The following is a 42466-nucleotide window of genomic DNA, read 5'->3' on the forward strand; positions in this document are numbered from 1 at the left end:
CTGGTCCGAAGAAGAATGGCGGCGGACCGGCATTGGTCCGCCGCCGCAGACCTTATTTGATGGCGTCCCAGGCCTTCTGGACACCAGCCGCGACGTCGGCCGAGGACTTACCGCCGACATAGTCGACCATGCCGGTCCAGAGCGCGCCAGCACCGATCTTGCCGGGCATCAGGTCCGAACCGTCGAAGCGGAAGGTCGTGGCGTTGAGCAGGATCTCGCCCTGCTTCTTCAGCGGCGGGTTGCCGTAGACATCGACATTGACGCTCTTATAGGGCGTCAGGAAGCTCGTCTGGGCCATCCAGACCTCGTGCGCGATCGGCGTCTTCAGGAACTCGATGAAGGCGCGTGCAGCCGGTGTATCCTTGGTGATCATCGCAAGCGTACCGGCGCCGAGCACCGGGTTGCCCAGCTCCTTCTTGCTCTCATAGGGCGGCATGTAGAAGAAGTCGGCATCCTCGCCGACCACCGTACCCTCCGGGAAGAAGGAGGGGATGAAGGAAGCCTGGTGGTGCAGATAGCACTTCGGCGGCGAGGCGAAGAGACCCTTCGGACTATCGCGGAAATCGGTGGAAGCAACCGCTGCCGCGCCGCCGTCGACGAACTTGTCGTTTCGCGCAAACCAGCCGAACTCATCGATAGCGCCGATCACTGCGGGGTCCGTGAAGGGAATCTCGTTCTTGACCCATTTGTCATAGACCTCGGGCGACTGCGTGCGCAGCATCAGGTCTTCGACCCAGTCCGTCGCCGGCCAGCCGGTGGCGCCGCCCGAGCCGAGACCGATGCACCAGGGCTTCTCGCCGTCAGCCGCAATCTTTTCGGTCAGGGCCTTCAGCTCTTCCATAGTCTTCGGCACTTCGTAGCCGGCGTCCTCGAAGTTCTCCGGGACGTACCAGACGAGCGACTTGACGTCGATCTTATAGGGGAAGGCATAGAGCGCCGCGGTGCCGTCCTTGCCGTTATAGGTGGAGAGGTCGACCCAGGACTGACCGGCGGCGTAGTTGTCGAGCAGCCATTGCTTGGTTTCGTCGCCGAGCGGCGTCAGGAGGCCCTTCGCGGCGAGGTCGGCGATCAGGCCCGGCTGCGGAAGGATCGCCACATCGGGCGGGCTGCCGGCCTGGGTGTCGATGACGATCTGCTGTTCGTAGTTCTCGGAAGAGGAATACTTGACCTCGACGCCCGTCGCCTCGACGAAATAGGCAAACACGCTCTTGAACAGAGCCTCGTCCTCGCCTCGCCAGGGACCGAAGATCGTCAGCGTCTGGCCCTTAAGGTCGTGCCCCTTCTTGAACTCCTCGAAGCTTCCCCAATTGAACTTCGATTCCTCGCCCGGCTTGAACTTCAGGTCGGCAGCGCTGGCGGCCCCTGCAAGCAAAGCGAGCGCAGCGACGCCAATCAGCAATGATCTCTTCACGGTCTGGTCCTCCCCAAAAAGAAACCCGGGCGTTGCGCCGCGGGTGGATCGTCAAGGCGCATGATTCAAAGCGCTTTGAGTTTGCCAACACTCCATTGCCGCCGCGAAAGAGTCAAGAGCTTTCCTCCGGTCGCTCGCTGCACCGCAATATTTTGCCTTGCGGCATGGTTTTGCAGCGCAAAATGGCGGTTTCCTGCTTTTTCCTGCGCAGAACGGGTGGTATCAGGACAAGTGAGCGCTTGCCCAAAGGAACTAAATAAAGTGGATATCCAAAGCGCTTTGAGAGGAAATCGGCCATGGCGGTCAATCTGAAGCAGCTGGCGGAGATCCTCGGTCTTTCCCAAACGACCGTCAGCCGCGCACTCAACGGCTATCCGGAAGTCAACGCGGAAACACGGCAAAGGGTGTTGCAGGCGGTGCGGGAGACCGGCTACCGGCCGAATCGTGCCGCCCAGCGGCTGGCAACCGGCAAGGCCTATTCGATCGGGCTCGTCATGCCGATCGCGGCCGGCATCGATTCGGACATCCATTTCGGCGAGTTCCTCGCCGGCCTTGCAGAGGAGTCGGTGAAGCACGACTTCCATTTCGTCCTCAATCCGAGCGCGCCGGACGACGAGGAGGCAACGTTCCGGCGGCTGGCGGCAAGCGGCAATGTCGACGCGGTGTTCCTCGCCTATATGCGCCCCAACGATCCGCGCATTCCCATGCTGAAGGCGCTCTCGATCCCCTTCGTCGTCCACGGCCGGTCGATCGGAGGGCCGCGCGACTATCCGTTCCTCGACGTCGACAACACCCAGGCCTTCTACGACGCCACCAAGCTTCTTCTGCAGCTCGGCCATCACCGGATCGCGCTGATCAACGGGCCGGACTATCTCGCCTTTTCCATCCGCCGGAAAAAGGGGGTGACGCGGGCGCTCACCGAATGGGGCCTCGGCCTCGACGAAGAACTCGTCCATCATTCGGTGATGGCCGACGAATACGGCTATCGAAGCATGCAGCACTTTCTTGAACGGCCCGACCCGCCGACGGCGGTGCTTTGCTCAAGCACGGTGCTGGCGCTCGGCGCGGTGCGCGCGATCAACCGGGCGGGGCTGGCCATCGGCAGCGACATCTCGGTCATCGCCCATGACGACGTCCTGCCGATGCTGAAGCCGGAGAACTTCAGCGTGCCGCTGACGACCACCCGCTCATCGCTGAGGGCTGCCGGCGCGCGCATCGCGACTCGGCTGATCGGCGGGATCATCGGCCGCGGCGACTATCCGGAACAGGAACTCTGGCGCGCCGAGCTGATCGTGCGCGCTTCGACCGGACCCGCCCCGGGCCGGTAGAGACGGAACTTCGTCGTCAGAACTTCGGCGGCTTGCGACCGGCCCTGCGGTAGGCGGCGATGATCGTGTTCGCCATCAGCATGGCGATCGTCATCGGCCCGACGCCACCCGGAACAGGCGTGATGACGCTTGCGACCTTGGCACAGTCCTCGAAGGCAACGTCGCCGACAAGCTTCGTCTTGCCCTCGCCGCGCTCCAGCGCCGGGACGCGGTTGATGCCGACATCGATGAGCAGCGCGCCGGGTTTCACCCAATCCGCCTTCACCATTTCCGGCCGGCCGACCGCCGCGACCAGAATATCGGCGTTGCGGCACACGGCCGGTAGATCCTTGGTGCGCGAATGTGCGGTCGTCACCGTCGCATTGGCAGCGAGCAGCAGCGCCGACATGGGCTTGCCGAAGAGATTGGAGCGGCCGATGACGACGGCGTTCAGCCCGGAGAGGTCTTCCCCATGGGTACGGCGCACGAACACCATAGCGCCGGCCGGGGTGCAGGAGACCAGACCGCCCTCGAGATCGCCGGTCGCGACCTTGCCCGCATTGACGACATGCAGCCCGTCGACATCCTTTTCAGGGAGGATCGACTGGATGATCGGTTCCGATTGCAGATGTTTCGGCAGCGGCAGCTGGACAAGAATGCCGTGGATCGCCGGATCTGCATTGAGTTCGGCGACGAGCGCCGCCAGCTCCTCCTGCGAGGTCGCCTCGGGCAGCGTGTGCTGGACGGAGAGGAAACCGCATTCCTTGGCCATCCGGCTTTTCGCCGACACATAGGCATGGCTCGCCGGATCGTCGCCAACGATGACCACCGCGAGGCCGGCCCGGACGCCTGCCTCCGTCTCCAGCGTCCTGGTGGCGGATTTCACGGTTTCGATGACCGAAGCGGCAACGGCCTTGCCATCAATCACAGTCGTCACGGCGTATCTCCCGGTTTGTCCTCGACGCGCCACACTCTAGCTGGCGCCGCTTTGCGCAATTGCCTGCAAGCGCCCTATGCTGTTCCAAACGCATAAATGCAAGGGCCCAAGGGAACCGCAACGCCATTCGGCGCATTTCCTTGCACCGTTGAAAGGCCGGGCGTTCCGTTGACGGGAGCTTGAGAGTTCGATCGCATGGCAGGCGGCCGCTTGGACCCACTCGCGAGGGATCGTCACCGGCCCCGTCGGAATCACGCGGGCCAGTCACGCTCCGGCCGCGAACGTGATAGACTCACGTTCCGATTCACTTCGAAGATTGTTTTATTGCTTGCCTTTAGCTGCGCGGGTTTTGTCTATGTCGCCGACCGGTGAGGATATTTCGATCCACTTCCAGAGCGAACGGGAGAATGCGGCGGATATTGAGCTCGTCGTCGTGGTCCCGACCTGGCGCCGCCCGGACCATCTCGTCAAGACGTTGAAGACCATCGTCTCTCAACGGCCCGACGTTCCGTACGCGACCGTGGTGGCTGAAAACGATCCGAACGGTCTTGGCGGTGCCGAAGCGGCAAAGCGCTTCTTTCTCGAACACCGGTCGGATTCGACGGTGATCGTCGCCCATCGGCGAGGTCACAGCCATGCATGCAATGCCGGTTGGGCAGCAGCCCTCGACAACTATCCGAACCTGCGCGCCATAGCTGTGATCTACGACGATGCGGTTGCCGCTCCCGAATGGCTGGATGGCCTTGTTGCCGTTCAGGAGGGCCACGCGGCAGACATCGTCGGCGGGCCGCAGCTACCGGTCTTCGAAGATCCGGATGCGCAGAAATGGAAGCATCATCCCATCTTTTCGCCCCACTACGATGCCACCGGGCCGGTGCCGCGGCTATTTTCCGCCGGCAACGTCCTCATCACGCGAGCGGTGCTCGATGCCATGCCGCGGCCGTTTCTGAACCCGGCCCTCAATTTCGCCGGCGTCGGCGACGGGGATTTCTTCAATCGATGCCGGGCGAAGGGCTTCTCCTTTGCCTGGGCGGCAGAGGCTTGGGTGGCGGAAACAGTTCCGCGAGACCATACGACCGCCTCCTGGATCCGCGCCCGCAGTCTCGAACAGGGGGCGATTTCAACGCTGCTCGAACATCAGCGAGACGCGACGTTCGCCGGGCGGTTGCGAACGCTCGGCAAATCGGTCGGGCTGATCGCAGCGTCGCTGCCGCGCGGCCTCAAGCTATGGTCGGAAACCGGCCTTGCCATGGCAAGCCTTTACCCCTTCCATGTGGCGGTCGGTCGACTGACGGCCAGGATCGGCCGTGCCGATGAACAGTACCGCGGAAGGACTTGAGTACGTCCTCAGTGGCCGCTTGTCGCCTTCACCGCTCCTTCGGGGATTTTGTCGGCAGCGACCTTGCCATTCCTGTCGACGACGGCGACCGGCTCCTTATAGGGCCTGTCCTCGCCATTCGCGGCGCGCTTCATGTCGTCCTTGCCCAGATATTCGAGCTGTTCGACCAAGACTTCGGTGATGACCTCGCCCCCGAGCTTCGTGTTGAGGCCGTCCTTGACGGCGACCTTGAAGCTCGGCAGGTCGAAGCTGCCGGTGTCGGCGACATCGACGAACCGCGAGCCGACGAGCATGTCGTAGAGCTCGTCGGTCACGATCTGGCGAAGCGGTGCGTGGAGCTTCGCTATCCCTTCCCGCGTCGCCGAAAAGGACAATTTTGCCAGGAAGTAGCCCTGGACCGCGCCGTCCTCGATCACCGGGATGGTGATGATCTCTCCCGGAACATATTCCTCCGATGCCCGCCTGTCGGCCTCGGCGTCCGAGAGAACAGGCGCCGAGGCGTACTGCATCGAGAAATAGACGGATCCGAGCGTCACGGCGCAGACCCAAACCCCGGTGAGGACAAGCTTCAGCATCAGAAATCGCTATAGCGGAATTGCGCTTCGGTGTAGATGCCGTCCGCATCGGCGTCCTGAGCGGCGGTCTTCAGGAGATCGACGACCGAGCGCACGGCTTCGAGATGCGCTTCGACCTTCTGGGCGTTGAGCTTCAGCTTCTGCCTGAGATGGCGCGTCTGCGATGCGAAGGACGGCGAGATTTCGCCCGGCCCGGCGGCTCGATGCAACATTGTCAGTTCGTAAAGGCAGCGGCTCTTGTGCGCGTTCGACGTCTTGATGTCGAATTTCGGGTCCACGCCGATGCGGCTGTTCTCGTTGTCGATGATCATCTCCAACCGGCCAAGAACGTTCTGTATCCGCAGATCGTGGGATGCCACAGCTTCCATAAATCAACTCCCGAATTATGCGTTTCAGGGAAGGCAGCCTACAAAGGCGCAAGCCGTCCCGACCAAATTATGCCTGGTTCTTCTTCTCGTCGGCGGTCAGCAGCCCGGCATTGCGCTCGAATTCGTGAACCATGCCGGCGGCGAGGTTGCTCGTATCGTCGTCAAGCCGCGCATTGGCGCGTTCGGCCGGATCGCTGCCGACCATCCGGTCGGCTATGCCGATGCCGCCGCCGTCAGCCAGCACGTTGGCAATCTGCTCCGCCATCATGCCTTTCCAGACCTCGCCTGACGTGCCCTTGCCGAAGACGTTCTCGCTTTCGCTCGGCAGCATCGACTTGACGAAATTCTGCAGCACCATCGCCTCGAACTTGCGGTAGGTCTCCGGCACCTTCTTCGGTTCGACCCGGTTGCCGATGTCGCCGAGACCGGTCGATCCATCCGAGGAATTCAGCACCGAAACCGCAGCGGCGAAGCCCTTGCCGTTTTCCGCAAGGCTTGTGGCCTGAAAGGCGGCGCGATTGGACTTGAGCCGTGCCTGCGCCTCCTGGACTTCCGCCGGATCGGCCGCGCGGACGACGTCCAACACCAGATCGCTGGGCGGGGAAATAGCCATGTCAGATCCTCTCGAGGCGGCTGCCCTCTGTCTTGTCACACGGGCAGCGCAATCAGTGCAAACCGGAGGACCTTTTCGACGGCCCGCCCGGAAACCTCACTATCGCCCCTCAACCTTACCGGAAGCTGGCGCGTAACCGGCGACATGCTGATCGATGAGGTCGAGCACCTGATTGTCGTCCGCCTCGCGGTCTTCCGCCATGCGCGCCTCCTTCATGCTCTCCTCCAGTCGATCGCCTTTCGCACGCTCCTTCAGCATGCGCGCCTCGTGCACCTGCTGAATGCCGAGCAGCATCTGGTCCTTCTGCATCAGTCGGCCGAGCTGGGAGGCATAGTGGCCCGAGAAGACGCGGTGCATGGGATGGGCCGAGCCCATGGCGTCGACGACGACATCGATCGTCTCGGCCAGGACGCCACGCTGGCGGGCCGTCTCGGCAAGCTCGCTTTCGGCCATCCGCTCGAGGTGCCGCTGCACGTCGACCAGGCGTTTCAATTTATCCGATCGCGCTTTCATCGCCTTCCTCTTCTAAGGCGCGTCGCATTCAACCGTGTTGATGCGACCTGTTTCAGGTCATGGTTTGGTGCATGTCGTTCGCGCAAACCGCTGCACACTTTTGCGCGACATGCACTAGCCGCCCTGCATCACCGGCGCGAAGCCGTCGGCGAACAGGCGCAGCATCGCCGCCACGCCGAGATAGAGCAGGAACAGGCCGCCCATGATCAGATAGGGCTGGGAAATGAAGTAGACCGGAACCTGCGGGGCAAGCTTGTTCACCATGCCGATCGCCACGTTGAAGAGCAGACCGTAAATCACAAAGGGGCTCGCCAGGCGCAGCATGATCATGAAGGTCTGCCCGAGCGAATTCGAAAGCGTGATCAGCATGCCCTGCGGATCGAAGCCGATGCCGATCGGCATTGCGCGATAGGACTGCGCGATGGCCTCGAAGATCACGTGGTGGAAGTCGAGCATGAAAAGAAGCATCAGGCCGGCGAAGCTGATCATGCTGGTGAGCTGGTTTTCCGCGGTCTCCTCGAGCACGTCGGTCGCCGGCGGCGGGTTGAAGCCGATCAGCATGGTGATTGCCGTCCCGGCAAATTGCAGGCCGAGCACGTAGTAGCGTGCCACGAGACCAATGACGGCGCCGATGACGCTCTCGGTCGCGATGAGATAGATGTAGCTGTGGCCCTTGTCGGCGACCGCCGGATAGATGTCGGTCCACATGATCGGCAGGATGGCCATTGAGAGCGCTACGGCGATGAACAGCCGCACCTGCATGGGGACGCGCGCTGTCGAGAATCCCGGCATGATCATGATGCAGCCGCCGATCCGGCAGAATGCCGCGAACAGCGCCAGCACCGTGCCCTCGGGGTCGGTGATCATGAAAGCGCGCCGATGATCTTGATTTCCAGCCCCTTGGCGAGCTCGACATGGGAGAGCACGGGCAGCGTTGCGAAGAGGCGTTCGATGATCATGCGCACATATGAGCGGGATTCGGGCGAACTTACCAGCACGAAGGGCACGCCCCGGTCGAGATGTTCACGGATAATCCTCGTCGCCTGCTCGCTGAACTCCTCGAGATGGCGCGGGTCGATGTCGAACTCGACGATCTCGCCCTTGGCGTCGCGCTTCAGTGCCTGATGGAACACCATGTCCCACTTGTTGCCGAGCCGGAGCACGCGCAGCACGCCGTTTTCGGCAAGGTCGCCGCAGAGCTGCTGCGACATGCGCACACGGACATGCTCGACGATCTGCTCGGTCTTGCGGACATGCGGCGCCAATTCAGCCACGGCTTCGAGAATGAGATGCAGGTTGCGGATCGAAACGCGTTCCGCAAGCAGCAATTTGAGGACCGCCTGGAGGCCGGAATAGGACATGTGCGAGGTGCAGATCTCGTCGGCGAGCTTGCGGTATTCCGGATCCAGCCGCTCGATCAGCACCTTCACGTCCTTGTAGGAGAGAAGCTGCGGCAGGTTGTTGCGGATCACTTCGCTCAAATGCGTCAGCACGACCGAGACGTTGTCGATCGGGTGGAAGCCTTCGCGCTTCAGGTCTTCGGTGAAGGTCTCCAGAATGGAAAGCGCCGGCATGCCGAAGGCGGGCTCGCGGATCTCGTCGCCGGGAACGCTCGGCCGGCGGCCGCCGCCGGTAACGACCAGCACTTCGCCGACACGCACTGTGTTCGAGGCGACGGTCGTGCCGTGAATTCGGATGTGATAGGCCTTGTCCGGAATGGAAATGTCGTCGGAAACCTTGATTTCCGGAACGACGAGCCCGTATTGCAGCGCGAACTTGCGGCGCATCTTGCCGACTCGGAAGGCGAGCTCCTGATGCGCGCCGAGCAGCCGGGTCGAGACCTGCTTGCCGAGCAGCAGCTCGATCTCCGCCGTTTTAAGCACCGATTTGACGGAATCCTTGTCGCTGTCCTTCGTCTGCTGCGCCTTCTCCGCCTCCTGGGCACGCTTCTCGGCATTGGCCGCTTCGATCTGCTTGGGGATGAACCAGCCGAGGAAGGCCATGCCGCCGCCGAGCGCGGCGAAAGGCACAAAGGGCAGACCGGGCATGACGGACAGCAGAATGATGAGACCGGCCGCGACCATCAGCGCCCGCGGATAGCCGCTCAGCTGACCGACGACGGCCTGGTCGGTCGAACCGGCGGTGCCGCCGCGCGATACGAGAAGGCCGGCGGCGAGCGAAACGATCAGCGCCGGAATCTGCGAGACTAGACCATCGCCGACCGAGAGCTTGACGAAAACGTCGGCCGCCTCGCCGATCGGCATGTCGTGGCGCAGATAGCCGATGACGATGCCGCCGAAGATATTGATCGCCGTGATGATCAGACCGGCGATCGCATCGCCGCGCACGAATTTCGACGCACCGTCCATGGCGCCGTAGAAGGAGCTTTCCTCTTCCAGTTCGCGGCGGCGGCGCTGCGCCTCCTTCTCGTCGATCAGCCCGGCGGAAAGATCGGCATCGATCGACATCTGCTTGCCGGGGATCGCATCGAGGGTGAAGCGGGCGCCGACCTCGGCGATGCGCGTCGCACCCTTGGTGATGACGATGAAGTTCACCGTGATGAGAATCAGGAAGACGATCAGACCGATGACGAAGTCGCCGGACATGACGAGGCTGGCAAAGCCCGAGATGACGCCGCCGGCGGCGCCATGCCCTTCATGGCCGTGGGAGAGGATGACGCGTGTCGTGGCGATGTTCAGCGCCAGGCGGGTCATCGTCGAGATCAGCAGGATCGTCGGAAAGGACGAGAATTCGAGCGGCCGCTGGATCCACAGCGCCACCATCAGGATCAGCACCGAGAAGGCGATGGAGAAGGCCAGCCCGAAGTCGATGAGAAACGGCGGAATGGGCAGGAACAGGATCGACAGGATCATCACGATCCCGAGCGCGAAGCCGATGTCCCGGCTCTTCGGTGCGAGTTTCGGGATGGTCAGGGTCGCCTGTTGTGCCATGTCTCTTCCGTCTCGTCATGAGAGGCGGGCAGCACGCCGCGCGTCTGCCCCAAACTATGGGAAGATCTAGAGACCCAAGCTTGCGCGAAGGTGGTACGAAGGCGGGACGAGGCAAAGCGTGCGCGGTTTTCCGCACGCATCCCGCTCCACCGCGTGGAAGCGGAACAAACCTCAGAACCCGGACTGGATTCTTGAAAAGATGATGTCGGTGAAGATGGAGATCTGCGCACCGACGAACGGCGCCGAGATCGCCGCCGTGACCATCACCGCCAGGATCTTCGGCACGAAGGTCAGCGTCATTTCCTGAACCTGGGTCAGCGCCTGAATGAAGGCGATGACGACGCCGACCACCATGGCGGCCAGGACGGCAGGGCCCGAGGCGACGATCACGGTCCAGATCGCAGCCTGCACGATATCGAGGGCGTCCGCCTCATTCATTGGGGTTCCGTCCTATCCCTGCCGGCGCGCACGCGCAGCGGCGAAGCTTTCACGTTCAAGAGTGATTCTTCAGAGGATTCTCAACAATCACCGGCGCCGGTCAAGTCAGGGCCCACTATGTGTGCGGGGTCCGCCGCTGCCGCTCCAAAGAGCAGCAATTACGTCGCCGAGCCGGACGAGGTCGTCGATACGGTGATGCCGGTCTCGATCGCGATCTCTTTGCCGTCGGTGGTGATCGCGGTCACGCCGTCGGAGGTCACCTCGACCTCGGCGACCACGCCGCTCGTCTTGCCGTCGCTGCTGGTGATCGTCTTGCCGATATAGGTCGACGCCTGGGTCAGGCTTTCGCTCGCCAGCAGGCTTTCGAGATTGCTGTTCGTCTTGATCGATTGTTCGACCTGCGAGAAGGTCGCCAGCTGCGATATCTGCTCGGTCGCATCCATCGGATCGGTCGGATCCTGGTTCTGCATCTGCGCGATGAGCAGCTTCAGGAAGCTCTGGTAGTTGAGGGTCGCGTCAGCCGCGTCGGTGCTGCTCGTCGCCGTCGAACTCGTCGTCGAGGTCGTCGATGTGCTCGAGGATACACCGCTTACCGCCATGGCGCGATCTCCTTGCGAATCTGGTCGATGGTGGCCGGCGTGATTTCCTGATTGTTCAGGATGCGCTCTTCGACCGGGTAGAGACCGCGGATCGCCTTCAGCGCTTCGAAGGCGCGGCCCTGGGTGACCAGGCCGTCGATGCGCTTCAGCTCCGCCAGCACTTCCTCGTTCTTGAAGCAGGCGAGCAGCATGACGATCGACTTGCGGAACATGGCGGTCGACTGCTCGGCGCCTTCCGGATTGATCAGGATCATCTGCGCGATGAAATAGAGCTGCCGCAACGGAGTCGTGGCGTCTTCCGGCTGCAGGACGTGGTTTTCCAGGAGGAAGGTGACGTCGTTGAGAAATTCGACGGCGACCTTGCGGTCAACGCGAAGCACCGCGCCGTTTACAAAGATTCGTTCGCCCGATTTCAGCGAGATACGCAGTGTGCTCTTCATTTCAGTCCATCCCTGATGATGGTGGTAATGTCAATTATGCCCTGGAAGTTGGAGGAGTCGCGTTTGCGGATCTTCTCCGTCTCGTTCAGTATCCAGATCCCGATCGAGATCAGATTGGCACGCAATTCGTCATTGAGCTGGTTATCCGGGGCGCGCAGGTCCTCGATGAAGCGTATCCAGACTCGTCGGGTGTAGTAGATCGCCTCGATCGCTTCCTTTGAGTATCCCTTCTGCTGCTTTGCCGCTTCCAGGAGCGCGATCGAGCGATTGAGGACTTGCCACTCGCGATCCTTGGAAACGGCTACGCCTTCCTCCATGATCTCGGCGTATGCAAACTGATACATTCAGACATCCTTCATGCTTGTCCTTATCCTCTTGTCATCAGAGGAAATCTATCAAACTCAACTGCTGGATCCTTCCGGTGAGGGTGTAGGACGTCTCCATCTGCGTCAGCAGCGTGTTCATCCGCGTCGACGCATCATAGGTGTCGACACCCTCGAGATCGGTGATGTGGGTGTTGATGAGCTTGATCTGAACCTCGAGCGAGGTGTTCGCCTTTTCCACGCGCGCTTCGGAAATGCCGAGCGTGCTGCGTTCGGCGGTGATCCCGGTGATCGCCTGCTCGACATAGCCGAGGGCCGCCTCGCCGACATAGGCCCGGACGTCCGATCCGATGTCCTCGTCCATCAGTTCCGAGGAGATGACGCTGGCGAGAGCGAACATGCGGAAGCCGGTCGTCGTCGCATTGGTCGAGCTCTGCACGACTTCGGACGTGCTGATGCGGCTCGTCATGTTCTGGCTCGAGGCCGCGGACCAGTCGGTGGCCCACTGCGTGTCGTCCGCATAGAGCGGTTCCAGCGTGTTGGTGATGAAATCTTCCATCTGCGCCTGGGTGAAGTCGCTCATGGAAGAGATGCCGTTTGCCGACATGTAGGTCGACAGCGCGTCGTCGAAGGTGGTCTTGGCGGCAGAACCCGACGCGGCATAGTCCTCGAAGGGCTTAACGTCGGTGTTGATCCCGGCAAACAGGAACTCGCCATTGAAAGACGTGTTCGCCGACGCGGTGAAGAGCGACATGGCGCTTTCGATTTCGGTCTTCTGGACCGACAGCTGGTCGACGGAATCATTGCCCTTGAACGTGACGAGCGTATTGCGCACCTGCTCGGCCGCCTCCGCCATCGTTCCAAGAGCCTCCTGGGAGGAGGCCAGCCTCTGCGTGACGACGGCGTTCGTATCGACCAGCGTTTCCAACCGAGCGAGCTCGCGCTGCAGGTTGACGGAGCGCGCCGTGGAGGAGCCGAGCTCGAGACCGACATCTGCGTGCCGGCCGGTCGAAACCTCCTCCTGAAGCTTCAGCAGTTCCTCCTGGCCCTGCTGAATGGTCAGGCGCATGGCATTCTGCACCGCCAGATTAGAAACGAAGGACGTCTTCATGATTACCTCACGGCTTCCAGAAGGGACGCCATCATGGCGTCCACGGTACTGATCAACTTGGCAGATGCCTTGTAGGACTGTTCGAGATCGAGCAGCAGCGAGAGCTCTTCATCGATGCTGACGCCGGTGACGTTGCCCAGCGCCTCCTCCGTCCGCGCCAGGAGAGCCGTCTTGTTGTCGTCGGCCGTCGATGCGGCGCTGCGGATCTGCTCGAACCAGCCGATCGATGAGGCGGCGAATTCCATGATCGAACTGCTGCTGTCGAGCCCCGCCGCCGCGTCGAAGTCCATGTCGCCGTCCATGGCGGTGATGAAGCCGTCAAGGAGATCGGTGTAGCCGGAATTCGGATCCGTGGCGCCGCCCGGGTTGGAGACGAGGCCGTTGAACCCGCCGTCGCGAAGCAGGAACGGATCGGTTTGCGCGGCGGCATTGACAGTTAGCGACGCCGCGATGCCGGGCTCGATCGTGCCGTCGGCGGGAAGCGTTCCATCCGCCCAGGTGAAAAGGCCGGGGCCGCCATCCTCCTGGAAGAGGCTCACCAGGCCGCGGGCCATTTCGTCGAGCTGCGACTGGAAGGTCGGCGCGATGTCGTCGCGCAGCTGGAGCAGGCTCGCAAGCTTTCCCTCTGCGGTCGTGTCAGCGCCGACGCCGGCCGAAAGCGACACGCCGTCGACGAAGATGGCGTTGCCGGTCGTCGTTGCATCGAAGGCCGAGGTTGCCGTGAACGTCACCTGCCGGGCCTGCGTCTCGAAGAGAACAGTGCCGTCCGCGGTATAGATGACGGTATCGTTGTCCGCCCTGGTAACGGTGGAGATGCCGACGAGCTCGGCGATCTGCTTCAGGAGCTTGTCGCGATCGTCGAGCGCGGCCGAGGCGTCGGCGCCGGCCGCCGTCGCTTCCTTGACGGCATTATTCGCGGTTTCGAAGCTCGCGAGCAGAGCATTCAGGTTGTCGACTTCTTCGGCGATCTGCTTGTCGGTGTCGAGACGCAGGTCCTGGACTGCGGTCGACGTCTTGCTGATCGAGTTGGCAAGGTCCGATGCATCCGCGACGACGGTCGCGGCGATCGTCGAGTTGCCCGGGGTCGAGGCGAAGGTCTGCAGACTGTTGCGGAAGGTGGAAAGGTAAGTCGACGGCGCCGTCTCGTAGTCGTTGCCGCCGAGCGCCGACTTCAACAGCTCGAGCCCGGAAAGCAAGCTGCTCTGCGCCGAGGATTGCGAGACGCTTGTGAGATTCTGCTTGAGCAGAGCCTCGTTCTGCGCCCGGTAGATGGAGACGATCTGGGCGCCGTCGGCCGTGGTTCCCAGCATGGCCATGCGGCGCGAGTAGTCCGCGTTGCTCGCATTGGCGACGTTCTTCGACACCGTGGCCGTTTGCGAAGCCGTGGTGCTGAATGCTGATTGCGCAATTGCGATTGCCGAGGACAACGACATGCTGGGACCGTTTTCTTGGAATTACCGCTTCAGGTTCACGAGAACTTCGAGCAACTCCGAACCGGTCTGGAAGACCTTGGAGTTTGCCGTGTAGTTGCGCTGCGATTCGATCATCGAGGTCAGTTCGTCGGCGATGTCGACGTTGGAGCTTTCAAGCGCGCCGGAAATGATTTCGCCGAAGCTGCCGGAACCGGCGAAACCGGTAACGATGACGCCGGAATCGACGCCCTGCGAATAGACGTTGCCGGATTCCGGCACCAGCTTGTCGGGGCTTTGGACATTGGCGAGAGCAATGCGGTAGCGCGGCTCGAGCTCGCCGTTTGCATATTTGATGTAGACGACGCCGTCGGTGTCGATCTGATAGCCGGAAACCTTGCTCGGAGCGTTGCCATCGATCTCGCCGCCGTCCGGCGTGAACGACGTTCCAAGCTGCGTCGTCTCGGAAAAGTCGATGACAATGTCGTTAAGTATAGCGCCGGTGCCGGAAATCGGGTTGAGACCAGCCCCGGTCGGGTCCAGCGTGAGACTTGCCGGCGAGGTGGTCAGGACGCCATCGGTGTCGAAATCCAGCGTAGCGGTGCCGAGGGAAAGGGCCGACGTCCTGTCGATGATCTCCAGTTCCCACTGGTTATCGGCAAGCTTCGTGTAGTTGAAATCCAGGATGCGGGTGTTGCCCTGGCTGTCGTAGACGATGAGGGAGGTCGTCGACACATCGCCGTTCGCGGCGCCGGAGGGCAGGTTGGCACCCATCGCGCCGGCGGTCGAGCCCGCCGCCGACAGGCCTTCCGAGGCGAGGTTGACCTCGGTCAGGCCATCGAAACCGTTGACGACGACCGTCGGATCCACGCCCGCTTCGTACTCGTAGCCCATCAGGGTGAAACCGGCGGCGTTGACGAGATTGCCCGCATCGTCCTGCACGAAGGCCCCGGCGCGCGTCAGGTATTCCTGGCCGTTGGCGCCTTGAACGATGAAGAAGCCATCGCCGTCGATCGCAAGGTCGCTTCCCGATGTCGTGTAGGTCGTCGAGCCCTGGTCGGAAATCGAGTAGCGCACCGATGTCTGGACGCCGCCGGAATTGTAGGAGCCGTTGCTGGAAGGCAGGATCATCGAGGAGAACTCGGTCGATGCGCGCTTGTAGCCGGTCGTGCTGGAGTTCGCGATGTTTTCAGCGACCGTGCTGAGCCGGTTGGCCTGGGCGTTCATGCCAGACACGCCCGTTCTCATGGTACCGTAGAGACTCATGGAGGATCCTCGTTTCCTGCTTTGGTGGGAGACTAGAAGTCGGGCCTTGCGTGAACCTGTCTTGACCCGACCAGGTTGTGATCCGGCTCAGTTCCAGTCGATGCAGTAGCCAAGGAAACGCTTGGAATCGATGGGGTCGAAGCCCAGCTTCTTGCGCAGCTTCTTGCGCAACTTGCTGATGTGGCTTTCGACGACGTTCTCTTCGACGTCCTCGTCGAAGATGCCGTAGATCGCGTTGAAGATCTGCGACTTCGAGACCCGCCGGCCGCGATTGGCGACGAGGTATTCGAGGATGCGCCGCTCGCGGCGCGGCAGCGCGAAGACTTCGCTGTTGATCTCCGGGTCGCGCCCGTCGGCAAAGACACGGATTGGGCCGATGTCGGTATAGTTGGCAATGGCCTTCAAGCGCCGGCGGATCGCCGCGACACGGGCGAGGATTTCCCGCGGGTGGACGGGCTTGCGAACGACATCGTCGACGCCGCAATCGAACAGCGCCAGCGTGTTTTCCAGTGAAGGTGTTTCGCTCATGGCGATCACCGGCGCCTGGGAGCGGTCGCGGATCGCCCGCGGCAGGCTGAACGCGCTGTCGCCCTGCCCGATCAGGAACGCCTCTACCGCATCGATATCGGAATCGGCAGCGGTGTTCACCCACTCGCCGAACTCCTTGGGATCAAACCCGGTCGATGGAATGCCCTCGCGTCCGAACAGGGACGCGTAGCCATCCTTCACAAGCTCTCTTTCATCAACCACCACGATCATTCGTCCGCCTCCGAATCAGTATGGGTGTTTTGCTGATTGAGAGGTACGAATCCGGGGATTCACGAACAACTAGAGAAAGTTAATGGGAGATTTTAATAGTTGATTAAGGAATGCGTGCCGATTTGATCTATATCTAGTAGGTACCCGTTAACGATGACACTAAGTTCGTGTGGAAAAGTTAACGCATGGCAACAAATAGCGCTTGCGATCACAATCTGTCCGCATTGTCGCCACATTGCGGCAACGGGCCAAATATCACAACCTTCGATTGATCATTGGCAAAACTGCGCCGCGTTTGGTGTCCACTTTCCATAGCCGGTCGCGACGAGGTTCGCGATGACCCTGCAGACATATTTCTTCTGCGCCGGATCGTTGTTCGGCCCGGCGTGATAGCGGGCGACCGCCATCGTCCAGCTCTCGTGCCTGGCGCGCAGATTGGAGAGGAAGCGCGCGGCATAATCGACATTCCGTCCGGGATCAAGCATTTCCTCCGGAGAGCTGAAATGCTCGCCGTGGAAGTGATAATTGATCTGCATGCAGCCTAGATCGATGAGCTTCGCTCCTTGCGCCCGTGCCGCGCCAAATCGGCTGAGGACATCCTGAATGCTTGTGCCGAAATAGGCCTTGCCCTCGATGTTCATCGCATAGGGCTGGAGCGACCCCTTGCGACCGGTCTCCGTCAGGCCGACCGAGTAGAGGATCCCCGTCGGGATGCCGTACTTCGCCGCGGCGGACGCGATCTCGCGCTCGCAGATGCCGGCGCTCGCAAAAGCGCTACATGTAGACGTCACCAGTGCGAGAGTGCTCAACGCCAGCAGACGCATCGTCCGTTCCATCATTGCCCCACCATGTCTCGGCCTGCACCGCCTCGCCCGCGTTCTGCCGCTGACGCCCCTGCCCGCTGTCTCCGCCGGTGCGCTCGCCGCCCGACTGGCCAAGCTGGGCCTGCGTCTGCGGCTGCGAACCGCCGCCGCTCGAGGCATCGCCGCCGGCATTGAACACGACATTCACCTGGTCGACCGCAAAGCCCTGGGCGCGCAAGGCTTTGACCATTTCGCTCTGGTCGTCGCGCAACTGACGGAACGCTTCGCCTGTTTCCACCTTCAGATCGACCTGCAATTCGTCGTCCTTCAGGCGCAGCGTGGCCGTGACGGTGCCGAGTTCGATCGGATGCAGCTGGATCTTGAGCGTGTTCAGCGTCTTGCCGGCCTGGCTCGACGCCTCCGGCTGCCCCAGGAGGGCGCTCGATTGGAGCGCCTGCGCCCATTCGACATCACCGGCAATCGCGCCGGCCACGGCGGCGGTGTTGGTATTCATCGCGACCCCGAGATAGCGGCGCGCCTCGAGGACGGTCACCGTTTCAGCTCTGGCGTTCGACGAAGACCTGCTATTGTCGACGGCAGTTGCTTCGCCGTCCGCCGAAATGGTCATCGACACGGCCTGCCCCTTGCCGTCTGCGCGGGCCAGGCGGAAGAGGCGGTCCGATCCTGCGTCACCTTGCTGTTCGGTCCGTGAACCGCCCGCGGTGGCGTCCGACGGGACATTCGCCAACTCGGCCGCTGGGGCGGCGGTGCGGGCGACTGCAGAACGCATTGCCTTGTCCGTGATCTCGCCGCCCGCGCCGTCGATCTGCGTGGCCGCCAGCGCGTTGCCGCCAAGCAATGTCAGGAGGTCGCTGACCGGGCCGTTCGCCGGCGCGGCGGAGACGGTATAGCTCTCCGATGTCTCATCAGACGCCCCGGAACTCTGTGCGGCGAAGGTCTCCGCAGGCCTTTGATCTTTCGGCCTGCCTGTGGCCGTTTTGTTGTTCGGATCGCCGGCCTCTTCACCCTCGAAAGAGGCCCGGGCGGCCGAGAACTGCCGGTTTCCCTTCTCCCGAATTTTGAACTCGGAGCCTTTCTGACCTTCCGGGAATGCGTTTTTCGGAATGCTCTGGGCATGGCCTTGCGCCGAAGGCGTCGATAGTCGCCCGGTTCCTGTGACGGCGGCGCTTGCGATCAAAATGCTTGGCTTGCGATTGCCGATCGTGAACTCGGTTCCGGCCGTTTGGGCGCCGTCGGGGAGGGAGCCAATTGGTTCCGATCCGGCGTCCTGGGCCGCACCCTGAGGAGACGCCTTCTGGCGGCCCGCATCGGCGACCGCGCTCTCAAATGCACCGGGCTCTCCAGCAACCTGCTCGTTGCCGCCCTGCCGGGACCCGGATCGGGTTCCGAGTGCCGCGGCGGGAGCACGGAACGTCTCTTCAAGTGGCCTCATAGTCCTTCCTCCGCAAGGAGCGCATCGATCTCCTTGATCTTCGAGCGCCCATTGGCCACGAAATCGTCAAGCACCGGATCGGCTGCCGCCGCCTGTTCGGCGCTAGCCGATGGTTCGCCACCCGGCGCGGGCGCCCTCGCGGCCGGCGGCGCCTTATCGTCCGCCTCGGCAAAGGGGCTCATGCCGCTTCCCGTTTTCCCCGCTTCGCCGCCTTCGGCCTCAGGGCCCGGGGTGGTCTCCCCAAGTGTGGTCTCCGGTATAGGCAAGGACGCTTGCGCGGGGCTTTCACCCTGCGGTAGTCGCACAACCTCTTCCGCAATCGCCCTGGCGGCTTCCCGAAGGGCACGGTCGCGCGGCGAGAGCTTGTCGTCCGGTATTGCCGCCAGCGTCTGCGCCGCCGTGAAGACATCCTCGGAGGGCACGGCCGCGAGCCCTTCGTAGAAGCTCGCCAGCAGCTGCAATTGGCCGCCGCCGTTCAGGGCGAGCTCTTCGGCCCGGGCAGATGCCAGCCGCGCCAGCGTCTGATTGCCGGCGATCGCTGCGCGCCTGGCGACGCGCAGATAGACTTCGCGTTGGCGCGCCTGATCCATGAAGGCGAGAATCTCGGCGACGCGCTTTTCGACCGCCTCGTCGAAGTGCATGACCGCCAGCTCGACAAAGACGTCGGCGAACTGGCTCGCATAGGGCGACGTCAGGTAGCGGCGGGCATAGTTCAACGCATAGCGGAAGCCCTTTTCCGGGTCGCCTGCCTGCACCGCAACCGACACGGACCGGCGAAGCGCCGCCTCTTCTATGATCGTGCCGGGCGACGTCAGACGCGCCCAGTCGTAGTATTTCATCGCGGCGACCGGGTCCTGCTGCGATATGGCGTTGCCGAGAATCAGAAACAGGTAGGGACCGACCCGGGAATTCCTGTATTCGGGCGCCGCCTTGGAGAGGTTCTCGATGATCAACAGACCCTTGCCGCGCAGATATTGCCTGAGCGAGTCCGTGACGCGCGCGTCGAAGTTGCCCTCGATATCTCTGTCTGTCAGATAATCCAGCGTTTGCGGATTGCCGCCGCTCATTACATAGACGAGCGCCGCATCGACGTTGCGGGGGTCGCGAAAGATCGCTTCGTCGGCCGCCCTAAGGCGCTTGTCGATCTCGCCCAGCATGAAGCGCTGCATCTCGATCGCCGAATGATCGCCCAGTACGACGGAATCCTGGACGTATTGCAGCGACCGGATCATCTTGAACGGCGCGAGCTCTTCCGTCTCGCTTGCGCGCGCCAGACCAACCGCGAGCGGAGCCGCAAGAACCGATGTCGCAAGGATGGCGCTGAGCCGCTTCAGCATCTCTCTCAGCCCTGCCCCGCTTGCAGCAGGATCTCGATCCGCCGATTGCCGGCGGCATAGGGATCGTTCGGCACCTGCAGGCGCCGGTCGGCAAAGCCGCTGATCTGGTTGACGCGCTCCTCCTTGAGACCGCCGCGGACCAGCATGTAATAGGCGCTCTGGGCCCGCGCCGCCGACAACCGCCAGTTGTCATAGGTCCCGTCCTTGAACGGACGGCCATCGGTGTGGCCGCGGATCGCCACGATCCCCTGGCGCTCGGCTAGCAGCTTGCCGATCTTTTCCATGGCAAAGACGAGCTCCTTGCCGGGAACGGCGGAACCCACGGCAAACATCGGCGCGTCCGTCTGCTCGCTGATCGTCACCAGCAGCCCGCCCTCGGAGGGCGTCACCATCAGTCCCTCGAGAAGACGTCCGGCCTCGCCGCCGACCGCTTTCTCGATTTCGGCCTTGAGGGCCTCGGCCTGCTTCTGCTGCTCCTCTGCGTCTACTTCCTTCTCGGGCGACACCTCGCCTTTGGCAGTCTCGTCCGCGGTCTTCAGCGTCTCGCCGGCCGCCGGCTTCTCACCGGGATCTCCCGCAGCGGCGTGCTTTTCAGCCGCCGCGACGTCGCTTTCGGCCGCATTGCCGGCGTCCTTGACCTCGACCTGCTTGGTCCAGAAATCCGGATCGAAGGGATCACGATAGGCCTCTCCGCCATCGGCACCGGTGGCCGGGCCCGACTGGGCGGCACCGCCCTCCCCCTTGGCACTGATATTGGCCTGCTGACCAACCTCCTTGGCGATTTCGGAGAGAACCGAATAGGGGTTCTCGAAGAAGTCGGCGTCGGAATATTTGGTCTCCTCGCCCGAGGTTGCCGTCAGCTGGTCGCCGGTCTTGGCCGAGCCGCCGGATTTCGCCTGTTCGCCATCGGCCTTCGACCGCTGCTGCGTCTCGTCACCCTGCGCATCCTTGGCCGGATTTTTCAGGCCCTTTTCCGCCGGCTTCTGGTCGGTGAGCTGCACCGGATTGAAATAGGAGGCGATCGCCGCCTTCGTTTCCTCGTTGGCGGCATTGATCAGCCACATGACGAGGAAGAAGGCCATCATCGCCGTCATGAAGTCGGCATAGGCGATCTTCCAGCCGCCGCCGTGATGGCCGTCGTGTCCATCGCCGGAGCGCTTGACGATGATGATTTCGTTCTTGCCGTTGTGTTGGCTTTCTTCGCTCATGCCAGAACCTTCCGCACGGTTTCGGACCAGGCCGCCATTCTGGTCACCAGAACCGCTTCGCCCAGCTCAACCGTCAGATCGATGTCGTCGGCAACGACGTGCCGGAAAACCAGGGTGTCGTCGTCCAGATGCTGTTTCAACGCTTCGAAGAGCACAGGCGATCCCTTCACGGTGATGGTGAGCCCCTCTCCCGCACCGATGCCCTGCCGGATCATCGCCGCCAAATCTTCGACGGCGCGCTTGATAAGCGCCTCCTCCATGACCGGCGCGAGTACCCGCGCCGCCTGGTCGCCAAGCGCCAGCGCCAACCGCTCGGTGATCTGGGAGAAACCGGCAGCGAGTTTCGAAGCGGTGTCTTCCGCCAGGCGGTGCTTCACGGCATCGAGTTCCTCGGCGTGGCGCGCCTTGAGTTCGGCGATTTCCCGCTGATGCTCGAAAGCGAGCTCGGCGGCGGCCTCCGCACGGCCCTGCGCGAAGGCCTCGCGCCGCTCGGCATCGACGTCGATTTCAGGCATGGCGGGCCTCTGAACGGACCGGTCTTCGGCGGGGAAATCCGCTTCGAGGTTCGGAAAATATTTTGGCGGCATGCGCGTGATTTCGATCTTCGGCGCGCTAAAATCCTTGAGATAGCGGGAGAGCGACGCACTCATCGGTTATCCCCCCGGCGGCTCGCAGCCAATGCCGGCGCGCGTCCCCCGCCCGGCAGGGGGTGGCTCACGGTCCAGAAATCCAAAGCGCCTGACACGTCTATGATGTCTCCTTCGGCCCTTTCCGCCCGAGACAGCGACAGGACCAGCATTCTCGATGCGCAACGGTTCGCGAAAGGGCGGACCCGAGCCGGGACCGGTGCAACGGCGACCAGGATCATCTTGGCCGGCAGCCGGCCGAGCAGACTGCGAAGGAAAGTTAGCCGGTCAAACTTGTGCGAAAATGAAGGTTGTTGGACCGCGCCAGGGCAACAGCGCGGTCCAACCAGTCCCGCCAGATGCCGATGACCGGCGGCACGGCGGAAGCGAAGATCTCGCTTACTCCTGGAACAGTCGCAGGATGTTTTCGGAATTGGTGTTGGCGATCGAGAGCGACTGGATGCCGAGCTGCTGCTGGGTCTGCAGCGCCTTCAAGCGCGTCGACTCCTCGTTCATGTCGGCGTCCACGAGACGGCCGACGCCCTTGTCGATCACATCCATGAGATTGGCGACGAAGTTTTCCTGCATCTCGATACGGCTGGTGATCGCGCCGAGCGTCGCGGCGGAATCGGTCAATTGGCTGATCAGTTCATCGACGACGCTGATCATGTCGTCCAAATCGCTGTCGGGGGTCGATTCGGAGAGCGCGATTTCGGTGCCAGTCGGCGGGCTGCCGGCGTCGATCAGGTAATACTCGCGCGCCGTTCCCGTCGGGCTCGAGGCAAGCGCATCCGCATCCACCGCCATGGTCAGCAAGCCGGCGCTGGCATCCTGGACGTCCACGAGAATGGAGCCCGACGTATCGTAATCAAGCGTCGTAACCGAGACACTGCCATCCGCACTGCGATTGAAGGAGGCGACGATGGATTTTATACCGACCGCCGTAGCCGCGTCGTTGTAGAGCCAGTTCTCACCCGAGAAGGACGCCGACTGGGCCGCCGAGACCAGCTGGTCCTTGAGCTGCGAGATCTCCTTGTCGATCTTGCTTTTGTCGACGCCGGGTTCGCGTGCCGCCACCAGCTTCGCCTTGACCTCGCTCATCAGCTCGATGACGGTATCCAAGGCCGCATAGGCAGTATCGACCTTGGCCGCGCCCAGGCCAAGCGCGTCCTGGACCGTCGAAAGCGCCGCATTGTCCGAGCGCATCGTGGTCGCGATGGACCAATAGGCAGCGTTGTCGGCGGCGGTCACGACGCGATAGCCGGAGGACACGCGGCTTTGGGTCTCGTCCAGATTTCTGTTGATCGAACGCAAGGTCTGCAATGCCGCCATGGCGGCAGCGTTGGTCATGATGCTGGTCATTGGCTATCGCCCCTGTCGATGGGAGATCGAAGACATTCCGGGTGTGACCGGCAGGGATGGTGCGGCATCATGCGCGCTGCCACCGTTTTGCCCTGGGTGACAGACCATCGTGCTTAACAAAGCGTTAATGGGAAATGGTTAACAAATGGTTAACGCGGTTAACGCCTTATTAAGGCATGTGAAGAAAAGGTTACTTTGCCGTTCAGGCACCGGGGAAAACGAGAACGACAAAAGGCCGCGCAACAATGGCGCGGCCTTGCGAAGAATGCGTGCTTGGAAACCAGCCTCAGAAGGCTGCGGACCAATCCTACTGGCGGAAGAGCTGGAGGATGTTTTCCGAATTGGTGTTGGCGATCGACAGCGACTGGACGGCGAGCTGCTGCTGCGTCTGCAGGGCCTTCAGGCGGGTCGATTCCTCGTTCATATCGGCATCGACAAGACGGCCGATGCCGGAGTCGATCGAGTCGGTCAGCGCCGCGACGAACTCCTCCTGAAGGCCGATGCGCATGGAGATCGAGCCGAGTTCCGAGGCCGCGCTGGTCATCGCCTGGAGGCCATCTTCGACGAGCGTCAGCGCTTCGGCCATTTCGGCGGTGTCGAAGCCGGTGATATCGAGAGCATAAATAGAGACGCCGATCGTCGCACCACCGGTGGTGCCGAGAATACCGTTGGTGTCCACGATGGCGCCGGCGCCGTCGCCGCCGAAGAGCAGATTGCCCGTCGCCGTATCGTCGAGTGTATAGGCTGTGGTCTTCACCGAAACGGTACCATCGGAGGCGCGCACAAAGCCCGAGACCACGCTCTTGACGGCCGCGTCGCCGGCAACCCAGTTTTCGCCGCTGAAGGAGGCAGACTCAGCGATCGACATCAGTTGCTCCTGCAACTGGTCGATTTCTTCCTGGATCTTCGTCTTGTCGACACCTTCTTCGGTGGCGGCGACGATTTTCGACTTGATTTCCTTGACGACTTCGATGGCGCTTTCCATCGCGGCATAGGAGGTATCGACCTTGGCAGCCCCAAGTCCGAGCGCGTCCTGCACGGCCGAAAGCGCCATGTTGTCGGAGCGCATGGTGGTGGCAATCGACCAGTAGGCGGCATTGTCGGCCGCCTCGCCGACGCGCAAGCCTGATGAAACACGAGCCTGCGTCGTCTCCATGCTGTCGTCGATCGCGCGGAGGGTCTGAAGTGCGGCCATCGCCGCCGTGTTCGTCAGGATGCTGGTCATGGTCTGCTCGCCCCTCGAATGGCATTAGAATGAAGAAACATTCCGGATCGCCGCCGGGAACGAATGAGCGGCGTCATGCCTGTTAACCCGCTGGTCACTTTGGTTAACCCATCGTTTCGATGCGGCCAGCTAACGGGAACATGGTTAACAAACTCTGAAGAGAGGTTAATAAAATTAACAAAACCTAACAATTTCCTTGTGCCGGGGCGCAAATGCGTGAAAGCCGCACCTTTCGCAAAGGTGCGGCTTTCTGAAGTGGCTTTCAGCAATCTTGAGCGTATGAGGGATCGTCTGTTCCCTAGTCCGGCTCTGTCGATTAACGGAAGAGCTGGAGGACGTTTTCCGAGTTGCTGTTGGCGATCGACAGCGACTGGACAGCGAGCTGCTGCTGCGTCTGCAGGGCCTTGAGGCGGGTCGATTCCTCGTTCATGTCGGCATCGACGAGGCGGCCAACGCCGGAGTCGATCGAGTCCGACAGCTTCCCGACGAAGTCTTCCTGCAGGCCGATGCGCATGGAGATCGAACCGAGCTCTGCGGCAGCGCTGGTCATCGCCGAAAGCGCATCGTCCACGTCCTGCAGCACGTCGTTCATGTCCGTCGTCGCCAGAGCGCTGATATCCAGCGAGTAGACTGCGTAAGCGCCAGCGGAGGCACCGGCAGTGCCGAGGATACCGGTCGTCGTATCGAGAGCACCGGTGCCGTCGTCACTGAACAGGAGGTTGCCGCCGGTGACGCCATCGACAAGCGCATAGCTCGTCGTCTTAACGGACACGGTGCTGTCGGAGGCACGGACGAAGCCGGACACGACGGTCACAGTGTTGCCGGCGACGCCGCCGATCCAGTTCTCGCCGCTGAACGAAGCGGATTCGGCAATCGACAACAGCTGTTCCTGAAGCTGATCGATCTCTTCCTGGACCTTGGCCTTGTCGACGCCTTCTTCAGTTGCCGTAACGACCTTGGCCTTGATTTCCTTCACGACTTCGATGGCGGATTCCATACCGGCATAGGCGGTGTCGACCTTGGCGGCGCCGAGGCCGAGGGCGTCCTGGACGGCGGAGAGCGCCATGTTGTCCGAACGCATCGTGGTCGCGATCGACCAGTAGGCGGCGTTGTCCGAAGCCTCGCCGACGCGCAGGCCGGAGGAGACGCGGCCCTGGGTCGTTTCCATGTTGTTGCCGATGCTCCGCAGTGTTTCGAGTGCGGACATGGCTGCGATGTTGGTAAGAATGCTTGTCATTTCTGAGTGCCCCTTAGTGGCTGATTAAGAAGGGACATTCCGGAGTACGCCGGCAAGCGACGGTCAGCATCATGCCTGCTAACCAATTAATTTTGTTGGTTAACCCGCCGTTTCGATGGCCCTAGGAAACAGCAAGATGGTTAAGGAATGCTGAAGCGGAATAAAAAATGCGAAAAAGCCGCGACCGGTCTCGGTCGCGGCTCTTTTCCAGCGTTGCGGCACGGTCAGCCCCCGTGCCGGTTCGCCGATTAACGGAAGAGCGACAGGATGTTCTGCGAGTCGGAGTTGGCGATTGACAGGGCCTGGATGGCGAGCTGCTGCTGCGTCTGCAGAGCCTTCAGGCGGGTCGATTCCTCGTTCATGTCGGCATCGACGAGGCGGCCGATACCGTTCTCGATCGAGTCGCTGAGTTCGGAAACGAAGTCAGCCTGCAGATCGATACGGGTCGACATCGAACCGAGCGAAGAGGCAGCGCTGGTCATTGCGGTGAGCGCGTCTTCGACGTCGGAGAGTGCCTCGCCGAGGGCCGTCGCGTCCATCGCAGAGATGTCGAGGCCGTAAACGTCGTTGCCGTTCGTGCCTGCGGTGCCGAGGATGCCAGTTGCGGTATCGAGACCACCCGCGCCATCGTCAGCAAACAGGAGCGTACCGTCGGCCGCATCGGTCAGCGTGTAGCTGGACGTCTTGATCGAAACAGTCCCGTCCGAAGCGCGGACAAAGCCAGTGACGACGGTCTTGGTCGCTGCCTCGCCGGCAATCCAGTTTTCGCCGTTGAACGAGGCCGATTCCGCAATGCTCAGGAGCTGGTCCTGAAGCTGGTCGATTTCTTCCTGGACCTTTGCGCCGTCGACACCTTCTTCCGTTGCGGCGACGATCTTCGCCTTGATTTCCTTGACGACATCGATGGCCGCTTCCATACCGGCGTAAGCAGTATCGACCTTGGCGGCGCCCATGCCGAGCGCGTCGGTGACCGACGAAAGAGCTGCGTTGTCAGAACGCATGGTGGTCGCAATCGACCAGTAAGCGGCGTTGTCAGAAGCAGAGCCGACGCGCATGCCCGTGGAGATGCGGTTCTGCGTATCTTCCATGCTGGAGGAGATGGAGCGCAGCGTCTGGAGAGCGGCCGTTGCCGAGCTGTTGGTGAGAATGCTTGCCATAATCGTTGTCCCTTTTACGAAATACTATTGGGGGGACATACCGGGCTGAAGAGGTTACCGGTCACGACGATCCGGCATCATGCCACTCGGTTCCGCTCAGCTCGTGAAGGACACCAAACCCGTCGTGTGAGGACGAAATTCGCAGCCATTTCTTGCCAACACCTTAATCGGCGGGGCAGCCCGAAGGCGACGCGAGAACGTGGTGAATCGCGCGTGAAATCCTATACTTAACGGACTGTTGCGAGGTCCCGGAGATGTCTTAACGAGGGACGCCGAGGCGGGCTCAGGTGAAGGAGCGCACCAGGCTGCCGACGAGCAGGTTCCAGCCGTCGATCAGCACGAAGAAGAGGATCTTGAAGGGCAGCGAGATCGAGGTCGGCGGCAGCATCATCATGCCCATCGCCATGGTGATGGTCGAGACGATGAGGTCGATCACCAGGAAGGGCAGCATGATCAGGAAGCCGATCTCGAAGCCGCGGCGGATCTCCGAGATCATGAAGGCGGGCACGACGGCGCGCAGGTCCACCTTGTCGTCGACGACGACCGTCTGGCCCTTTTCGCGGGCGATGTCGATGAAGAGCTGCAGGTCCTTGTCGCGGGTGTTGGCGAGCATGAACTCGCGGAACGGCTCCGACGTCCGCGTCAGCGCCTCGGTCTCGGAGATTTCGTTCTTCAGGAGCGGGTCGATGCCATCGCGCCAGGCGCGGTCGAAGGTCGGCGCCATCACGTAGAAGGTCATGAACAGCGCCAGCGACACCATGATCATGTTCGACGGCGTGGTCGCAAGCCCCATGCCGGAGCGCAGGATCGCAAAGGCGATGACGAAGCGCGGAAAGCTCGTCACCATGATCAGGATACCCGGGGCGACCGAAAGGACGGTCAGGAGCCCGAAGGTGCGGATGATCCAGGAGGCGACAGAACCGTCGACCGGCGTGTTCAGAATATCGGCGGGAAAGCTCTGGGCCCCGGCAATTCCCGACATCGCCATCATGGCGACTATAAAGGCAGTAGTCCGGAGCATAAGCGAATCATTGGATGACGAAGGTTCGGAACATCACATTGGTTACGCGCCCGTCGGAGCGCAGGTCAACCCGTTCCCGGATGTCATCCCGGAGATATTGAAAGCCGCGCGGCCCCTGGATTTGCTGCAGCGACAGGGTCTTCAGATAGGCCGCGATGTCCTGGTGGATTTCTTCGGCGAGCGCGACGTCGGGCGCGCCCTTGAACTGCAGCGCGACCTCGATGCGGACCCAGTTTTCGGCCGGGTAGGCAAGGTTCGTGGTGATCGGCTCGAGCTGGACGATGCCGTTGGCTTCGGTGGCGATCTTCGCAAGGCCCTCCTCGCCGGTGGCGTGCTCAGGCACTTCGGCCGCAGCCTCCGCCTTCTCCGCCGGCGGCGGCGCCAGAAGGGCGCCGACGAGCCAGCCGCCGCCGCCGGCGACGAGCGTCAGCACGGCGACCGCGGCAATGGTCATGACCAGCGACGGGGATTTCAATTCTTTGGTGTCGGTTTCTTCCATCGTGCCGTTCCATGCCGGTCTGGTTTGAGTGGTTGCTGCCCGATCAAATCGGCGAGACGAGGTCGACGACCTGCTGGCCCCATGGGGGCTGCTGCACTTCCATCAGCCGGCCGCGGCCGCCATAGGAGATGCGGGCTTCGGCAATGCGGTCGTAGGAGATTATGTTGTCGGCATCGACATCCCGCGGCCGGACAATGCCGGCGACGTTGAGGATGCGCAGTTCGTGGTTGACGCGCACTTCCTGCGAGCCGCTGATCAGCAGGTTGCCGTTTTCCAGCACGCCGGTGACGACCGCCGCGACGAGCAGCCGCAGCTTCTCGGAGCGTTCTGTCTTACCGTCCCCCTGGGTCTTGGTGTTCGAGCCGTATTCGAGATTGCCGGACCACTCGAAGTCGCTGGTCTGCGATTCACCGCCGGCGCCGAGATTGAAGCCGCTGGAATTGGTGCGGCTGCGGTCGGTCTCGTTGTTGAAGGACGCCTTGTCGTCGATCTGGATATCGACCGTCAGGATATCGCCTACATTGATGGCGCGGGCGTCCTTGAAGAGCGCGGCCTGCTGGTCGTTCCACAGCGAATAGCCGGCAGTCATCTGATGCGGCTGCTTCGGATAGCTGGCGAGCTGCGGCGTCTGGGTGTATTGCAGGCCGCTGCCGATTGGGCTCATCGACGGCGCCTGGCCGATCTCCTTGAAGGCCTGGTTCTGACATCCCGAAAGGAGGCTTGCGGCCAGAAGGGCCGTAAGTTGCAGTCTCATGATGGCTCCTTCGAGGTGTTCGGGTCGCTGGCGCTGGAGATGATGTTGGTGAGCACCGCCGCCTTCTCGTCACTCATCTCGCTGAGGATCAGCGAGGACTGGCGCGCCGGCAGCTTCATGACGATCGCCGCGGCGATCTCCGGCCGTACCATCTCGAGCTTGCCGGCGGCGGCATCGGGTTTCATCGTCTTGTAGATGTCGACGAGCCCGAGCTCCGCCTGCTTCAGGAAATCATTGCGGCGCTTCAGCCAGTCCTCGTATTCGGCCCGGCGCTTTTCCAGCGCCGCTATGCGTTCGTCGACACTCGCCTGCAAGGTTTCAAGGTCCTTGCGCTGCAGCAGATAGCGCTGGTCCCGCGCCGCGTCGGCGATATTGGTGCAGAACTGCTGGATTTCGTTCGTTGCACCGTTTTCGACCGGCGGCGCGGTGACGTCCTGTGCGAAGGCGCCCGGCATTGTCAGCATCAGCGCAGCCGCGGCCGCGGCCACGAGCGTGCGGCGAGACTTGCCGAGAAGATGGGAGAGAGTTCCGGTCATTGCAGCACAAGCTCCGCCTGTAGGGCTCCCGCGGTCTTTATGCTCTGCAGGATCGCGATGATTCCGTCCGGCTTGACGCCGATGCTGTTGAGGCCCGCGACCAGCGAGCGAAGGCTCGACCCGTTGAGGATCGCGACCGTGCCGCCGTCCGACTGCGCCTCGATCGTGGTATTGGGCTCGACGGCCGTCTCGCCGCGCGAGAAGGGCGCCGGCTGCACCACCGTCGGCGTTTCGGTCACCTGCACCGTCAGCGTGCCGTAACTGACCGCGACTTCGTTGACGCGCACATCCTGGCCGATGACGATCGTGCCGGTCCGCTCGTTGATGACGACGCGCGCGGGCACGTCCGTCTCGACGACGAGGTTCTCGATATCGGCCATCAGCCGGGCGAGATCGGCCATTTTGGGCTTCTGGACGAGGACCGACTGCGAGTCCAAGGCTTCGGCGATGCGACCGCCGAACTGCGCGGCGGCAAACTTGTTGATCGCCGCCGCCATGCCGACTGCGGTGGAAAAGTCCGGATTGCGCAATTGCAGCACCAGGTTGAAGCCGTCCTTGAATTTCGACGGCAGCTCGCGCTCGATGATCGCCCCGTTCGGAACGCGGCCGGCCGTGGTCACGCCCTGTGACAGAGCGGCCGCGTCGCCCTGGGCACTGAAGCCGGTGACGACGATCGAGCCCTGGGCCACCGCATAGATCTGTCCGTCGGCACCCGAAAGCGACGTCATGACCAGCGTGCCGCCGCGCAGCGACGTCGCGTCGCCCAGCGAACCGACGGTGACATCGACGCGGCTGCCGGGGCTTGCGAAGGGCGGCAGCGTCGCGGTAACGAGGACCGCTGCGACGTTGCGCGTCCGAGACTCGCCGCCCTGGGTCGAGATGCCGAGATTTTGCAGCATGGCGCGGATCGACTGGTCGGTGAACGGCGAGGAGCGCAGGCTGTCGCCGGATCCCTGCAGCCCGACCACCAAGCCATAACCGATCAGCTGGTTGTCCCGACCGGCCTGCAGCGATGCGACGTCCTTGATGCGCGACGCGGCATAGGCGGGCGTCAATGTCGCCGCGAACAGCAAGGACACGGTCAGCAACCACTTACAAATGCGCACCATCATTTCGCCACCACATGGATCGTGCCGTCGGCCATCACCGTCCCCGACACAATGACACCGCTATCGATGTTGCGGGCGCGGATCAGTTCGCCGATCGCTGCGTCTTCAAGCGGCGAGCCGGCGGCGGTGATCGTCAGCCCGCCCTTGTTGAAGATCAGCCGAACCGTCGAGCCGCGCTCGACCGCGTATCGGTCGCGCAGCGCCGAGGTGAGGATCACCCGTCCCGGCAGAAGCGTGCGCTTCGTCACCTTGCCCTCGACCTCTTCAAGCGACCCGACATAGCCGTCGGTGATATCCGGATTGGTCACGTCGACCACTTCCAGCATGCTCGCCTCGATGGTTTCGCCGGGATAGATGGTCTGCTTCGGGATGACGGCGGTCGGCTGCTGTGCGGCAGCGAGCCCCGGCGACAGCAGCGCGGCGGCGATCGCCGCAGATGCGAGCGATCGCATCAAGCGCGCTTTGCGGCTCTCGACTGCTACCCTTGCGGCGGATCGGCGAAACATCATGTTTGCCCCTCTTCCCGTTACCTGAGGTTCTTGCTCACCGTGGCGGCCATTTCGTCTGCGGCCTGGATGACCTTGGAGTTCATTTCGTAGGCGCGCTGGGCCGAGATCAGGTCGGTGATTTCCTTGACCGGATCGACGTTGGACGATTCCAGATAGCCCTGCTTGACCTGCGCGAAGCCGGGGTCGGCCGGCGTGCCGACGATCGGCTCGCCGGATGCCGCGGTCTGCTTGAAGAGGTTTTCGCCCTGCGGCTCCAGTCCGGCTTCGTTGACGAAATTGGCAATCGTCAGCTGGCCGATTTCCTGAGTCTCGGTCGCGTCGCCGATCCGGACGAGGACCTGTCCGGACGCGGAGACGGTGATCTCGGTCGCGTCCTGCGGCACGGTAATGCCGGGAACCACCGTATAGCCGTCGATGGTGACGAGCTGGCCGGTGGCATTGGTGTTGAAGGCGCCCGAGCGGGTATAGACCGTTTCGCCATTGGGCGTTTCGACCTGGAACCAGCCGCGGCCGACAAGCGCAAGATCGAGATCGTTGCTGGTGTTGACCAGGCTGCCCTGGACATGGAGGTTGCGGACGGCGGCCGTCTGGACGCCGAGGCCGACGATCGCACCTTCCGGCACGATTGCCTGGTTGGAGCGGTTCGGCACGCCCTGGGCGCGCTCCGTCTGGTAGAGCAGGTCCGAAAATTCCGCGCGCGCCCGCTTGTAACCGGTCGTGTTGATGTTGGCGATGTTGTTGGCGATGACTTCAAGGTTCAGCTGCTGGGCGTTCATGCCCGTGGCGGCGATGGAAAGGGCCTTCATGTCACGTTCCTTCAGATCTGCATGCGGGCGATTTCGAGATAGGCGGTAACGACCTTGTCGCGGATGGCGATCGCGGTCTGCAGCGACTGTTCCGCGCTCATCACCGCATCGACGACCTCACGCGTGTTCGCCTCGCCGCGGATCGCCTGCAGCGACGCTCCTTCGGCCGACTTCATCGAGCGGATGGCGTCCGTGGTCATGGTGCCGAGGACTTCGGCGAAGCTCTGCGATTGCGGAGCGGAAGCTGCGGCACCCGGCAGGGAAAGCGCGGTCGAGGCGGTCAGGCTGGTGCCTTCGGTCTCCTTCAGGTTCGAAAACGCGCCGACGGACTGAATTGCATCGATCATTATTGCGAAGCCCTCAACAGGTCGATTGTCTGGGAGATGAGATCGCGGGACTGCTTGATGGTCTGCAGGTTGGCCTCGTAGGCGCGATTGGCTTCGCGCATGTCCGCCATCTCGATCAGGACATTGACATTCGGCATTTTCACCATGCCCTTCTCATCGGCCGCCGGATTGCCGGGGTCGAACTCGATGCTGAAATTCGAATCGTCGGTGCCGAGCCGCTGGATTTCGACAAGCGACGCGCCGCTCGCCCGGTCGACTTCCGCGGCGAAGGAAATCGTCTTGCGGCGATAGGGGTCGGCGCCGGGCACGTCGCCGGTGGAGCGGGCGTTGGCGATGTTTTCGGAAACGACGCGCAACCGCGTCGATTCCGCCTGCAGGCCCGAAGCCGAAACCTTGAGTGCCGAGGTCAAAGGATCCATGGGTGTTATTTCCGTACCGTCATGAGCATCATCCGGTGAAAGGACTTCACCAGCCCGGAATTGAGTTCGTAGTCGCGCTTGATTTCGCCCGTTTTCATCATTTCCTGCTCGATCGCGACGGTATTGCCGGACTGCTGCACCGCGACATCGTCGATCATGCTGACCTCGGTCACCTGCGCGGCATCGGGGCTTTCGGTGAAATGGGCGCGATGGGTCGCCGCCATCTGGATGCCGGTGTTCTGGAGCACGGTTTCGAAGGGCTGGACGTCCTTGGCCTGGTAATGCGGCGTATTGGCATTGGCGATGTTGCCGGCAACGACATTCTGGCGGACCGTCAACCATTGGGCCTGGCGCGACGCGAGTTCGAAAAGTTGAATCGGATCCATCGAATACTCCTCATGAGATGAGGAGGACCCTAGGCGGGTAATCTTGCGTGGGACTTGTCGAGAAACCGGGATGAGGAACCAAGAGCGACGAATTCTCGCCGAGGCTTTTTTGGCGGCGAAGCGCCGCCTCGCAGGATACTGCCGTACGCGGCAGCTCCGAGGCGAGATGCAGCGTAGCACTCTATCTGGACTCGAAGACCTCGCCCTTGGAGGTGATCATCACCCAGCGGCCGTTCCGCTCTTCGAAGGTGGCAAGCCGGCTGTTGTCCGGCAGGACCGAACCGACCCGGACGATATACATGCCGGTGGCGTCCTCGATGAGCGCCCTTCCGTTGGCGACGTGCATCAGCTTGAAGCCGGACGGCTCGGGAAAGGGCTGTTCCAGGCCGGCTTCCGGGTCATGTGCGGCCGCCGCCGGTTGATGCTGCAGCCCGGGTACGGTCGCCGTCGTCAGCCGGTCGATCGCCGCGGCGGTCTCCTGGTCCATATCGGTCATCGCCAGCGGCGAAACCGACACGACGCCGCGGCCGGGGCGCTCCGGCAGATCCCGCGTCGTTCCCTGCCAGAGCGGCGGGATCGAGAACTGATCCTGGTGCAGGAAGGCGTACCAGGGGAAGAAGGTCGCAAAGGCGGCCATGCCGAGGCCGATCGCGCCGAGGACCTTGTCGGTCAACGGCATCTTGGCGTCGCGCCGGCGCTGATGGACGACTTCGTCTGCTTCGTTGTCGGTCATTGCTATCCCTTCGCCCGGATGCCCGAGGCGGGCTGGTTGCCCATGGCGGCCGCCTTCAGCGCATTGGCAAGGTCGGTGAAGGCGTCGGCGGCGGACCGCTCGCCGGGCGCCTGCTTGAGGACGTCATAGATGACCGGAACCTGTTTGATCGCCATGTCGAGGTCGGGGTCGCCGCCGGCGCGGTAGCCGCCGATCAGCCGCAGGTCGCGGGTCTCCTCGAAGCGATGGATGAGCGACTTCAGCCGCGCGACGAGTTTTTCCTGATCCGGCGTCCAGGCCTTTCTTGCCAGGCGCGAAATCGAGGCCAGCGGATCGATCGGCGGATAGCGCCCTTCCTCGGCGAGGCTGCGGTCGAGGACGATGTGACCGTCGAGAATGCCGCGGGCCGAATCGGCAACCGGATCATTGTGATTGTCGCCGTCGACCAGGATCGAGATGATCGCGGTAATCGTGCCGGTACCTTCGGCACCAGGGCCGGCGCGCTCGAGCAGACGCGGCAATTCGGTGAAGACCGAAGCCGGATAGCCGCGGGCGATCGGCGGCTCGCCCGCGGCCGTCGCCACCTCCCGGATCGCATGGGCAAAGCGCGTCACGCTGTCGACGATCAGGAGAACGTTGTCGCCCTTGTCGCGATAGTGTTCGGCGATCGTCACCGCCGTCAGCGGCGCCATTTTCCTCAGCATCGGGCTCTCATCGCTGGTGGCGACGACGGCAACCGATTTGGCGAGATTGTCGCCGAGCGTGTCCTCGATGAATTCCCGCACTTCGCGGCCGCGTTCGCCGACCAGCGCGATCACCACCTTGTCGAAGGCATCGGCCCGCGCCAGCATCGAAAGCAGCGTCGACTTGCCGACGCCGGAGCCGGCGAAGATGCCGAGGCGCTGGCCGAGGCAGAGCGGCGAGAAGATGTCGACGGCGCGCACCCCCGTCTTGAACCCCTGTTCGACCCGCCTACGGGTCATCGACGGCGGTGCGGTGTTGGAGATCGAGCGGCGGATGTCGCCCTGCATCAGCGGGCCCAGGCCATCGATCGGCTCAGCCAACGCATTGATCGTGCGGCCGCACCAATTGTCCGTCGGAGCGATCCGGAAGGCGCCCTTGCGGATGACCGTATCGTGGATGCCGATCGGATCGCCGGGCTCGATCGGGCAGACGACGACCCGCTCCGGTTCGACGCGCACCACTTCGCCGAGATGGGTGCCGGTCGCGCTCTTATGCGCCACGAAATCCCCGAGCCGCACATGGCGGGAAAGACCGCTGACGGTATAGTGCCCCGGCGAGATCGTCTGGACATGGCCGCCGGGCGCGATCGAAAAATCGGGATTGGCATAGCGCTCGACGAGGCCGGCAAGCGCCGCCAGCGAAGTCGATGCCGGAATGATGTCAGTGCCTTGGCGTTCCATGCATATTTCCGTTGCAGTCGATCCCGGCCGGTTGCCTTGCGGTGAGCCGCGTCACACTTCCCTGCTTCGCTCTAAACTAGCGCTCGCCGCCGAGCGCCTTGATCGCCTCTTCAAGCGACCCTTCGCTGTCGCGCATCAGGGCGGTGACATTGTCGAACGCCCGGGTCACCATGATGAGCTGCGTCATTTCCTGGACGGCATTGACGTTCGACTCTTCGAGGAAGCCCTGCATCACGCCGACATCGAAGCGGTCGACGACGGGTTCCGGTTGAGCGGCCGGCATGACGGCACTGTTGTCATAGCGGACGAAGCCGCTGGAGAAATCCGCCTCATAGAGGCCGAGCAGCGCGACCTGGACGCCGTTCTGGTGAATAGCCCCGTCGGCACCGACGGTGATCTCGCCCGCTCCGCCGTTTAGCTGGATCGGCGCGCCGCCGGCATCGAGCACCGGATATCCCTTGAGGGTTACCAGTTCGCCCGTTTCCGTCAGCGTGAAGCGGCCGTCGCGGGTCAGCGCCGGGCCGCCGGGCGTGTCGATGTTGAACCAGGCGTCCCCCTTTACGGCGAAGTCGAGCGCGGAACCGGTCCGCGCCAAGGCGCCATTGCTGGTGCTCAGATATTCCTCGCCCTCGGATACGTACGAGACGCGGGTGGGCTTCGTGTCGCCGAGCACCTGATCGAACTTCACTTCCGTGGAGCGGAAGCCGACCGTGTTGGCATTCGCGATATTGTCGGCAAGCGTGTTCAAGCGCTTTTCAAGCGCCATCTGCGAGGAAAGCGCCACATAGAGGCCGGTCTGCACGTCAGTGTCCCCCGAGTTTCAGATTGTTGATGGACAGGAGCAGGTCGGGGGAAATTCCGTAGCCGCTCGAAGAACCGAAAACCGCAAGCGGATCGTAGCCGCCGGAAGAATTGTTGATTTCCCAAAGGGCGGTGAAGCGATCGATGAAGGCTGCAAGCTTTACCGGATCCTGGAAATCCTTGAAGTCGATTGCTTCCTCATAGGCCTTGGCCTGCCGGTCGACGTCGGCCGCGGCAAATTCCTCCGGGAGCTGCAGCGCCGTCCGCACCACCTGTGCCAGCGCCTCGTCGGCGATGATCTCGTAGCCGCTGGTGAGCAAGGGCGCCGTGCGCTCGAAATAGAGCGCCAGCCTAACGCCGGTATTCTCCTCGCCGGCATTCTGCTCCAGCGTCTGGCGCGTGTATTTGTTGACAACGCCCTTCTGCGCAGGGTCGAAGGAGGTGGCCGTGTCGCCGTGCCGGGCGAAATTGAGCGATTCGACCAAGGCCTTGTAGCGGCTGTCCGCCAGCTTGTTGGCAAAGGCGCCTTCGCTGTCGACACCCTCCGTCAGCACCTTGCGCATGAAGGCCTTGGCGTAGGCCATGTCCTCCAGCCCGTGCGCTTTCATCGCATAGTCATAGAGCCGGCTGTCGGCAAAGAACTCGTCGAGCGTTTTGATGCTGCCGATCCTGGAAAGGTAGTATTCCGTCTCGCGCGCCACCTGCGGCTGCTCGGAGACGCGCTCCAGCGAGCTCGTAAGGTCGGCGGTTATCAGCTTGTAGCTCGTATAGGTCGTCGTCACGATCGCTCGCCTGTCCGGAATGGCGGCCCGGCGCGATGGCCCGACCTTGCCGAATCCTGCCTCTATTGGCTTGCGCGAACCTGTTCGGCGCGGCGGTCGCGAGCGGCCCTCACGGCCAGCCTCACGCAAGGAAGAAATCTTATTCCGTCGTAGGTAAATCACGATCGCGACAGGTATCGACAATGAACATCATCATCGGGCTCCTTGTGACTTTCGGCTGTATCCTCGGCGGCTACCTCGCCATGGGCGGTCACCTGGAAGTCCTCAACCAGCCTTTCGAGCTGATGATCATCGGCGGGGCCGGCATCGGCGGCTTCATCATGGCCAACTCGATGAAGGTGGTGAAGGATACCGGCAAGGCGCTCGGCGAGGCGTTCAGGCACAAGGTGCCGAAGGAGCGCCACTACCTCGACACGCTCGGCGTGCTCTACAGCCTGATGCGCGACCTGAGAACCAAGTCGCGCAACGAAATCGAGGCTCACATCGACAACCCAGAGGAATCGCCGATTTTCCAATCCGCGCCGACCGTCCTGCAGAACAAGGAACTGACGGCGTTCATCTGCGACTATGTGCGGCTCATCATCATCGGCAATGCCCGCTCGCACGAGATCGAGGCGCTGATGGACGAGGAGATCCATACGATCACTCATGACAAGATGAAGTGCTATCACGCCTTGACGAGCATGGGCGATGCGCTGCCGGCGATCGGCATCGTCGCGGCGGTTCTCGGGGTGATCAAGGCGATGGGCGCCATCAGCGAGGCACCGGAAGTGTTGGGCGCGAAGATCGCCGCCGCACTCGTCGGAACGCTGCTCGGCGTCTTCCTCTCTTACTCGATCGTCGGTCCGCTTGTCGCCAACATCAAGGCCGTGCGCGAAAAGCAGAACCGGCTGTACGTCATCGTCAAGCAGACATTGCTTGCCTACATGAATGGCTCCGTTCCCCAGGTCGCCCTCGAATATGGCCGCAAGACGATCTCCGCCTATGAGCGACCGTCGATCGATGCGGTCGAGCAGGAGATGATGAACCCCGGCGGCGGCGGCGAAAGCAAGGCGGCTTGAACATCATGAATCCGAGCACCGCATCGAACGTCTACGCTTTCGACAAGAGACTGCTGGCGCGCATGGCCGGCGCGCTCGGCGACGACAAGACCATCGGCCGCATCGCTCTCGATCTCGGCCATGTCTTCAGCGAGCGCCTTCCCGATTTGCTCAAGCAGGAGACGGGGCACGACATTGCGATCGGCTATGCCGGCTTCAAGATGGGGCTCAGGAACGAACTCATTGCCGAACTCGGAGAAGCGGCCCTGCTCAGCGACGTTACGCTGCGCAACTGGTGCGCCGATTTCCAGATCGGCTGCGACAGCCCGGTTCTCATCACCCTCGTCGAAGCCCTGCTCGGCGCCGAGCCCACCGACATCGAGGAGCCGCTGCCGCGGGCACTCTCAAAGATCGAGATCGACGTGGCGGTGCCGGTCTTCGAGGGCATCGCCGAGGTCGTGCGCATGGCGGTCAATGCGCCGGGTAGCTTCGAGCCGGTGGTCGCCCGGCCGCATAACGGTGCCGAACGGCTGCCGCCCGACCCCGCCCTCGAGGATATCTACGCCGCCTCGATCGACATGACCTGCGGACTTGGGCCGGTGCTTTCCACCTTCTCGGTGATCGTTCCGCAAAGCGTGCTGCTCAAGACCCAGATAGTCCCGCCCCGGAGCGCCGGACAGAACGACAGTATGAAGACGGATTGGAGCGAGCAGCTCGAGGAGCAGATTCGCCGCTCGGCCGTGACACTCGAGGCGCGCATCCAGCTGGAAAGCCTGACGCTCGATACGATCAGCCGGCTTCAGCCCGGAGACGTGATCCCCTTCCATGACGGCCAGGACGTGCGGGTCGAGGTCAACGCCAATGGTCGCGATCTCTATGTCTGCGAATTCGGCCGGTCAGGGGCGCGATACACGGTTCGTATCAAGGACACGCACGGGTCCGAAGAGGACATCCTTCGCCACATCATGAGTTAACCGACCTCGCATCGCAGAATGCCTGAGGCAAGCTTCAACTGGAATAATCCGCCCATGGTACGCAAGAAAGCAGCATCCATCGAAGAACAGGCCGCATTTGCGGGAGACGTCGAACTCGACCAGGCGATCGACGACCTGCGCGGCGTTCTCAAGCAGGACAGTGCGGCAACGGATTTCGGCGGCGATTTCGGTGCCGCCGAACCATTTGGCCAGGCCGGGGATTTCGGCGGCGATCTCGGTGCTGGCGGCTTCGGTGGCGATTTCGCTGACACGTCCCTGGGCGGCGGCCTCGATATGGGTACCGGTTTTGCCGGCGGCGATTTCGGCGGCGACGATTTCGGAGCCGCTGCGTCCGGCGCTGCGCCGGGCAGCGGCATGTCGTCCAATATGGACCTGATCATGGACATTCCGATCGATGTCCAGATCGTCCTTGGCACGAGCCGAATGCAGGTCTCCGGCCTGATGGGCCTGACCGAGGGCGCAACGATCGCGCTCGACCGCAGGATCGGCGAGCCGGTCGAGATCATGGTCAACGGCCGGGTGATCGGCCGTGGCGAGATTACCGTACTCGAGGGCGATGTGACCCGTTTCGGCGTCAAGCTCATCGAGATAAAGGGCAGCAAGAAATAGTCCGATGATCGGGCGAGGGATGAATCCATGATGGATTTCGAAAGTTTCGAAGGGCAGGCACTGGCCACACCGCTCAGTCAGACGGAAAAGGCCGCCGCCGTGCTGCTCGCCATGGGGAAGTCCGTGGCCGGTAAACTGTTGAAATTCTTCACGCAGAGCGAATTGCAGGCAATCATCGCCGCGGCGCAGTCGCTGCGCGCCATCCCTCCCCACGAGCTCGAGGCGCTGGTCAACGAATTCGAGGATCTGTTCACCGAAGGCGCCGGCCTGATGGACAATGCCAAGGCGATGGAGAGCATTCTCGAAGAGGGCCTGACGCCGGACGAGGTCGACGGCCTGCTGGGGCGGCGCGCCACCTTCCAGTCCTACGAGGCAAGCATCTGGGACCGGCTGCAGGAATGCGATCCGGTCGCCGTTGCCGAGTCGCTCGCCAAGGAACATCCGCAGACGATCGCCTATGTGCTTTCGATGATGCCTTCTAGCTTCGGCGCCAAGGTGCTGCTGCAGCTGTCGGACAAACAGCGCCCGGACATCCTCAACCGCGCCGTCAACATGAAGAATGTCAGCCCGAAGGCTGCCTCCATCATCGAGACGCGCGTCATCGAGATGATCGACGCGATGGAGGCGGAGCGCAATTCGCCCGGCCCGGCGAAGATCGCCGAGGTGATGAACGAACTCGAAAAGAAGCAGGTGGACACGCTGCTCGCCTCGCTGGAAACGATCAACACCGATTCCGCCAAGAAGGTTCGGCCGAAGATCTTCCTGTTCGACGACATTCTCTACATGCCGCAGAGAAGCCGGGTGCAGCTCTTCAACGACGTCTCGACCGACATCATCACCATGGCGCTCAGGGGTTCGGCTCCGGAACTGCGCGAATCGGTCCTCGCATCCGTCGGCGCACGCCAGCGGCGCATGATCGAATCGGACCTTGCAGTCGGCGATGCCGGCATCAACCCGCGCGACATCGCCATTGCCCGGCGCTCGATCACCCAGGAAGCGATTCGGCTTGCAGCCAGCGGACAGCTCGAGCTCAAGGAAAAGGAATCGGAAGCCGCTTGATCGCGGATTCTTCGGCGCGGTGTCTCACCGACACCAATGGGCGAACTGATTTCTGTTGAGCCGGACGCCTTCTTGACGTCCGGCTCTTGCGCATGAGGCATGAGCGGTCCACGACAGGGGCTGTGGGGCACGTCGGCGTCGGCCGATTAGGAGTGGCCGCGGCTCCTGGCCAGTATGGGAGCTCCCTGTTTCATGTCTGAAGATCAGGACAAGGACAGTAAAACCGAAGCGCCGTCGGAGAAAAAACTCTCCGATGCGGCCGAAAAGGGCAATATCCCCTTTTCCCGCGAAGTGACCGCCTTCGCCTCGACGCTCGCGGTCTACATCTTCATCGTCTTCTTTCTTTCCGAGGGTGCGGCGAGCACAGCCGAGGCTCTCAAGGACATATTCGAGCAGCCGGAAGCTTGGCGGCTCGAAACGGCAACGGATGCCGTCGGGTTGATCTCGCACGTCATCCTGAAGTCCGCGGGCCTGGTCATTCCGATCTTCCTGCTGCTCATCATCTTCGGCGTCGGCTCGTCGATCTTCCAGAACCTGCCGCGGCCGGTGCTCGACCGGATCATGCCCAACATGAACCGCGTGTCGCCGATCGCGGGCTTCAAGCGCATCTTCGGTGTTCCGGGGCTGGTGGAGTTCGCCAAGTCGCTGTTCAAGGTCATCGTCGTGTCGATCATCGTCGTCCTGGTGCTGTGGAACGATTATTTCGCCACGCTCGACCTGATGTTCTCGGATCCGGTGACGATCTTCGCCACCATGACCTCCGACCTGAAGCAGATCGTCACCGTCGTGCTCCTTGCCACGGCAGTGCTGGCAATCGTCGATCTCTTCTGGACCCGCCATCATTGGTATAGCGAACTGAGGATGACGAAGCAGGAGGTGAAGGAGGAACTAAAGCAGTCGCAGGGCGATCCGATCGTCAAGTCGCGGCTGCGGTCGATGCAGCGGGATCGCGCCCGCAAGCGCATGATCGGTTCCGTGCCGCGTGCCACGCTGGTGATCGCCAACCCGACCCACTATGCGGTCGCGCTCCGCTATGTGCGCGAAGAGAACGACGCCCCCGTCGTCGTGGCGATGGGGCAGGATCTGCTCGCCCTCAAGATCCGTGAGATTGCCGAGAAAAACGGCATTCCGGTGTTCGAGGATCCGCCGCTCGCACGCTCCATGTTTGCACAAGTCTCGGTAGATAGTGTCATTCCACCGGTGTTTTACAAGGCAGTCGCCGAACTCATTCATCGGGTTTACGCAGCTCAGCCGCAACAAAAACGGGTGACATGATCTTGAAGAAGTGCGAATTCTCCGAAAAACGCGAAAGACTAGTGGCAGAGGCGATTCGTCCGGTAGCGACAGAACTGCGCCTGATCGACGCTGCGGACTTCATCGCGCTCCTGCGGTTCGAGTCCCATGCGAGCCTCGCCGATCTGGTGGAATCGGCGGCGGAACTCTACTTCCTGCCGGGGACGGTGAATTTCGGCCTCGGCGGCAACTACAATCTCGACTGGAACAGCTGCCCCGAAATCATCTTGGATCTCGAGTTGAAGCCCCGCGGCGTGACAGTCTATGCGCGCCTCGTGCTTGCCGGCGAAGCGGCGGGTATCGAGATCAGCCACATCAATTTCCAGCATCCCTCGACCGATCCGGACGAGAATACCGCCTTCCTCGCCAGGAGCCTGGAAGAGGCGAAATTCGTCAAATCCTACCCCCTGCCGCTGGCGAGTTGAGCGAGCGGTTAACAACTTCGTCGCTGCAACAGGCTTTGTGTTTGTCCCTCTCCTCGGATTTAACCCGAGGAAGGGGCAAATTTCGCGGAAAACCTAGTCTAGTGCCCATCCATAAACGCCTGTTTTTCTGCGGTTTTGCAAGGTTGTTTGCCGGCTGACATCGTTTCTTGGGA

At 62.4% G+C, this 42466-nt stretch carries 47 protein-coding genes; 8 read left to right on the plus strand and 39 right to left on the minus strand.

What is annotated here, in order from left to right; genetic code table 11:
- Nucleotides 1–52: 52 nt before the first annotated feature.
- A complete protein-coding gene (locus tag ATC00_RS18185; RefSeq protein ID WP_064253863.1) occupies nt 53–1411 on the minus strand; it encodes an ABC transporter substrate-binding protein in 1359 nt (452 codons plus the stop codon).
- A 296-nt stretch (nt 1412–1707) separates the two neighbouring features.
- On the opposite strand from ATC00_RS18185, the gene ATC00_RS18190 reads away from it, so the two are divergent.
- Nucleotides 1708–2739 (plus strand): substrate-binding domain-containing protein, encoded by a 1032-nt coding sequence (locus ATC00_RS18190; RefSeq protein WP_037378670.1) that lies wholly within the window; start codon nt 1708–1710, stop codon nt 2737–2739.
- Nucleotides 2740–2755: 16 nt separating this feature from the next.
- Here ATC00_RS18190 and folD read toward each other — a convergent pair whose 3' ends face one another.
- Nucleotides 2756–3655, minus strand: coding sequence for a bifunctional methylenetetrahydrofolate dehydrogenase/methenyltetrahydrofolate cyclohydrolase FolD (gene folD, locus ATC00_RS18195; protein ID WP_064253864.1), 900 nt, complete (start codon nt 3653–3655; stop codon nt 2756–2758).
- Between the two features lie 355 nt (nt 3656–4010).
- Here folD and ATC00_RS18200 point away from each other — a divergent pair, with 355 nt between their 5' ends.
- On the plus strand, nt 4011–4994 hold the full coding sequence (locus ATC00_RS18200; RefSeq protein WP_064253865.1) for a glycosyltransferase: 984 nt from the start codon (nt 4011–4013) through the stop codon (nt 4992–4994).
- Nucleotides 4995–5002: 8 nt separating this feature from the next.
- Here the strand turns inward: ATC00_RS18200 and ATC00_RS18205 are convergent, their stop codons facing one another.
- From ATC00_RS18205 to ATC00_RS18385, 37 genes are all read right to left on the minus strand, one after another.
- Nucleotides 5003–5569 carry a hypothetical protein gene (locus ATC00_RS18205; protein ID WP_064253866.1) on the minus strand — a complete coding sequence of 189 codons (567 nt, stop codon included), beginning with the start codon at nt 5567–5569 and terminating at the stop codon, nt 5003–5005.
- Entirely contained in the window at nt 5569–5937 is a 369-nt protein-coding gene (locus ATC00_RS18210; RefSeq protein WP_037423967.1) for a hypothetical protein, read from the minus strand. Before ATC00_RS18210 ends, ATC00_RS18205 begins: the two co-directional genes overlap by 1 nt.
- A gap of 67 nt (nt 5938–6004) precedes the next feature.
- A complete protein-coding gene (locus ATC00_RS18215; RefSeq protein WP_037378661.1) occupies nt 6005–6550 on the minus strand; it encodes a rod-binding protein in 546 nt (181 codons plus the stop codon).
- A gap of 99 nt (nt 6551–6649) precedes the next feature.
- Nucleotides 6650–7063 carry a hypothetical protein gene (locus tag ATC00_RS18220; RefSeq protein WP_037378660.1) on the minus strand — a complete coding sequence of 138 codons (414 nt, stop codon included), beginning with the start codon at nt 7061–7063 and terminating at the stop codon, nt 6650–6652.
- Between the two features lie 114 nt (nt 7064–7177).
- Nucleotides 7178–7930 (minus strand): flagellar biosynthetic protein FliR, encoded by a 753-nt coding sequence (fliR, locus tag ATC00_RS18225; protein ID WP_037423960.1) that lies wholly within the window; start codon nt 7928–7930, stop codon nt 7178–7180.
- Nucleotides 7927–10014 carry a flagellar biosynthesis protein FlhA gene (gene flhA, locus ATC00_RS18230; protein ID WP_037378656.1) on the minus strand — a complete coding sequence of 696 codons (2088 nt, stop codon included), beginning with the start codon at nt 10012–10014 and terminating at the stop codon, nt 7927–7929. Before flhA ends, fliR begins: the two co-directional genes overlap by 4 nt.
- Nucleotides 10015–10185: 171 nt before the next feature.
- The gene (gene fliQ / locus ATC00_RS18235; protein ID WP_012706883.1) at nt 10186–10452 is read right to left on the minus strand and encodes a flagellar biosynthesis protein FliQ; all 267 of its coding nucleotides are present in this window, start codon (nt 10450–10452) and stop codon (nt 10186–10188) included.
- A gap of 158 nt (nt 10453–10610) precedes the next feature.
- On the minus strand, nt 10611–11051 hold the full coding sequence (gene flgD, locus ATC00_RS18240; protein ID WP_037378653.1) for a flagellar hook assembly protein FlgD: 441 nt from the start codon (nt 11049–11051) through the stop codon (nt 10611–10613).
- Nucleotides 11042–11491 (minus strand): flagellar biosynthesis repressor FlbT, encoded by a 450-nt coding sequence (gene flbT, locus ATC00_RS18245; protein WP_014761124.1) that lies wholly within the window; start codon nt 11489–11491, stop codon nt 11042–11044. Before flbT ends, flgD begins: the two co-directional genes overlap by 10 nt.
- Complete coding sequence (gene flaF, locus ATC00_RS18250; protein WP_014327358.1) at nt 11488–11835, minus strand: flagellar biosynthesis regulator FlaF; 348 nt, start codon at nt 11833–11835, stop codon at nt 11488–11490. The genes flbT and flaF overlap by 4 nt, the downstream gene beginning before the upstream one ends.
- A 37-nt stretch (nt 11836–11872) precedes the next feature.
- Nucleotides 11873–12925 (minus strand): flagellar hook-associated family protein, encoded by a 1053-nt coding sequence (locus ATC00_RS18255; protein ID WP_037378646.1) that lies wholly within the window; start codon nt 12923–12925, stop codon nt 11873–11875.
- A 2-nt stretch (nt 12926–12927) separates the two neighbouring features.
- The gene (flgK, locus tag ATC00_RS18260) at nt 12928–14358 is read right to left on the minus strand and encodes a flagellar hook-associated protein FlgK (protein ID WP_037378643.1); all 1431 of its coding nucleotides are present in this window, start codon (nt 14356–14358) and stop codon (nt 12928–12930) included.
- A gap of 21 nt (nt 14359–14379) precedes the next feature.
- Nucleotides 14380–15600 (minus strand): flagellar hook protein FlgE, encoded by a 1221-nt coding sequence (locus ATC00_RS18265; RefSeq protein ID WP_037378642.1) that lies wholly within the window; start codon nt 15598–15600, stop codon nt 14380–14382.
- A gap of 87 nt (nt 15601–15687) precedes the next feature.
- Nucleotides 15688–16359 (minus strand): transcriptional activator Rem, encoded by a 672-nt coding sequence (gene rem, locus ATC00_RS18270; RefSeq protein WP_064253867.1) that lies wholly within the window; start codon nt 16357–16359, stop codon nt 15688–15690.
- Between the two features lie 272 nt (nt 16360–16631).
- Nucleotides 16632–17183, minus strand: coding sequence for a transglycosylase SLT domain-containing protein (locus ATC00_RS18275; protein WP_037378637.1), 552 nt, complete (start codon nt 17181–17183; stop codon nt 16632–16634).
- On the minus strand, nt 17134–18615 hold the full coding sequence (locus ATC00_RS18280; protein ID WP_064253868.1) for a flagellar hook-length control protein FliK: 1482 nt from the start codon (nt 18613–18615) through the stop codon (nt 17134–17136). The genes ATC00_RS18275 and ATC00_RS18280 overlap by 50 nt, the downstream gene beginning before the upstream one ends.
- Nucleotides 18612–19952 (minus strand): chemotaxis protein MotC, encoded by a 1341-nt coding sequence (motC, locus tag ATC00_RS18285; protein WP_037378633.1) that lies wholly within the window; start codon nt 19950–19952, stop codon nt 18612–18614. The genes ATC00_RS18280 and motC overlap by 4 nt, the downstream gene beginning before the upstream one ends.
- 5 nt (nt 19953–19957) lie before the next feature.
- On the minus strand, nt 19958–21160 hold the full coding sequence (locus tag ATC00_RS18290; protein ID WP_037378631.1) for a MotB family protein: 1203 nt from the start codon (nt 21158–21160) through the stop codon (nt 19958–19960).
- Nucleotides 21157–21810, minus strand: a complete 654-nt coding sequence (locus ATC00_RS18295; RefSeq protein ID WP_064253869.1) for a hypothetical protein — start codon at nt 21808–21810, stop codon at nt 21157–21159. Before ATC00_RS18295 ends, ATC00_RS18290 begins: the two co-directional genes overlap by 4 nt.
- A gap of 375 nt (nt 21811–22185) precedes the next feature.
- Nucleotides 22186–23148 carry a flagellin N-terminal helical domain-containing protein gene (locus ATC00_RS18300; protein WP_064253870.1) on the minus strand — a complete coding sequence of 321 codons (963 nt, stop codon included), beginning with the start codon at nt 23146–23148 and terminating at the stop codon, nt 22186–22188.
- Nucleotides 23149–23455: 307 nt separating this feature from the next.
- Nucleotides 23456–24373, minus strand: coding sequence for a flagellin N-terminal helical domain-containing protein (locus tag ATC00_RS18305; RefSeq protein WP_037378624.1), 918 nt, complete (start codon nt 24371–24373; stop codon nt 23456–23458).
- A 316-nt stretch (nt 24374–24689) separates the two neighbouring features.
- Entirely contained in the window at nt 24690–25610 is a 921-nt protein-coding gene (locus tag ATC00_RS18310; RefSeq protein WP_037378622.1) for a flagellin N-terminal helical domain-containing protein, read from the minus strand.
- A gap of 248 nt (nt 25611–25858) precedes the next feature.
- Nucleotides 25859–26767 carry a flagellin N-terminal helical domain-containing protein gene (locus tag ATC00_RS18315; protein WP_012706867.1) on the minus strand — a complete coding sequence of 303 codons (909 nt, stop codon included), beginning with the start codon at nt 26765–26767 and terminating at the stop codon, nt 25859–25861.
- A gap of 283 nt (nt 26768–27050) precedes the next feature.
- Nucleotides 27051–27788, minus strand: a complete 738-nt coding sequence (gene fliP, locus ATC00_RS18320; protein ID WP_037378620.1) for a flagellar type III secretion system pore protein FliP — start codon at nt 27786–27788, stop codon at nt 27051–27053.
- Between the two features lie 7 nt (nt 27789–27795).
- A complete protein-coding gene (locus ATC00_RS18325) occupies nt 27796–28287 on the minus strand; it encodes a flagellar basal body-associated FliL family protein (RefSeq protein WP_037378618.1) in 492 nt (163 codons plus the stop codon).
- A gap of 43 nt (nt 28288–28330) precedes the next feature.
- Complete coding sequence (gene flgH, locus ATC00_RS18330; protein WP_064253871.1) at nt 28331–29041, minus strand: flagellar basal body L-ring protein FlgH; 711 nt, start codon at nt 29039–29041, stop codon at nt 28331–28333.
- The gene (locus ATC00_RS18335) at nt 29038–29577 is read right to left on the minus strand and encodes a MotE family protein (protein WP_064253872.1); all 540 of its coding nucleotides are present in this window, start codon (nt 29575–29577) and stop codon (nt 29038–29040) included. Before ATC00_RS18335 ends, flgH begins: the two co-directional genes overlap by 4 nt.
- On the minus strand, nt 29574–30689 hold the full coding sequence (locus ATC00_RS18340) for a flagellar basal body P-ring protein FlgI (protein ID WP_064253873.1): 1116 nt from the start codon (nt 30687–30689) through the stop codon (nt 29574–29576). Before ATC00_RS18340 ends, ATC00_RS18335 begins: the two co-directional genes overlap by 4 nt.
- Nucleotides 30686–31195: a flagellar basal body P-ring formation chaperone FlgA gene (gene flgA, locus ATC00_RS18345; RefSeq protein ID WP_082912413.1), complete on the minus strand. Its 510-nt coding sequence runs from the start codon at nt 31193–31195 to the stop codon at nt 30686–30688. The genes ATC00_RS18340 and flgA overlap by 4 nt, the downstream gene beginning before the upstream one ends.
- A gap of 17 nt (nt 31196–31212) precedes the next feature.
- On the minus strand, nt 31213–32001 hold the full coding sequence (flgG, locus tag ATC00_RS18350; RefSeq protein ID WP_014761102.1) for a flagellar basal-body rod protein FlgG: 789 nt from the start codon (nt 31999–32001) through the stop codon (nt 31213–31215).
- An 11-nt stretch (nt 32002–32012) separates the two neighbouring features.
- Nucleotides 32013–32348: a flagellar hook-basal body complex protein FliE gene (locus tag ATC00_RS18355; protein WP_064253874.1), complete on the minus strand. Its 336-nt coding sequence runs from the start codon at nt 32346–32348 to the stop codon at nt 32013–32015.
- Complete coding sequence (gene flgC / locus ATC00_RS18360; protein WP_064253875.1) at nt 32348–32767, minus strand: flagellar basal body rod protein FlgC; 420 nt, start codon at nt 32765–32767, stop codon at nt 32348–32350. The genes ATC00_RS18355 and flgC overlap by 1 nt, the downstream gene beginning before the upstream one ends.
- Before the next feature lie 5 nt (nt 32768–32772).
- Nucleotides 32773–33153, minus strand: coding sequence for a flagellar basal body rod protein FlgB (gene flgB, locus ATC00_RS18365; RefSeq protein ID WP_037378607.1), 381 nt, complete (start codon nt 33151–33153; stop codon nt 32773–32775).
- A gap of 181 nt (nt 33154–33334) precedes the next feature.
- A complete protein-coding gene (locus ATC00_RS18370; RefSeq protein WP_064253876.1) occupies nt 33335–33886 on the minus strand; it encodes a hypothetical protein in 552 nt (183 codons plus the stop codon).
- A gap of 2 nt (nt 33887–33888) precedes the next feature.
- Nucleotides 33889–35289 (minus strand): flagellar protein export ATPase FliI, encoded by a 1401-nt coding sequence (fliI, locus tag ATC00_RS18375; protein WP_037378604.1) that lies wholly within the window; start codon nt 35287–35289, stop codon nt 33889–33891.
- A 76-nt stretch (nt 35290–35365) separates the two neighbouring features.
- Nucleotides 35366–36091, minus strand: a complete 726-nt coding sequence (flgF, locus tag ATC00_RS18380; RefSeq protein ID WP_037378602.1) for a flagellar basal-body rod protein FlgF — start codon at nt 36089–36091, stop codon at nt 35366–35368.
- 1 nt (nt 36092) lies between these two features.
- On the minus strand, nt 36093–36872 hold the full coding sequence (locus tag ATC00_RS18385; protein ID WP_037378600.1) for a DUF1217 domain-containing protein: 780 nt from the start codon (nt 36870–36872) through the stop codon (nt 36093–36095).
- Between the two features lie 182 nt (nt 36873–37054).
- On the opposite strand from ATC00_RS18385, the gene motA reads away from it, so the two are divergent.
- From motA to ATC00_RS18415, 6 genes are all read left to right on the plus strand, one after another.
- Nucleotides 37055–37933 (plus strand): flagellar motor stator protein MotA, encoded by an 879-nt coding sequence (gene motA / locus ATC00_RS18390; protein WP_037378598.1) that lies wholly within the window; start codon nt 37055–37057, stop codon nt 37931–37933.
- 5 nt (nt 37934–37938) lie between these two features.
- On the plus strand, nt 37939–38886 hold the full coding sequence (locus tag ATC00_RS18395; protein ID WP_037378869.1) for a FliM/FliN family flagellar motor switch protein: 948 nt from the start codon (nt 37939–37941) through the stop codon (nt 38884–38886).
- 54 nt (nt 38887–38940) lie between these two features.
- Nucleotides 38941–39516: a flagellar motor switch protein FliN gene (gene fliN / locus ATC00_RS18400; protein WP_037378596.1), complete on the plus strand. Its 576-nt coding sequence runs from the start codon at nt 38941–38943 to the stop codon at nt 39514–39516.
- A gap of 27 nt (nt 39517–39543) precedes the next feature.
- On the plus strand, nt 39544–40575 hold the full coding sequence (gene fliG, locus ATC00_RS18405; RefSeq protein WP_037378594.1) for a flagellar motor switch protein FliG: 1032 nt from the start codon (nt 39544–39546) through the stop codon (nt 40573–40575).
- A gap of 192 nt (nt 40576–40767) precedes the next feature.
- Complete coding sequence (gene flhB / locus ATC00_RS18410) at nt 40768–41850, plus strand: flagellar biosynthesis protein FlhB (protein ID WP_064253877.1); 1083 nt, start codon at nt 40768–40770, stop codon at nt 41848–41850.
- Nucleotides 41847–42293: a hypothetical protein gene (locus ATC00_RS18415; protein ID WP_064253878.1), complete on the plus strand. Its 447-nt coding sequence runs from the start codon at nt 41847–41849 to the stop codon at nt 42291–42293. Before flhB ends, ATC00_RS18415 begins: the two co-directional genes overlap by 4 nt.
- The last annotated feature ends 173 nt before the right edge of the window (nt 42294–42466 follow it).

The organism is Sinorhizobium americanum, from assembly GCF_001651855.1.
In the GTDB taxonomy this organism is placed as follows: domain Bacteria; phylum Pseudomonadota; class Alphaproteobacteria; order Rhizobiales; family Rhizobiaceae; genus Sinorhizobium; species Sinorhizobium americanum.

What these genes read in the sequence shown, in the direction of transcription:
- ATC00_RS18190 (WP_037378670.1), top strand. Translation starts at nt 1,708, where the DNA reads ATGGCGGTCAATCTGAAGCAGCTGGCGGAGATCCTCGGTCTTTCCCAA.
- ATC00_RS18200 (WP_064253865.1), top strand. Translation starts at nt 4,011, where the DNA reads ATGTCGCCGACCGGTGAGGATATTTCGATCCACTTCCAGAGCGAACGG.
- ATC00_RS18205 (WP_064253866.1), bottom strand. Translation starts at nt 5,569, where the DNA reads ATGCTGAAGCTTGTCCTCACCGGGGTTTGGGTCTGCGCCGTGACGCTC.
- ATC00_RS18210 (WP_037423967.1), bottom strand. Translation starts at nt 5,937, where the DNA reads ATGGAAGCTGTGGCATCCCACGATCTGCGGATACAGAACGTTCTTGGC.
- ATC00_RS18215 (WP_037378661.1), bottom strand. Translation starts at nt 6,550, where the DNA reads ATGGCTATTTCCCCGCCCAGCGATCTGGTGTTGGACGTCGTCCGCGCG.
- ATC00_RS18220 (WP_037378660.1), bottom strand. Translation starts at nt 7,063, where the DNA reads ATGAAAGCGCGATCGGATAAATTGAAACGCCTGGTCGACGTGCAGCGG.
- fliR (WP_037423960.1), bottom strand. Translation starts at nt 7,930, where the DNA reads ATGATCACCGACCCCGAGGGCACGGTGCTGGCGCTGTTCGCGGCATTC.
- flhA (WP_037378656.1), bottom strand. Translation starts at nt 10,014, where the DNA reads ATGGCACAACAGGCGACCCTGACCATCCCGAAACTCGCACCGAAGAGC.
- fliQ (WP_012706883.1), bottom strand. Translation starts at nt 10,452, where the DNA reads ATGAATGAGGCGGACGCCCTCGATATCGTGCAGGCTGCGATCTGGACC.
- flgD (WP_037378653.1), bottom strand. Translation starts at nt 11,051, where the DNA reads ATGGCGGTAAGCGGTGTATCCTCGAGCACATCGACGACCTCGACGACG.
- flbT (WP_014761124.1), bottom strand. Translation starts at nt 11,491, where the DNA reads ATGAAGAGCACACTGCGTATCTCGCTGAAATCGGGCGAACGAATCTTT.
- flaF (WP_014327358.1), bottom strand. Translation starts at nt 11,835, where the DNA reads ATGTATCAGTTTGCATACGCCGAGATCATGGAGGAAGGCGTAGCCGTT.
- ATC00_RS18255 (WP_037378646.1), bottom strand. Translation starts at nt 12,925, where the DNA reads ATGAAGACGTCCTTCGTTTCTAATCTGGCGGTGCAGAATGCCATGCGC.
- flgK (WP_037378643.1), bottom strand. Translation starts at nt 14,358, where the DNA reads ATGTCGTTGTCCTCGGCAATCGCAATTGCGCAATCAGCATTCAGCACC.
- ATC00_RS18265 (WP_037378642.1), bottom strand. Translation starts at nt 15,600, where the DNA reads ATGAGTCTCTACGGTACCATGAGAACGGGCGTGTCTGGCATGAACGCC.
- rem (WP_064253867.1), bottom strand. Translation starts at nt 16,359, where the DNA reads ATGATCGTGGTGGTTGATGAAAGAGAGCTTGTGAAGGATGGCTACGCG.
- ATC00_RS18275 (WP_037378637.1), bottom strand. Translation starts at nt 17,183, where the DNA reads ATGCGTCTGCTGGCGTTGAGCACTCTCGCACTGGTGACGTCTACATGT.
- ATC00_RS18280 (WP_064253868.1), bottom strand. Translation starts at nt 18,615, where the DNA reads ATGAGGCCACTTGAAGAGACGTTCCGTGCTCCCGCCGCGGCACTCGGA.
- motC (WP_037378633.1), bottom strand. Translation starts at nt 19,952, where the DNA reads ATGCTGAAGCGGCTCAGCGCCATCCTTGCGACATCGGTTCTTGCGGCT.
- ATC00_RS18290 (WP_037378631.1), bottom strand. Translation starts at nt 21,160, where the DNA reads ATGAGCGAAGAAAGCCAACACAACGGCAAGAACGAAATCATCATCGTC.
- ATC00_RS18295 (WP_064253869.1), bottom strand. Translation starts at nt 21,810, where the DNA reads ATGAGTGCGTCGCTCTCCCGCTATCTCAAGGATTTTAGCGCGCCGAAG.
- ATC00_RS18300 (WP_064253870.1), bottom strand. Translation starts at nt 23,148, where the DNA reads ATGACCAGCATCATGACCAACGCTGCCGCCATGGCGGCATTGCAGACC.
- ATC00_RS18305 (WP_037378624.1), bottom strand. Translation starts at nt 24,373, where the DNA reads ATGACCAGCATCCTGACGAACACGGCGGCGATGGCCGCACTTCAGACC.
- ATC00_RS18310 (WP_037378622.1), bottom strand. Translation starts at nt 25,610, where the DNA reads ATGACAAGCATTCTTACCAACATCGCAGCCATGTCCGCACTCGAAACA.
- ATC00_RS18315 (WP_012706867.1), bottom strand. Translation starts at nt 26,767, where the DNA reads ATGGCAAGCATTCTCACCAACAGCTCGGCAACGGCCGCTCTCCAGACG.
- fliP (WP_037378620.1), bottom strand. Translation starts at nt 27,788, where the DNA reads ATGCTCCGGACTACTGCCTTTATAGTCGCCATGATGGCGATGTCGGGA.
- ATC00_RS18325 (WP_037378618.1), bottom strand. Translation starts at nt 28,287, where the DNA reads ATGGAAGAAACCGACACCAAAGAATTGAAATCCCCGTCGCTGGTCATG.
- flgH (WP_064253871.1), bottom strand. Translation starts at nt 29,041, where the DNA reads ATGAGACTGCAACTTACGGCCCTTCTGGCCGCAAGCCTCCTTTCGGGA.
- ATC00_RS18335 (WP_064253872.1), bottom strand. Translation starts at nt 29,577, where the DNA reads ATGACCGGAACTCTCTCCCATCTTCTCGGCAAGTCTCGCCGCACGCTC.
- ATC00_RS18340 (WP_064253873.1), bottom strand. Translation starts at nt 30,689, where the DNA reads ATGATGGTGCGCATTTGTAAGTGGTTGCTGACCGTGTCCTTGCTGTTC.
- flgA (WP_082912413.1), bottom strand. Translation starts at nt 31,195, where the DNA reads ATGATGTTTCGCCGATCCGCCGCAAGGGTAGCAGTCGAGAGCCGCAAA.
- flgG (WP_014761102.1), bottom strand. Translation starts at nt 32,001, where the DNA reads ATGAAGGCCCTTTCCATCGCCGCCACGGGCATGAACGCCCAGCAGCTG.
- ATC00_RS18355 (WP_064253874.1), bottom strand. Translation starts at nt 32,348, where the DNA reads ATGATCGATGCAATTCAGTCCGTCGGCGCGTTTTCGAACCTGAAGGAG.
- flgC (WP_064253875.1), bottom strand. Translation starts at nt 32,767, where the DNA reads ATGGATCCTTTGACCTCGGCACTCAAGGTTTCGGCTTCGGGCCTGCAG.
- flgB (WP_037378607.1), bottom strand. Translation starts at nt 33,153, where the DNA reads ATGGATCCGATTCAACTTTTCGAACTCGCGTCGCGCCAGGCCCAATGG.
- ATC00_RS18370 (WP_064253876.1), bottom strand. Translation starts at nt 33,886, where the DNA reads ATGACCGACAACGAAGCAGACGAAGTCGTCCATCAGCGCCGGCGCGAC.
- fliI (WP_037378604.1), bottom strand. Translation starts at nt 35,289, where the DNA reads ATGGAACGCCAAGGCACTGACATCATTCCGGCATCGACTTCGCTGGCG.
- motA (WP_037378598.1), top strand. Translation starts at nt 37,055, where the DNA reads ATGAACATCATCATCGGGCTCCTTGTGACTTTCGGCTGTATCCTCGGC.
- ATC00_RS18395 (WP_037378869.1), top strand. Translation starts at nt 37,939, where the DNA reads ATGAATCCGAGCACCGCATCGAACGTCTACGCTTTCGACAAGAGACTG.
- fliN (WP_037378596.1), top strand. Translation starts at nt 38,941, where the DNA reads ATGGTACGCAAGAAAGCAGCATCCATCGAAGAACAGGCCGCATTTGCG.
- fliG (WP_037378594.1), top strand. Translation starts at nt 39,544, where the DNA reads ATGATGGATTTCGAAAGTTTCGAAGGGCAGGCACTGGCCACACCGCTC.
- flhB (WP_064253877.1), top strand. Translation starts at nt 40,768, where the DNA reads ATGTCTGAAGATCAGGACAAGGACAGTAAAACCGAAGCGCCGTCGGAG.
- ATC00_RS18415 (WP_064253878.1), top strand. Translation starts at nt 41,847, where the DNA reads ATGATCTTGAAGAAGTGCGAATTCTCCGAAAAACGCGAAAGACTAGTG.